39 protein-coding genes and 2 pseudogenes are annotated in these 57671 nt (G+C 73.8%); 19 read left to right on the forward strand and 22 right to left on the reverse strand.

Annotated features, from left to right (window positions below):
• Window positions 1-173 precede the first annotated feature (173 nt).
• The 13 genes and pseudogenes from ACFVX9_RS09960 to ACFVX9_RS10020 all read right to left on the reverse strand — a co-directional run.
• Window positions 174-3008: a hypothetical protein gene (locus ACFVX9_RS09960; protein ID WP_387981207.1), complete on the reverse strand. Its 2835-nt coding sequence runs from the start codon at window positions 3006-3008 to the stop codon at window positions 174-176.
• Window positions 3005-3154 (reverse strand): hypothetical protein, encoded by a 150-nt coding sequence (locus ACFVX9_RS09965; RefSeq protein ID WP_387981209.1) that lies wholly within the window; start codon window positions 3152-3154, stop codon window positions 3005-3007. Before ACFVX9_RS09965 ends, ACFVX9_RS09960 begins: the two co-directional genes overlap by 4 nt.
• 458 nt (window positions 3155-3612) lie before the next feature.
• Window positions 3613-4923, reverse strand: coding sequence for an MFS transporter (locus tag ACFVX9_RS09970; protein ID WP_387981210.1), 1311 nt, complete (start codon window positions 4921-4923; stop codon window positions 3613-3615).
• 133 nt (window positions 4924-5056) lie between these two features.
• Entirely contained in the window at window positions 5057-6346 is a 1290-nt protein-coding gene (locus ACFVX9_RS09975; protein WP_387981212.1) for an ATP-grasp domain-containing protein, read from the reverse strand.
• Window positions 6343-6579, reverse strand: a complete 237-nt coding sequence (locus ACFVX9_RS09980; RefSeq protein WP_380372365.1) for an MbtH family protein — start codon at window positions 6577-6579, stop codon at window positions 6343-6345. Before ACFVX9_RS09980 ends, ACFVX9_RS09975 begins: the two co-directional genes overlap by 4 nt.
• Window positions 6576-7310, reverse strand: coding sequence for a DUF6875 domain-containing protein (locus ACFVX9_RS09985; RefSeq protein ID WP_380372363.1), 735 nt, complete (start codon window positions 7308-7310; stop codon window positions 6576-6578). The genes ACFVX9_RS09980 and ACFVX9_RS09985 overlap by 4 nt, the downstream gene beginning before the upstream one ends.
• Window positions 7307-9109 carry a non-ribosomal peptide synthetase gene (locus tag ACFVX9_RS09990; protein ID WP_387981214.1) on the reverse strand — a complete coding sequence of 601 codons (1803 nt, stop codon included), beginning with the start codon at window positions 9107-9109 and terminating at the stop codon, window positions 7307-7309. The genes ACFVX9_RS09985 and ACFVX9_RS09990 overlap by 4 nt, the downstream gene beginning before the upstream one ends.
• A complete protein-coding gene (locus tag ACFVX9_RS09995) occupies window positions 9106-10488 on the reverse strand; it encodes a cytochrome P450 (protein ID WP_380480246.1) in 1383 nt (460 codons plus the stop codon). The genes ACFVX9_RS09990 and ACFVX9_RS09995 overlap by 4 nt, the downstream gene beginning before the upstream one ends.
• Before the next feature lie 2 nt (window positions 10489-10490).
• Complete coding sequence (locus ACFVX9_RS10000; protein WP_380480248.1) at window positions 10491-11390, reverse strand: phytanoyl-CoA dioxygenase family protein; 900 nt, start codon at window positions 11388-11390, stop codon at window positions 10491-10493.
• A 103-nt stretch (window positions 11391-11493) separates the two neighbouring features.
• On the reverse strand, window positions 11494-16104 hold the full coding sequence (locus ACFVX9_RS10005; protein WP_387981215.1) for an amino acid adenylation domain-containing protein: 4611 nt from the start codon (window positions 16102-16104) through the stop codon (window positions 11494-11496).
• Window positions 16101-19079 (reverse strand): type I polyketide synthase, encoded by a 2979-nt coding sequence (locus ACFVX9_RS10010; RefSeq protein ID WP_387981216.1) that lies wholly within the window; start codon window positions 19077-19079, stop codon window positions 16101-16103. The genes ACFVX9_RS10005 and ACFVX9_RS10010 overlap by 4 nt, the downstream gene beginning before the upstream one ends.
• Window positions 19076-19645, reverse strand: coding sequence for a phosphopantetheine-binding protein (locus tag ACFVX9_RS10015; protein ID WP_387981217.1), 570 nt, complete (start codon window positions 19643-19645; stop codon window positions 19076-19078). The genes ACFVX9_RS10010 and ACFVX9_RS10015 overlap by 4 nt, the downstream gene beginning before the upstream one ends.
• A 59-nt stretch (window positions 19646-19704) precedes the next feature.
• Window positions 19705-25764 (reverse strand): annotated as a pseudogene (locus ACFVX9_RS10020) (amino acid adenylation domain-containing protein); the annotation flags it as partial.
• Window positions 25765-26308: 544 nt separating this feature from the next.
• Between ACFVX9_RS10020 and ACFVX9_RS10025 the strand changes: the two are divergent.
• The 4 genes from ACFVX9_RS10025 to ACFVX9_RS10040 all read left to right on the forward strand — a co-directional run bounded on the left by ACFVX9_RS10025 (window position 26309) and on the right by ACFVX9_RS10040 (window position 29949).
• Window positions 26309-27175: an LLM class flavin-dependent oxidoreductase gene (locus tag ACFVX9_RS10025; protein WP_387981219.1), complete on the forward strand. Its 867-nt coding sequence runs from the start codon at window positions 26309-26311 to the stop codon at window positions 27173-27175.
• A 241-nt stretch (window positions 27176-27416) separates the two neighbouring features.
• Window positions 27417-28286, forward strand: coding sequence for a HEAT repeat domain-containing protein (locus ACFVX9_RS10030; RefSeq protein ID WP_380340365.1), 870 nt, complete (start codon window positions 27417-27419; stop codon window positions 28284-28286).
• 76 nt (window positions 28287-28362) lie between these two features.
• Window positions 28363-28788, forward strand: coding sequence for a VOC family protein (locus ACFVX9_RS10035; protein WP_380372342.1), 426 nt, complete (start codon window positions 28363-28365; stop codon window positions 28786-28788).
• 228 nt (window positions 28789-29016) lie between these two features.
• Entirely contained in the window at window positions 29017-29949 is a 933-nt protein-coding gene (locus ACFVX9_RS10040; protein WP_380372340.1) for a chitinase, read from the forward strand.
• A 128-nt stretch (window positions 29950-30077) separates the two neighbouring features.
• On the opposite strand, the gene ACFVX9_RS10045 is transcribed toward ACFVX9_RS10040, so the two are convergent.
• Window positions 30078-30749: a TetR/AcrR family transcriptional regulator gene (locus ACFVX9_RS10045; RefSeq protein WP_380372338.1), complete on the reverse strand. Its 672-nt coding sequence runs from the start codon at window positions 30747-30749 to the stop codon at window positions 30078-30080.
• A 63-nt stretch (window positions 30750-30812) separates the two neighbouring features.
• Between ACFVX9_RS10045 and ACFVX9_RS10050 the strand changes: the two genes are divergently transcribed.
• Window positions 30813-31301, forward strand: a complete 489-nt coding sequence (locus ACFVX9_RS10050) for an SRPBCC family protein (protein ID WP_380372335.1) — start codon at window positions 30813-30815, stop codon at window positions 31299-31301.
• A gap of 111 nt (window positions 31302-31412) precedes the next feature.
• Here the strand turns inward: ACFVX9_RS10050 and ACFVX9_RS10055 are convergent, their stop codons facing one another.
• Window positions 31413-32912 carry an alpha/beta hydrolase family protein gene (locus ACFVX9_RS10055; protein WP_387981294.1) on the reverse strand — a complete coding sequence of 500 codons (1500 nt, stop codon included), beginning with the start codon at window positions 32910-32912 and terminating at the stop codon, window positions 31413-31415.
• A gap of 325 nt (window positions 32913-33237) precedes the next feature.
• Between ACFVX9_RS10055 and ACFVX9_RS10060 the strand changes: the two genes are divergently transcribed.
• The 3 genes from ACFVX9_RS10060 to ACFVX9_RS10070 all read left to right on the forward strand — a co-directional run bounded on the left by ACFVX9_RS10060 (window position 33238) and on the right by ACFVX9_RS10070 (window position 36270).
• The gene (locus ACFVX9_RS10060) at window positions 33238-34551 is read left to right on the forward strand and encodes a sensor histidine kinase (protein ID WP_387981221.1); all 1314 of its coding nucleotides are present in this window, start codon (window positions 33238-33240) and stop codon (window positions 34549-34551) included.
• Window positions 34548-35210 carry a response regulator gene (locus ACFVX9_RS10065; protein WP_380480266.1) on the forward strand — a complete coding sequence of 221 codons (663 nt, stop codon included), beginning with the start codon at window positions 34548-34550 and terminating at the stop codon, window positions 35208-35210. Before ACFVX9_RS10060 ends, ACFVX9_RS10065 begins: the two co-directional genes overlap by 4 nt.
• A 142-nt stretch (window positions 35211-35352) precedes the next feature.
• Window positions 35353-36270 carry a phosphatase PAP2 family protein gene (locus ACFVX9_RS10070; protein WP_387981223.1) on the forward strand — a complete coding sequence of 306 codons (918 nt, stop codon included), beginning with the start codon at window positions 35353-35355 and terminating at the stop codon, window positions 36268-36270.
• A gap of 173 nt (window positions 36271-36443) precedes the next feature.
• On the opposite strand, the gene ACFVX9_RS10075 is transcribed toward ACFVX9_RS10070, so the two are convergent.
• Window positions 36444-36710 carry a hypothetical protein gene (locus ACFVX9_RS10075; protein WP_387981225.1) on the reverse strand — a complete coding sequence of 89 codons (267 nt, stop codon included), beginning with the start codon at window positions 36708-36710 and terminating at the stop codon, window positions 36444-36446.
• The gene (locus ACFVX9_RS10080) at window positions 36707-42937 is read right to left on the reverse strand and encodes a DNRLRE domain-containing protein (RefSeq protein WP_387981227.1); all 6231 of its coding nucleotides are present in this window, start codon (window positions 42935-42937) and stop codon (window positions 36707-36709) included. Before ACFVX9_RS10080 ends, ACFVX9_RS10075 begins: the two co-directional genes overlap by 4 nt.
• Window positions 42938-43284: 347 nt before the next feature.
• On the opposite strand from ACFVX9_RS10080, the gene ACFVX9_RS10085 reads away from it, so the two are divergent.
• Together ACFVX9_RS10085 and ACFVX9_RS10090 are read left to right on the forward strand one after the other, a co-directional pair.
• A complete protein-coding gene (locus ACFVX9_RS10085; protein WP_387981296.1) occupies window positions 43285-44517 on the forward strand; it encodes a 2-isopropylmalate synthase in 1233 nt (410 codons plus the stop codon).
• A gap of 14 nt (window positions 44518-44531) precedes the next feature.
• Window positions 44532-45191, forward strand: coding sequence for a hypothetical protein (locus ACFVX9_RS10090; RefSeq protein ID WP_387981229.1), 660 nt, complete (start codon window positions 44532-44534; stop codon window positions 45189-45191).
• Between the two features lie 164 nt (window positions 45192-45355).
• On the opposite strand, the gene ACFVX9_RS10095 is transcribed toward ACFVX9_RS10090, so the two are convergent.
• Window positions 45356-45892 (reverse strand): AAA family ATPase, encoded by a 537-nt coding sequence (locus ACFVX9_RS10095; RefSeq protein ID WP_387981231.1) that lies wholly within the window; start codon window positions 45890-45892, stop codon window positions 45356-45358.
• 146 nt (window positions 45893-46038) lie between these two features.
• Here ACFVX9_RS10095 and ACFVX9_RS10100 point away from each other — a divergent pair, with 146 nt between their 5' ends.
• Window positions 46039-46476: a VOC family protein gene (locus ACFVX9_RS10100; RefSeq protein ID WP_387981233.1), complete on the forward strand. Its 438-nt coding sequence runs from the start codon at window positions 46039-46041 to the stop codon at window positions 46474-46476.
• A 112-nt stretch (window positions 46477-46588) separates the two neighbouring features.
• Here the strand turns inward: ACFVX9_RS10100 and ACFVX9_RS10105 are convergent, their stop codons facing one another.
• Window positions 46589-48130 carry an alkaline phosphatase family protein gene (locus tag ACFVX9_RS10105; RefSeq protein ID WP_387981235.1) on the reverse strand — a complete coding sequence of 514 codons (1542 nt, stop codon included), beginning with the start codon at window positions 48128-48130 and terminating at the stop codon, window positions 46589-46591.
• A gap of 202 nt (window positions 48131-48332) precedes the next feature.
• Between ACFVX9_RS10105 and ACFVX9_RS10110 the strand changes: the two genes are divergently transcribed.
• The 4 genes from ACFVX9_RS10110 to ACFVX9_RS10125 all read left to right on the forward strand — a co-directional run bounded on the left by ACFVX9_RS10110 (window position 48333) and on the right by ACFVX9_RS10125 (window position 52063).
• Complete coding sequence (locus tag ACFVX9_RS10110; RefSeq protein ID WP_380480277.1) at window positions 48333-49100, forward strand: GntR family transcriptional regulator; 768 nt, start codon at window positions 48333-48335, stop codon at window positions 49098-49100.
• Window positions 49101-49232: 132 nt separating this feature from the next.
• Window positions 49233-49442: a ferredoxin gene (locus ACFVX9_RS10115; RefSeq protein ID WP_063352161.1), complete on the forward strand. Its 210-nt coding sequence runs from the start codon at window positions 49233-49235 to the stop codon at window positions 49440-49442.
• The gene (locus tag ACFVX9_RS10120; protein WP_380372299.1) at window positions 49432-50835 is read left to right on the forward strand and encodes an NAD(P)/FAD-dependent oxidoreductase; all 1404 of its coding nucleotides are present in this window, start codon (window positions 49432-49434) and stop codon (window positions 50833-50835) included. The genes ACFVX9_RS10115 and ACFVX9_RS10120 overlap by 11 nt, the downstream gene beginning before the upstream one ends.
• Window positions 50836-50866: 31 nt before the next feature.
• Window positions 50867-52063, forward strand: coding sequence for a cytochrome P450 (locus tag ACFVX9_RS10125; protein ID WP_380372297.1), 1197 nt, complete (start codon window positions 50867-50869; stop codon window positions 52061-52063).
• A gap of 26 nt (window positions 52064-52089) precedes the next feature.
• On the opposite strand, the gene ACFVX9_RS10130 is transcribed toward ACFVX9_RS10125, so the two are convergent.
• Window positions 52090-52755, reverse strand: coding sequence for a TetR/AcrR family transcriptional regulator (locus tag ACFVX9_RS10130; protein ID WP_387981238.1), 666 nt, complete (start codon window positions 52753-52755; stop codon window positions 52090-52092).
• Between the two features lie 107 nt (window positions 52756-52862).
• On the opposite strand from ACFVX9_RS10130, the gene ACFVX9_RS10135 reads away from it, so the two are divergent.
• Window positions 52863-53810: an SDR family NAD(P)-dependent oxidoreductase gene (locus tag ACFVX9_RS10135; protein ID WP_387981240.1), complete on the forward strand. Its 948-nt coding sequence runs from the start codon at window positions 52863-52865 to the stop codon at window positions 53808-53810.
• A 175-nt stretch (window positions 53811-53985) separates the two neighbouring features.
• Here the strand turns inward: ACFVX9_RS10135 and ACFVX9_RS10140 are convergent, their stop codons facing one another.
• The gene (locus tag ACFVX9_RS10140; protein WP_387981242.1) at window positions 53986-54987 is read right to left on the reverse strand and encodes a LysR family transcriptional regulator; all 1002 of its coding nucleotides are present in this window, start codon (window positions 54985-54987) and stop codon (window positions 53986-53988) included.
• A gap of 107 nt (window positions 54988-55094) precedes the next feature.
• Here ACFVX9_RS10140 and ACFVX9_RS10145 point away from each other — a divergent pair, with 107 nt between their 5' ends.
• Window positions 55095-55988: an NAD(P)H-binding protein gene (locus tag ACFVX9_RS10145; protein WP_387981244.1), complete on the forward strand. Its 894-nt coding sequence runs from the start codon at window positions 55095-55097 to the stop codon at window positions 55986-55988.
• An 87-nt stretch (window positions 55989-56075) separates the two neighbouring features.
• The gene (locus tag ACFVX9_RS10150; RefSeq protein WP_380480288.1) at window positions 56076-56441 is read left to right on the forward strand and encodes a darcynin family protein; all 366 of its coding nucleotides are present in this window, start codon (window positions 56076-56078) and stop codon (window positions 56439-56441) included.
• 229 nt (window positions 56442-56670) lie between these two features.
• Here ACFVX9_RS10150 and ACFVX9_RS10155 read toward each other — a convergent pair.
• A pseudogene (locus ACFVX9_RS10155) lies at window positions 56671-57111 on the reverse strand (NADH:flavin oxidoreductase/NADH oxidase); the annotation flags it as partial.
• Here ACFVX9_RS10155 and ACFVX9_RS10160 point away from each other — a divergent pair.
• Window positions 57064-57363: a hypothetical protein gene (locus tag ACFVX9_RS10160; protein WP_387981298.1), complete on the forward strand. Its 300-nt coding sequence runs from the start codon at window positions 57064-57066 to the stop codon at window positions 57361-57363. The pseudogene ACFVX9_RS10155 and the gene ACFVX9_RS10160 sit on opposite strands and share 48 nt — an antisense overlap.
• Window positions 57364-57671 lie beyond the last annotated feature (308 nt).

Genomic DNA, 57671 nt, shown 5'->3' on the forward strand with positions numbered 1-57671 from the left:
GCGGGTGGGGACTGGGGAGCTGCGTTGGCCGGTGGAGGGAGGGGGCGCGCGGAGCCTCGCCGCGCCCCCCCCCCCCCCCCCCCCCCCCCCCCCCCCCCCCCGCCACCGTGTGCCCTCGACCACGGGGTCGAGGGCCGGTCAGCCGGTGATCGCGGAGAGCCGCCGTCGCGGTGTCACGACTGCTCGCCCGCCCGCAGTTCGGTGGCGATCTGGCGCCGGCCGGTGACCAGCGTCTCCAGCACCACCCCGAGGCCGACCAGCAGGGCCAGGCCCGCGGTGGGCAGCAGCACCGGCATCAGCGCGGGGGTGACGAGCTCCCCGACCCTGGCGCCGACCAGGGTCGAGATGTCGAACGCGCCGCCCAGCAGGGCGACCGCCGCCACCGCGACCAGCCCGCCGCCGACGGCGGCCGCCAGAGTCTGCGGCAGCGCCTCGGCGACGATCAGGGCCAGCCCCTGGCGGGGCCGCAGGCCCATGGTGCGCAGCCGGGCGAGCACGGCCGTGCGGTCGGGCGCGGCCCGGAACAGCGTCAGCAGCACGGCGAGCAGGGCGAACCCGGCGCCGGCGGCACCCGAGTACCAGAACAGCCGCCCGGCGGCGTGCTGCAGCGGGTCGCCGCCGAGCTCGGCGACGGTCTCCCGGCTGCTGTGCACCGTGTATCCCGCGGGCAGGCCGTGGACGGCCTTGCCGACGGCCGCGGCGTCGTCCGCGATCATCTTGGCCAGGCCGGTCGGCTGGACCCCGCCGTTGTCCCGCAGTGCCGTCCTGACCGCTTCGGGGTCGACCTCGCCGACGGCGAACCACTTGTTCACCCGCTTGGCGTCCGGCAGTCGCTCCCAGGCGGGGCCGGCGGGAACGACGACGAACGGCCTGCCCGGGTCGGGCAGGGCGGGGGTGGCGCCGACGGTCCCGGCGACGGAGAGGCGCAGGTCGTTGCCGTTGGGCGTGCGCACCTGGGACGACCCTGCGGCCAGGCGCTCGGCCAGGTCGCGGCTGACCAGCGCGGGCACCGGGGTGTCCCGGCCGCCGGCCGCCCCGGCCAGCTTCGCCGGGTCGAACCCGCCGGCTCCGAGGGTCCGGGCGATTTCGGCGTACGCCGCCGGATCGGTCACCATCACCAGGTAGGCCTCGGTGTAGCGCTGGTCGGCGCCGGCGATGCGGGCTTTGGGCTCGACCCAGGCCGCGGTCGAGGCCCGTACGCCGGGCAGGGCGTCGGCGGCCTTGGTGAACGACTCGGACAGGGTGGCGTAGCCGGGGAGGGAGACGCCGATGTCCCCGCCCGTGGAGATGCGCGCGGCGCGGGTCCGGGCGTGATCGACGGTGTCGAGCACGGTGGCGCCGAAGCCGGTCGTGGTGACGGCGATCACCAGGGCGAGCAGCGGCAGTGCGGAGGGCCGGCGGCTGCCCGAGTTGTCGCGGGCGGCGCGGGCCAGGCCGAGGAAGCCGATCAGGCCGCGGCCCCGGCCGACGAGGGCGGCCAGCCAGCCGACCACCATCGGCTCGATGCGGGCCAGCAGCAGGCCGCCGGTGACGGCGAGCAGGAGCGGGGCGGCCACCAGCAGCGGATCCAGCCCGGAGCCGGTACCGACGCCCCGGCGCCGGACCTCCGCCACGGCCGCGGCGGTGACCGCGAGGACGGCGAGTTCGCCGACCAGTCGGCGTCGGCCGCCGGCCGGCCGCCTGCGTGCCCACAGCAGGGCCGCGCGGGCCGGGAAGGCCAGCAGCGCGATCAGGGCCGCGGCCAGGGCCGCCAGCACCGAGCGGTCCCAGCGGGGGGTGGGCAGCAGCACCAGGGCGAGGGCCGTTCCGAGCACGGCGGCCGGCAGGACGGTGACGGCACCCTCGGCGATCAGCCGTCGCAGCACCCCGGCACGGGAGCCGCCGCGGGCCTGGAGCAGCCTGATCTCGGTGGTGCGCCGGTCGGTGGTGAGGGCGGCGGCCAGGAACAGCACCACGGTGGCGACGCCCGCGACGGCGGCCGGGCCGATCGTGCTGAGCGGCAGCGAGGCCTGGTAGCGGTCGTTCGCCCGGGTGAGGATCTCGGGAAGGCCCGAGGAGGTGTGCAGGTCGGTACGCCGGGTGGCGTCGGCCAGGGCGGTGGCGTCGCGCCCGGTCAGGAAGGAACTGAGGATGCCGCGGGTGCGGTCGAGCTGGTCGGCGTGCAGTGACGTGGCGTCGACGGGCAGCCGCCAGAAGTTCTCGGCGCTCGAACCCCAGCGGGCCAGCGCGGGCAGGCTGTCGCCGTCGACGAATCCGCTGGTCATCCAGTGTTCGTGCTGGGGGTCGGTCCTCAGGCAGGCGCGGGCCGGGCAGCCGAGCTCGTCCCAGAACGGGTCCTGGGGGTCGTTGATCTGGTACAGGCCGACCACCACGGTGGTCCGCTTGGCGCCCGAACCCTCGGTGCCGTTGTCGATGACGTCACCGAGCTTGATGTGGATGCTCTCGGCGGCCTTCTTGCTGATCACGATCGGCAGCGGACCGCCGGCGGCGGCGGGGGTCGGCCAGGTGCCGTCGGTGAGGGTGGCCCGGGCGGCCAGGTCGTGCAGGTAGAGCAGGCCGAGGACCGGGTCGGTCCACTTTTCCGCGAACCGGTCGTACTCCGGATTGGCCATGTTGCGGTCGCCCACGGCGCGGGCGCCGTGGGCCTGGCCCGGCTGGGTCAGCGTCAGCTGCCGACCGACCATCTCGGTGAGCTGCTGCTGCACCCGGTCGAGTGCGGCGGCCTTGTCGTCGTCCCGCGTCTTGGACGTGGTCTGCAGGCTGGTCTGGTTGAAGCCCCTCTGACCGACGAAGTCCTGGAGCGCCGTGTCCGCGCCCCGGTCCGCGACGCGGGGGAAGGCCGCGGCCAGGAAGACGGCGACGAACGCCAGGGCCGCCATGAGCAGCGCGGCCAGCGGGTTCGCCCGCAGCCTGGTGCGGACCCAGCGCGCGGGGCGGTGGGGTGTCCCGGGAGCGGTTCCGGGCGCGGGCGAAGGGGTGGGCACGGTGGTGCCGGCCCGGGGGGTCACATCTCCTCCACGTGGCGCGGCCGGGTGGCCACGTCTCGACGGCGGCGTCCGGTGGGGAAGGCCGACAGCAGCGGGGCGGCAGCCGCCAGCGGCCGTCGCCCGCGCGGTCGGCGCCCGTACGGTCGGCGCACGACGAAGCCGAGCATCAGGTTCTCCCCCCGGTCGCGTCCCGGCCCCACCCATTGCTCCGATCCAGGCACATATCGGCCATGGACGGACACCTCGCGGGCATGCCGGTGCAGTGATCACCGACATTCGGTCGCCGGATAGCGGACGATGCTGTCAGATTCGCTCCGGGAACGGAAGGGATTTGCGCGAATCAAGTAAGCAAGGAACAAATGCCATGCACACTTCACAATTCCGGTATCGCCGCACCCCTTTGACCAGGGGAAATTCCTTTCCCGAATTTTCCGCTCGGAATTGTGAACCAGAGAGCCGCCGCGTCCGTTGGCCCGGGCCGCCACCGGCCCGGTGGTGGCCCAGGCCGAACTCGTTCCGGAGGAGATTCGATAACGATGTTCTGCCGCATTGTCCGAGAAATCCGGGATTTCGGTCGGAAAGCGCGGTCATTCGAGATCACCGGCCACCACCGGCGGACAGGGGCCTATAAGACGAGGGGGTCCGGATCCTTGGCCGCCGGATGCTCCTCCGGGGCCGTGGTGCTCAGCGCGCGGGCCTCGCGGTCGAGGGCCAGGTGGAGGCCGACGGCCAGCATGGGGATCGCGGCCAGTACGAACGCCCACTGTATGTCCCAGCCGACCAGCAGGCCCATGGCCGCGATGGAGAGCGGTTCCAGCGTGGCCCGGGGCAGTTCCATCACGCTGCTGACCCGGCCCAGCACGTCCGTCGGGGTCCTGGTCTGGATGAACGTCGGCAGCGCGACGTCGCTGGAGTACGCGACGCCGATCCCCAGCAGGGTGAGCACCACCGCCGCGCTCCACACGCTGGGAAGGAAGCCCAGCAGCACGAAGGCGGTCCCCTCGCAGAGCGTCATCCCGATGATGAGCAGCCCCCAGCGGCGCGGCAGTCCGGTGAAGACCGCGCCGATGGTGCCGATCAGCTGCCCCAGTCCCCAGGCGGACAGCAGGACGCCCAGCGCGAGCGAGCCCTGGGGGAAGGTCTTGGCCAGCGCGGGCAGCCCCACGCTGAAGAGGCCGCTGTAGCTGAGGGCCGCCGCGCCGATCAGCAGGAGGACGGTGCGGATCTCCCGGCTGCGTCCGGCGTAGCGGAGCCCTTCGACGATCTCCCGGCGGATCGCCGTGAACGACTTGGCGCCCTCGTCGGCCTCGCCCGCCTGGTCGGAGGCCTGGTCGGAAGTCTGGTCGCCCGCCTGGTCGGACGGTTGTCTGCGGGGTGCGCCGAAGACCGTCAGGGCGGCGAAGAAGAAGGTGAAGGCGTTGAGCAGGATGGTGGTCGACGTCCCCACCGCGGCCACGAGGGCGCCGCCCAGGATCGGCCCCAGCAGCCGGGCCCCCTGCTCTCCGAAGCCGACGAGCGCGTTGCCCCGGGCGAGGTGCTCGGGCGGCAGGAGGGAGGGGATGATGCTGCCGGCCGCCGGCCAGAAGAACGCTTCGGCGACGCCGGTGAGCGCGCCGAGGGCGTAGAGGTGCCACGTGCTCACGTGGTCGGCCAGGGCGATCAGCCCCAGCGTGGCGACGGCGAGCCCCCGGAGCGTGTGGGAGCAGAACATGACGGCGCGCGGGGAGAGCCGGTCGGTCACCGCGCCGCCCACCAGCATCAGCACGCCCCGGGGGACGGCCTGGACGAGCAGGATCGTGGCCAGCGTGGTCGTCGATCCGGTCTCGTTCAGGATCAGCCAGATGAAGGCGACCTCGAAGCTGTAGTCCCCCACCAGGGAGACGGTCTCGCCCAGCCACACCCGCCGGAAGGGCCGGTGTTTCAGTGGCTGTCGCACCTTGTCGAGCATCGACTACCTCTCTGCTGTTCCACTTTTCCACGACGAAGGACTGCGGGACACTGCGGGGCACGTGCTCTTCGACGCTCTCGGCGGGGCGTGCGCGGCCGGCCTGTGGTGGGGAACGTTCTCTTCACTGGGGTGCGAACTCCAGGTGGAATCTGTCATGGACGGATGTGATGAGCCGGAGCAGCTCGTCATGGGTGGCGACGGTGCCCCGGACGAACGCCAGGCGCTGTGCGGGGTGGCGCCAGTCGACGGGCTGCCCCGGGGCCGTCGCCACGTCGACCTCGCCGACGCCGGGGAGGGCCCGTACGGCGTCGGCGCCGTCGATCGCCCGGACGGTGCCGACCGTGCGCGGTGGCACGATGAAGTACTCGAAGGTCACCGCCGCCGGCCGGGGGGCCGTGACGGGCTCGACGGTGCGTTCCAGGGCCAACGCGAAGGCTAGGGCGAGCAGATCGATGCCCAGCGCCCGGTCCAGCAGGCCCACGGCGCGCCCGCCGACGCGTCCGTTGACCTCGATGACGCGGGGGCCGTCCGGGGTGAGCTTCACCTCCGTGTGGGTCACCCCGGTCGTCACGCCGAGGGCCCGGACCGCGGCCGCCGCGAGTTCGGCGGCGTCCTTCTCCACGGCGGGCGTGAGGGTGGCGGGCAGGAACAGCCCGGTCTCCCGGAGCGGGTCCGCCAGGGCGAACTTGCCGGTGACGCAGAGGGTCGTGACCTCCGCGTGCTGCACGACGGCCTCGACGGAGACGTAGTCCCCCCAGTCCGGTCCGGCCACCGTCGGGTCCCCGGGCAGGTACTTCTCCACGACGAAGTCACGCGGGGCGCTGTGCGGGCCCGCCGGCTCGTCACCGGGTCCGGGGCCGGGCCCGGGGGCGAGGCCGAGGTCGGCCAGGGCGCGCCGCTGCTGCTCCGCGTCCGCCAGCCGTACGGTGTCCTGGCTGCCCGCCCCGGTACGGGGTTTGAGCACCACGGGGTAGCCCAGACGGGCCACGGCGGTGTCGACCTCGGCGGCGGACCGCACCACGACGCTCGGGGTGTGGTCGACCCCCGCCGCCGCGAACGCGGCGCGCTGGTCGGCCTTGTCGGTGAGCAGCCGGACGGTGTCCGGCCGGTGGTAGGGCAGGCCGAGGGCCTCGGCGAGGCGCGCGGTGCCGGCGAGGCAGTACTCGCTGAAGGTGACGATGCCCACCGGGCCGTGCCCGCGCAGCAGTTCGGCGGCGGGGGTGTCGTGTCCGCTGATCTCGCAGACCCGGGCCCGTCGGCGCATCCCCGCGAGCAGCGGAGCCACGCCCGGGACGGCCGGGTCGCAGACGAAGACCACGTCGCACAGGCCGCGGGCGGCGCCGAGGATCTCGGCCGGCCCCGCCGACCCCCTGCCGTAGACGACGGCGACCGTGGGAAGCGTGCCCGTCACGGGGACCCCGCCGCGCCGGCCGGGCCCGCGGGGGCCGGTGCGGCCGGGGCCGCCTGGCGCCGGGCGGACTTCGGGGTCATGTCGACCCACTCCTCCTCGATCCTGCGCAGGCAGTCCTCGCGCGACGCCGGCTCGCCCACCGTCCCCCACCCCAGGGGGACGTCGTGGTAGGTGGGCCAGATCGAGTACTGCTCCTCGTGGTTGACGACGACGTGGTACTGGTCCTCGGTCACGGCGCGTCGTTCTCCTTTGCCTTCGGGGCGAGCTCGGGCAGGCCGTGACGTTCCACAGCGGTCACGTACAACTCGCGCAGGAGCGGGTCGCGTACGCGGCCCCGTTCGTAGTGGGCGCGGAAGTTCTGATCGTAAATCCTGAACCAGGCGCGGTGCTTGTACAAGAAGAGCACATCGTGGGGCGCCATCCGGCGGATCGCGAACAGGCCGACGGGGGCCACGGAGACGGGGAAGAGCGGGTTGCGCACGGCCCGTTCGTCGCAGTGCGGGTGGAACTGACCGACCATCAGCCCGTGGGCGACCGCGCTGTTCTTCAGGCCTTCGTACGCCTCGTCGAGGACCCGCCAGCCCTCCGGCCCGGTGGCCGGCAGCACCACGATGCGGCAGTCGAGGGAGGCTCCGGTGTGGGTGCGGCTGCGCTCGGTGCCGAGGGCGAACGTGGACATCTCCGCCTCCAGGGCCTCGCGCAGCTGCCGCGCGTCCTCCCCGGTGATGTCGTAGCGGAAGCTGAACTGGGCGTCCTTGCCGCTGAGGGCGGGCGGGATGAAGGGGCAGACCGGCCCGGTGCGGCCGATCTCGTCGTGGGGCCGGCTGATGTACTGGCGCAGCCAGGTGTGGACCTGGGCGAAGTCCCGGGCGTGCCGGGCGGGCGACTGGGGTTCGATCACCCGGATCCACAGGCCGTCCATTCTGGCCAGATCATTGTCCTGATCCTGCATCACCTGCGTCATGCGACGGCCTCCTGTGCTCGGTCGCCGTGGGGTGCCGGGGTGGCGCTCGGGGCGGTCAGCCGGCACAGATCGGCGTACGTGGGAGCGGCGTAGAGCTGGGCGAAGTCGAGGGTCGGTCCGAGCTGGGTGCGCACCTGTTCGACCAGCCGCATCAGCCCCAGGGAGGTGCCGCCGTCGGCGAAGAAGTCGGAGTCGGGCAGCGGGCGGTGCCCCGTCTGGGACTCCCAGGCCGCGGCGAGTGCGGGGTGGCCCGGGGCGGCGGTGCCGGGCGCGTCGTGCGTCCGGGCGTCCGCGTCGTCCGCGTCGTCCGCGAGACGGGCGAGGGCGGCGCGGTCCACCTTTCCGGTGGGCCCCAGCGGAAGGGCGCCGACCGCGATGATCCGCTCGGCCACCAGATGGCGCGGGGCCCGCTGCCACGCGCCCCGGCGCACCGCGTCGGTGTCGACGGACGCCGGGGTGAGGAAGGCGGTCAGGACGGCGCCGTCGGGCCCGGTGCCGGCGATGACCACGGCGTCGTCGACGGTGGGGTCGGCGGCGAGGACCGCCGCCGCCTCCGCCGGATCGGTGCGGAAGCCCCTGACCTTCACCTCGTCGTCGGCGCGCCCGAGGAAGTCCAGGGCGCCGTCGGGGAGGTGGCGTACGCGGTCACCGGTGCGGTACATGCGGGCACCGGGCCGGGCGGAGAAGGGGTCGGGCACGAACCGCGCGGCGGTCGCGGCGGGGTCGTGCAGGTAGCCGCGGGCGAGCCGGGGGCCGCCGAGGAAGAGCTCGCCCTCCGCGCCCGGGGCGACGGGCCGCAGCCGTTCGTCGAGGACGTGGCACGTCGTTCCCGCGATGGCGGCGCCGATGGGGAACGCGGCGGAGTGCTCGCGGTCCCACGCGGCGGCGTCCCCCAGGGTGCTGAAGGTGGTGTTCTCGGTCGGGCCGTAGCCGTTGACCAGCCGGGTGGCGGGGTGGGCGGCGGTGAAGGAGCGCGCGGCGCCGGCCGGGACGGTGTCACCGCCGGTGACGAGGGTGCGCAGGGTGCCCAGCGCCGGACCGTGGTGGGTGGCCATGAGGCGGAAGAGCGGGGCCGTCAGCCAGGCCGTGGTGATCTGCGGCCGGGCCAGCAGGGCGGCCAGTTCGTGGAGCGCGAGGGGGTGGCGGTCCGCGGCCGTGATCCGGGCCCCGGCCAGCAGCGGGGACCAGATCTCGAACGTGGACGCGTCGAAGGCGAGGGTGGAGTGCAGGAGCACGCCGTCGCCGGGGCCCAGCCGCAGGGACTCCGCCCCGAGCGCCAGCCCGGTGATCCCCCGGTGGGTGACGCCCACGGCCTTGGGGGCTCCCGTGGTGCCGGAGGTGAACATGATGCAGGCCAGGTCGTCGGGGCCGGCCGGTGCGGACGGCACCGCCGTGGTGGTCCGCTCCGTGAGGAGGGAGGGGATGTCGTGCACGGGGATGCCCAGGTCCGCCACCGGTGGGCGGTCGGCGTGCAGGGCCAGGGCCGCCCGGGCCGTGCCGGCCATGAGCCGGACGCGGTCCGCCGGGTACCGGGGGTCCACCGGGACGTAGCAGCCGCCCGCCATCAGGACGGCCAGCATGGCGAGGACGGTCCGGCGGTCGCCGTGCCCGACGATCAGCACGGCGGTACCGGAGTCGACGCCCTTCGCCCGGAGCGACGCCGCCGCGGCGCGCGCCCGCGTCAGGAGTTCCCCGTAGCGGATCTCGCCGTACCGATCGGCCAGCGCCACGCGCTCGGGGAACGCCTCGGCCACGGCGGTGAAGCACTGCTCGATCCGGGCGTGCGGTGCGGTCGTCATCGTGCCCCCGAGGGGTGCTTGCGGGCGTCGCCGAGGCCGGTGGTTGCGGTGCCGGTTCCGGGGCCGGGGTGCGGGGTGAACACGGCGCGCGGGCTGGGGTCCGGGGTCAGGGCGATGGCCGGTCGAAGCCCGGTCGCGGCCCGGTCGCCCAGCAGGGTGAACCGGCCGTGCGCGAGGATCGTCGCCGTGGCGAGCTGCGCCTCCAGCAGCGAGAACTGCCGCCCCAGGCACTGGTGGGGGCCCGCCCCGAAGGGGAAGTACTGCTGGACGGGCGGGCGCCGGCCCAGGAAGCGATCCGGACGGAACTCCTCGGGCGCCTCCCACAGGGCCGGGGCGCGGTGGATGGCGTAGGTGCTGGCCAGGACGAGGTCGCCGGGCTCCAGCCGAACGCCGGCCGCTTCGACGGGGGTGTCGATGCGGCGGAAGAGCGCCCACGCGGGCGGGTGCAGCCGCAGCGATTCCTCGACCACCGCCAGCGTGTACGGCAAGGTTCCCTGGGGGATCGACGGCGCGGCGCGCAGGGTGCCGAGGTCGGTGGAGCGGACCTCGTCGAGGGTGCGGGCCAGGGCGGGGGGAGAGCCGGCCAGGTTGTGGAAGGTCCAGGTGAGCAGGGTGCCCATGGTCTCCACCCCGGCCACGAAGATCGACATCAGTTCCTCGCGCAGCACGTCCTCGGGGCGGTTGCCGAGCGTGTCCCCCCGCTGGTGCAGGGCGGCGACGAGCGACGGCAGGACCCCGTCGGCCGTGGCCGGCGCGGGCGCCTGGGCCGCCCGGTGCGCGATGAACTCCTCCAGCACCGCCCTGTCCCGGGCGAACGCCTCGCCGTCCGCGTCGGTGACGGTCTCCGGGGCGAACAGCCGCCGGTCCAGGTAGTGGACGGCCGTGTCCACCGTCGAGGCCAGGGAGGCCAGTTCGGCGCCGGTCAGCTCCGGGTCCACGAGCCGGAGGATGATCTCGATGCTCAGCTGCTGGAGGGTGTGTCCGAGGTCGAACTCGCGGCCCGCCCCGGGCAGCAGCCGACGGCGGACGAAGTCCTCCGCGCTCTCCAGCACCAGGGTGTGCAACTCCGCCACGGCCCGGGCCGAGAACATCGGGCGCAGCAGGGCGCGGCGGTGGCGCCACTGCTCCCCGGAGGCGACCACGAACAGTCCGCTGCCCACGAGTTCGCGCAGCAGCCCGCGGTGGTTGCGGGTGCCGTGGGCGAGGGCCGCGGCGGCGACGGCGGGTTCCGCCGCGACGATCAGCCGCGTGCCGTCGTCCAGCGGGACGGCGCTGACCGTCCCCTCGTCGCGCAGCCGTGTCATCAGCCCCAGGGGGTCGCTGCCGAGCTCCTGGTCGAACTCCTCGTAGCCGACCGAACTCACGGTGATGCTCGCCATGGCTAACCCCGCCCCTCGGCGGACTCTTCCGCGTCTTCCGCGAGCGTGATGATCTGCTGGGAGTGGTCGTTCATCGTCCAGCCCTCGGCGGTGCGCACGGAGGTGCGCTGCTGCTCCGTGTAGCCCCTGCCCCGGTCGTGGAAGTGCCAGGCGAACGGCGGGCGGAGCAGCCGGCGTTCGACCGGGGTCCACTCCTCGCCCGGGAGGTCCTCGGGCACGGGCGCGGGAGCGGTGTGCTGCACCATGCCCGCGGTGTAGCGGCAGAAGACGACCCGGCGTTCGAAGTCGGCGGCCCAGGGCCAGCTGCCGTGGGTGGCGGTGTCCGCGAAGAGGACCACCGAGCCGGCCCTGACCGGGACGCGGGAGACCCAGTCGCCGACCTTCTGCCAGGTCTGGAAGTCCTCCGGGATCTCGAAGGCCGACTTGTGGCTGCCGGGGACCACCGCGAAGCCGCCCTGGTCGGCGAGGGCGTCGGTGAGGCAGAACGCGACGATCAGGTGTCCGCCGTAGATCCGCCCGTCGCGGACCTGGTAGGTCAGCGGCGGGTACTCCCACGGGGTGTTGCCGTTGTGCAGGATCAGCGCTCCGGCGCCCTTGCGGGCGTAGAGTACCTGGCCCTCGTCGTAGCGCAGGTCGGCGCCGAGCACCTCCTCCAGGTGCGGCAGGACCTTCTCGTGGCTGATCAGGTCGCGCACCGGGCGCGGGGTGGTGTGGAGCGGGCCGGCGTTGGCGATGAACGGGTTGTACCGCTTGAGCAGCGGGTAGCTGAGCTTGTTCTCGCCGTCCCACAGGCCGTGGCCGTCGAGGGCGGCGTTGACGGCGGCGAGTTCCCGCGCGGAGAGGACGTCCTCCAGGACCAGGTAGCCGCGCAGGTCGAACAGGTACTTCTGCTCTTCGTCCATGACTTTTCCCCTTGTGTCGGATGTGTCGGATGTGCCGGAGAGCGGGCGGTCGGGGCACGGGCGCGACGGGCGCACCGCGCGGGAGGTGCGGCTGGGGCGTAGCTCAGCTCTGGTCGGGTTCGAGCTCCGCCAGGGACCGGGCGAGGTGCCCGCGCAGCTCGGCCTGCGGGAAGAGGCCGACGGCTCCGGTCAGGAGCACCGAACACCCTCCCGAGCGGGCCGGTTGCACGTGGAGGACGAGGTCGAGGTCCGCCCAGTGCTCGGGCACGGTGTCGTGGGGCAGGTCGTCCGGCACCACGGCCGGGTTCTCCTCCGGCCCGTGGACGACCAGCCCGGCCGCGCAGACCGGCGGCCGGACCGCGGGGTCGACCGGATCGGCGAGCTCGGCGATGTGCAGCAGCGGCAGGTCGGCGTGGTCCAGGGCGGACAGCAGCGCCCGGTGGGCGTGGCCGGCCCCGGTGGCGCCGAGCACCACCGGCAGCAGGTCGACGGCGCGGCCGACGAGCGATTCCTCGGTGGCCGCCGAGCGGTGGGAGACCGGCATGCCGATCACCGTGGACGTGCCGCCCGACATCCGGGAGACGATCCGGCCGAGCAGGTCGAGGAAGGCGGCCGTGGTGGTCGTCCCCGCCGTCCGGCCTGCCTGCTGGAGGCGTGCGTACGCGTCGGCGGGGAGGACCTTCCGCACCCCGTGGTTGCGGAAGGTCCTCGGGCCGGTGCGGCGCTCGGCGAACGGGTCCGGGGCGACCGGGCCCAGGCTGGTGCGCCAGTACCGTTCCAGCTCGGCGCGCCGGGCCGTGCGGCGGACGGCCCTGGCGCGGGCGTAGTCGCTGTAGCGCGGGGCCGGTCGGGGCAGGTCGCGTCCGGCGAGCAGGGCGAGGAGCTCGTCGGCGAGGATGCCCACGGAGGCGCCGTCGCCCCGGTGGCGGGCGAGCCTCAGCAGCAGGTGCCGGACGGTGCCGTCCTCCCCGGTCAGCAGGACGACCTCCAGCCCCGGTGATCCTGCGGGCAGCGGCCGCTCGACCAGTGCGGTGTCCCAGTGGACCAGGGCGGGCCGGTCCGGCAGCGGGGCCACGGGGCAGGGCTGCCACGCGTCGTGCTGTCCCGTTCCGGCGGCCCCCGGTGTCGCCTGCGGGGCTGTCGGTTGTAGGGCCTCGTGCCGGGCGACCAGTGCGCGGACCGCCCGCTCCACGTCCTGCGGATCCACGGGGGCATCGAGCCTGAGCAGCAGCGGAATCGGGGGAGCGGGGTGTCCGAGGGCCCGTTCCTGCTGGGCCACCAGGAGCTGTTCGGGCGTCTGGGACGCGTCGGCTCCGGCGCCGTCGGCGGGAAGCGGCCGCGCGGCGGCGAGCAACGTCCTGACCTCGGTGGCGAGTTCGACGGCCAGCGGATGCGTCAGGACGGTGCGCACGGGGACCTCCACCCCGAGGCGCCGGCTCAGCACGGAGGCGATCCGGGCGGCCCCCAGCGACGCGCCGCCGAGGTCGTAGAGATGGTCGTCCAGGGTGGCCGACGGCCGGTCGAGCGCCGCCGCGAACGCCTCCACCACGGCGGCGGCCACCCGGTCGTGGGCGGCGGCGGGGCCGTCCGCCGTGCGCGCGGAGCGCACCATGGCCAGCAGCGCGCGGCGGTCCGCCTTGCCGTTGGCGGTCACCGGCAGCCGCGGGAGCACCCGGATCTCGCCGGGCACCATGTACGGCGGGAGGGTACGGGCCAGATGGGCGCGCACCGCCGCCGGGTCCGGGGCGGGCTCGCCGGTGACGAAGCCCACCAGGCGGCTGACGCGTTCCCCGACGACGACGGTCGCCGCCTCCCGCACCCCCGGCGCGTCCACGACGTGCCGGTCCACCTCCTCCAGCTCCACCCGGTGGCCGCGCACCTTGACCTGGTTGTCGCTGCGGCCGACGAACTGCACGCTCCCGTCGGCGTTCCACCGCACCCGGTCCCCGGTGCGGTACATCCGCGAGCCCGGGGGACCGGCCGGGTCGGGCAGGAACCGGGCCGCCGTTTCGGCCGGACGGTCCCGGTAGCCTCGTGCCACCCCGGTGCCGCCGATGTACAGCTCGCCGGTGACCCCGATCGGCACCGGACGCAGCGCGCCGTCGAGGATGTGCAGGCGCACGCCGGAGACGGGGTGGCCCACGGGGGCGGTGCCGCCCTCGGCCCCCGCCGTGCACCGGTACGAGGTGGCGTCGATGCAGGTCTCGGACGGCCCGTACTGGTTGCGCAGTTCACCGCGGCCGACACGCAGGTAGCGGTCGGCCTGCGCCGAGGGCAGCGCCTCCCCGCCGCAGAAGACGACCCGGGCCGGCAGCCGGCGCAGATCCTCGTCGTCCAGGGCCGCGAGCAGGGACGGGACGACGTCGACCACGGTCGCGCAGTGCTCAAGGGCTGCCTCCACGAGGGCGGCCGGATGCGCCCCGAGGTCGACGCCGGGGAAGACCACGCCGGCCCCGGCGACCAGCGGTCCGAAGCACTGCCACAGCGACGGGTCGAAGACCAGGGGAATGGTCTGGAGCACCCGGTCGGGGGCGGCGAGGCCGATCGCCTCGCGGCGCCAGGCGAGTTCGTTGGCCAGCGCCCCCAGCGGCACCGGGACGCACTTGGGCGTACCGGTCGTGCCGGAGGTGAACACCGCGTAGGCCAGGTCCTGCGGGCCCGTGCGGGCCACGGGCGGCACCGCCGTGCCGGTGGCAGGGAGCTCCCGCGCGCCCCCTCGGGGGAGCCGGATCGTCCGCAGGGCCCTCCCCGGCGGGCCGCCGTCGGCGTCGTGCCCGGTGGCACGGTCCTCGGTGGCGTGGTCCCCGTCGGTGCGGTCCTCGTTGGCATCGGGGCCGTCGGCGTCGTGCCCGGGGCCGTCGGCCGTGCGGACGAGGAAGTCCGCCCGGGCGCTGCGCAGCAGGGCGCGGCGGCGTTCCGCGGGGTCGTCGGGGCGCAGCGCGATGATCCAGCCGCCGAGCCGCCAGACCGCCAGGGCCAGCGTCGGATAGTCGGCGCCCGCCGGCACGTCCAGGGCCACCGCGGAGCCGGGGCCGACCCCGGCCAGGGCGAGGTGGGCCGCCGCGCGCTCGGTGCGCTCGTGCAGTGCCCGGTAGGTGAGGTGGCCGTCGGCGGCGTCCCGGACGGCGAACGCCTCGGGGGTGCGCCGCGCCCAGTCCGCGAAGGCGTCGTAGGGCAGGCGGGCCCCGGCCGCGGGCGGCGCCGTCGAGGCGGCCGCGATGGTCGCGCGCTCGGCCGGGTCGCGTGCGTCCAGGGCGGCCAGCGGCGCGTCGGGGGCGGCGAGGACGGAGGCGAGGCAGCGTCGGTAGGCCCGCCCGAGCCGGGCGAGGGCCGCGTCGGTGTAGTGCTGCGGGGAGCCGGTCAGCCGGACGACGGCGGTGTCGGCGTGTTCCGTGAGCTGCACGGTCAGCGCGCCCTGGTCGCCCTGGACGCGCACCGGCAGGGGGGTGACCGTGAGGGGGCCGGCCGGGCGCGGCCGGTTGTCCTCGTGGGTCAGGACGAAGGCGGCGGCGGGTACGGGCACGGCGGTGTCGTCGGAGGTCAGGGGGAGGGTCGGGTGCTGTGAGCCGGTCAGGAGCTGCTCGCCGGTCCGCCGGGCCAGCGCGGCGAAGCCCAGCGCGGGGGGCAGGGGCAGGGCGAGGGGCATCGCGGAGACGAAGGCGCCCACGGTGAGGTCGTAGCGCTCCGCCGCCCGGTTGGCGGTGGGAACGCTCACGGAGGCCGTCCGGGTGCCGGTGACCGCGCTCCAGGTGGCCGCGAACGCGGCGAGCCACACCGCGTGTGCCGTGCAGGCGTGCCGCCGGGCGAACGCGTGGACCTGCCGGGTGAGGTCCGGGGGCAGCGCCAGCTCGGCGTGCGGCATCCGGGCGGCGTGCTGTGCTGTGGCGTGTTCCGTGGTGGTCGGGTCGACGGCGAAGGGGAGTTCGGCCCCGTCGTCGGCCCCGTCGTCGGCTCCGTCGTCGGCGCGGCCGCTGGAGCGGGCCCAGTGGGCGGCGTGGGCGGCCAGCGCGGCCCGTCCGTCCGGCGACTGCTCCCAGTGGACGTAGTCGAGGTGCTGGGCGCCCGGCGCGGGACGGGCGGAACCGGGGCCGTCCCCGGCGGCGTACGCGTCCAGCAGGTCGTCGATCAGCACCCCCAACGACCATCCGTCGCAGACGGCGTGGTGGAAGGTCAGGAGGAGGGTGTGCTGCTGCGGCCCCTGGGCCAGCAGGACGGCGCGGACGTACGGGGGCCGGTCCAGGCGGAACGGGCGCGCCGCCTCGGCGTCGAGTGCCCGGTCCCGCTCCGGCGCTCCCGAGGGCAGCTGCCGCACCTCCAGCGGGATGCGGGCGGGCAGGTCGAAGCGCTGCCGGGGCACCCCGTTCTCCTGGCCGAAACGGGTTCGCAGGGCCAGATGACGGGCGGCGAGGGCGTCCAGGCATACGCGGAGCCGGTCGATGTCCAGCGGGCCCGCGAGCTGGAGGGCCAGGGGCACGGTGTAGGCCGCCGACGCGGCGGGGGACGCCTGTTCGGCGAGCCACATCCGGTACTGGGTGACGGAGAGGGGGTGGCTGCCGGCCACGGCCTCCGGGCGGGGCGGGAGCGCCGGTTCCGAAGGCGCCGGTGCCGGTACGGAAGCCGCCGGTGGCGCGGCCGCGGGGCTGCGCCCCTGGAGCCGGGCGGCCAGTTCTGCGCGCTGCCCGGGGGTGAGCCGGTCGAGGGGCGAGGCGGTCATCCGAGCTCCTCCCCGGCCTCGTCGAGGATCTGCTGGGCGATCAACCGCTCGACCAGCGCGTACTGGAGCCCGATGGACCGGGCCCGCAACAGCTCGCCGACGGGGACGTCGACGCCGAACCGGCGGCTCATCCCGCGCGCCAGCCGGGCCACGGTGAGCGAGTCACCGCCGAGCTGGAAGAAGTCGGCCGTGTCGGGCACGTCGGTCACCCCCAGCTGTTCGGCCCACAGGGCGCGGAGGATCGCGACGGGGGTGTCCGCGACGGGCTCGGCCGCGTCGGCGAAGGCCGCCCGGGCGGGTGGTCCGGGCGGTGCTCCGGGCGCCGGGGCGGCCGGCACCGGGTGGCGCGGGCCGTGGAACGGATAGGTCGGCAGCGGGACGGAGCGCCCCGGCGCCTGGAGCGGGGAGAGGTCCAGGGGGAGGCCGGAGCACCACAGCCGGCCGATCGCCGCCAGCACCGGGCGGGCGGTGGAAGCGGCCGGGGCGTGCGCGGGCGCGGCGGGGGCCGGCGGCGAGGAGCCCAGCAGCGGGATCGCGGGCAGCCCGGCGGCTTCCGCGAAGCCGCTCAGCACCCGGCCGGGCCCCACCTCGACCGCGACGGCGTCGGGGAACTTCGCCCGGGCCGTCGCCAACGCGTCCGCGAAGCGCACCGGCCGGCGGGCGGCCCGGGCGAAGTGGCCGGGGTCGGTGAGCGAGCCCTCGGGCAGCAGCTGCCCCTCCGTGTTCTCGATCCACGGCAGGGCGGCGGGGCGCACCTCGGCGGCCGCCGGTGTGCCCCGCAGCGCCTCGGCCGCCGGTTCGATCAGCGGGGAGTGGAAGGCGCGGGACGACCGCAGCACCTTGGCCGCGTACCGGCCGCCGATCCGCTCCCGGAAGGCCGCCACCGCCTCGGGGGGCCCGGCGAGCACGGTGCTGGTGGCGGCGTTGACCGCCGCGACGCCCAGCTCGGCGCCGGTCTCGGCCAGCAGGGCCCGGGCCTCGGCCTCGCCGCAGGCCAGGGAGACCATCGCGCCCGGGGCGCAGTCCTGCATCAGCAGGGCCCGGCGTGCCACCAGACGGGCCGCGGTGTCGAGGGCGAGGGCGCCGGCCAGGGTCGCCGCCGTGATCTCCCCCAGGCTGTGCCCGAGCAGCGCGCAGGGCACCAGGCCCAGGGCGAGCAGCGCCGTGCCGGCGGCGTACTCGACGGCGAAGAGCGCGGGCTGGGCGAGCGCCGTCCGGGCGAGCCGTTCGGCGGGGAAGGAGGTGTCGTGCAGCGCCTCGTCGACCTCGCGGGCGAGCCCGGGGGAGAAGGCGGCCAGGCAGGAGTCCAGCGCGTCGGCGAACGGGGGCAGGGCGGCGGCGAAGGGCGCCGCCATGCCGGGGAACTGCGTTCCCTGCCCCGGGAAGAGCAGCAGCGCCGGGGCGGGGTGCGTGGCGGGCTCCGGTGCCGGCTCGGCCGGGGCCCGCAGCGCCGCCACGACCTCGGCCACGCTCGCGCCCACCGCCGAGGAGCGGTACGGGAGTTCCGCCCGCCGGGTGAGGGTCCGGCCGACGTCCGCCAGCGAGGGGGCGGCTTCGGCGTCCTCCAGGTGCGCGGCGAGCCGCTCCCGCATGCGGGCGAGGGCCCGCGGGTCCTTCGCGGAGAGCACCACCAGCCGTTCCCGCCCGGTCGGCGGGGCGGGCGGCGCGGCGGCCGGCTCCGGCGGCTGCTCCACCAGCATGTGCACGTTGGTCCCGCCCACGCCGAACGAGCTCACCGCGGCCCGGCGCGGCTGCGGGCCCCGCCACGGCCCGGCCTCGGTGGGCAGGGACAGCGGCGAGTCCTCCCGTTCCAGCAGCGGATTGGCCTGGCTCAGCCCGGGAAGCGCGGGCACGTACCCGTGCCGGAGCACCAGCAGTGCCTTCACCAGCCCGGCGAGTCCGGCGGCGGCGTCGAGGTGGCCGATGGTCGCCTTGAGCGCGCCGACCGGGATGCTGCCGGGAGCGGCACCCAGTGACCGGTACACCGCCGAGGCGGCGGACCACTCGATGGGGTCGCCGACGCGGGTGCCGGTGCCGTGGCTCTCCAGGTAGCCGACGGACGCGGCGTCGACGTCGGCGGCGGCGAGCGCGGCGCGGATCGCCTGCTCCTGGCCCGCCGCCGACGGCGCGAGGAAGCCCGCCTTGGCGGTGCCGTCGTTGTTGACGGCGGAGCCCAGCAGCACTCCGTGCAGGGGGAGCGGGCCGCCCGCCACGTCCTCGTGGCGGCGCAGGACGACGCCCAGCGCCCCCGAGCCGCCGAGGGTGCCGTCCGCCGAGGCGTCGAAGGGGCGGCAGTGCCCGCTGAGCGACATCACTCCGCCGGCCATCGGCAGGTGCCCCGCCTGGGGGGCGTTGGCCGACGCGGCGAGCACCAGGGCCTGGTCGCACTCCCCGTTGTTCAGCGCTTGGACGGCCAGGTGGGCCGCGACGAGCGAGGAGGAGCAGGCCGTGAGGACGGTGAGCGCGGGCCCGGTCAGCCCCAGTTTGTAGGCGATGCGCGTCGCGAGGAAGTCGCGTTCGTTGACGAGGAGCGCCTCCTCGAACTCCGGGGGCGCCAGCGAGCCGGAGGCCAGGAGGGCCCGCAGATGGCCGCTGCCGCTGGCGGCCGCGTACACCGCCGTCCGCAGCCCGTCGCCGGCCGTGACGCTGTGGCCGGCGTCCTCCAGGGCGGCCCAGGCGCACTCCAGCAGCAGGCGGTGCTGCGGGTCCGTCAGCCCGGCCTCGCGGGGGCTGACGCCGAAGAACTCGTGGTCGAAGCGGTCGGCATCGTCGAGCGGCCCGTGGACGGGGACGTAGGCCGGATCGTCGGCGAGGGACGCGGGGACGCCACGGGCCGCCAGCTCCTCCCGGCTCAGGCGCCGGGTCAGCACCCGCCCGTCGCGCAGGGCCTGCCACAGCTGTGCCAGATCGGCCGCTCCGGGGAAGCGCCCCGTCATGCCGGTGACGGCGATGTCGAGGGAACGGTCGCGGTTCATCGGTCGGCCTCCTGGGCGCGGCGGTCGCGGAGCGTACGGGCCGCGTCGCCGCGTCGGCGACGGGACGACCCGGCTGAGGGCGGTGGTTCCGCCCCGGGGGCGGGCGGCGCGGCCGTCGTGCTGCGCGCCAGTCGGGCCGCGAGGTCGGCGACGGTGCTGTGGCGGAAGAGGTCGAGGATCGGCAGCCGGACGCCGGTGTGCCGGTGCAAGGCCTCCTGGAGCGCCGGCACCAGCAGCGAATGCCCCCCGAGGTCGAAGAAGTTGACGTCGCCGGGAACGTCGACGACGCCCAGGACCTCCCGCCACGCCGCGGTGACCGCCGCGTGCCCGGGTGACACGTCCCCGGCGGGCCGGGCGAGCGCCGAGGCCCGGCGCCGGTCCGCCTCCTGCTCCAGGGCCCGCCGGTCGACCTTGCCGTTGGGGGTGACGGGCAGCCGCTCCAGCCCGTGGACCACGGCGGGGACCATGAACTCCGGCAGCAGCTCGGCGACTTCGCGCCGGATGGCCTCCGGCCGCCCGCCGCCGGTGACGAAGCCGACGAGGCGCGCGCCGCCGTCGGCGACCACGGCTGCACCCGGTGGCCCCGGACCTTGATCTGGTGGTCCAGCCGGCCGACGAAGGCGAGCGCCTCCGGCGCCCGCCACCGCACCCGGTCGCCCGTGCGGTACATCCGGGCCCCCGGCTCGCCGCTGAACGGGTCGGGCAGGAAGGCGCCGGCCGTCTCGGCGGGGCGGCCGACGTACCCCCGGCCCACGCCCGCGCCGCCGACGTACAGTTCGCCGTCGACCCCCGGGGGGACGGGGCGCAGGGCGTGGTCCAGGACGTAGAGGCGGTAGCCCGGCGCCGGGCCGCCGATGTCGACGGCCTCCGGCCCGTGGTAGCGGCGGTAGCTCGCCCAGACGGTGGCCTCGGTGGGGCCGTACTCGTTGACCAGCGCCACCCGGGGCAGGACGGCGAAGTGGCGCCGCAGCAGCTCGTCCGGGAGCGGCTCCCCGGCCGTGACGACCTCGCGCAGGCTCCGCACCGCGTCGGGGCCGGCCCGGTCGGCGGCGGTGAGCAGCAGGGCGTGGAGCGAGGGCACGCACAGCAGCCGGGCGACCTGGTGCCGGGCGATCAGGGCGACCAGGGCCTCGGGGTCGCGGACCTCGTCGTCGCTCGCGACGACCAGGCGGCCACCGGCCGACAGCGTCCCCCAGATGCCGGCCGCGGCCGAGTCGAACGCCGCGGGCGAGAGCAGCAGGAAGACCGGCCGCCCCGGATAGACGGTGCGGCGGGCGGCCGTGGAGGCGGCCAGCGTGCCGTGCTCGATCACCACGCCCTTCGGCCGCCCGGTCGTCCCGGAGGTGTAGATGACGTACGCGGGGTCGTGCGGTCCGGGCGGGAGGGGGACGGTGGGCTCGGCGCTTCGGGTGGCCGTCGGCTCGGCGCTCCGGTCGGCCCGCAGATCGGCCGCCGAGGACAGCGGGAGCAGCGGGAGTATCGGGACCAGCGGCAGCCCGAACGACGCCGCCCGCCCGGCCATGGCCGCGTCGGTGACGACGGCGGAGGCCCCGCAGTCGGCCAGGCACGCCGCCATGCGGGAGTCGGGGTGCCGGGGATCGAGCGGGACGTACGCGGCACCGGCGAAGTGCACGCCGAGCAGCGCGGTCATCAGGCCCGCGGACCGCTCGGTCAGCACCGCCACCCGGGCGCCCCGGCCCGCGCCCCGGGCGGTCAGCCGGGCGGCGAGGTCCAGGGCGTCGGCCCGCAGTCGCCCGTACGTGAACTGCTCGCCCCCGGCGACCACGGCGGTCCGCTCCGGTGCCTCCCGGGCGATCCGGGCGACGAGCTCGCTCACCGGGACCACCGGCGCGAACGGCTCCGGGCCCCGCCCCCACTCCAGGGGGAGGCGCCCCGGGTCCAGCGCCACGGGGAGCGCGGCCGGCGCGGAGGGCTCGGCGGCCAGCGCGAGCAGCGCCCCGCGGATCCGCTCGGCCAGCTGCCAGGCCTGGTCCGTCGTCCACCGGTCGGTGCGGTGGAGCACGTCCAGCCGGGCGCCGTCAGGGGTCTCCCGGAGCAGGATCTCGACGTCGTACTTCGCGATGGCCGCCGGGATCTCCACCGGGCGGGCGCGGACGCCGGGCGGCGCGGCCGTCGCCGTGGCCGGCGGCTCATGGTCGACCAGCACCTGGAACAGGGGGGCCTGCCCCGGACCGGCCCGCAGACCGAGCTCCCGGACGAGTTCGTCGAAGGGGTGCGCGCGGTGCGCGTGCGCCCGCAGGAGGGCCGCGTGCGCCTGGGCGACCGCCTCGCCGGCGGTGCCGCCGGGGCGGGGGCGCAGCCGTACCGGGACGGGGTTGACGAAGAGGCCGACGGCCTCGCTGAAGCCGGGCGGTCGGACGTCCATGGTGGTACCGACCAGGACGTCGCCCGCCGCGCCGTACCGGTCGGCCGTGACCGCGAACGCCGACAGGACGAGGACGAGTGCCGTGGTGCGATGCGTCCGCGCCGTCTCCGTCACGCGCCGCCACTGCGCCGCGTCCAGCGGGACGCCGACCGTCGCCGCGGTGCGCCGGTGCGGGCCCGGCCGGGGCCCGCCGAGGGCGACCGGTGAGTGCGCGGAGACGCCGGCGAGCTCCTCGGCCCAGAACCGGCGCAGCCGTTCGGCCTCGGCGGGCGACGGCCCGGGGACGGCGCCCGCCGGGGCGGGCGGGAGCGCCGGGCCGCCGGCCAGCCGGCTCAGCAGCTGCTCGGTGATCAGCTCCGTGGAGCGGCGGTCGAGCACGAGGTGATGGCCGACGAAGACCAGCACGTGGTCCTCGGGGCCGGTCCTGAGCACCCGCAGCTCGACCAAGGGCTCCTCGAACAGGTCGAAGGGCCGGTGGGCCACGCGCCGCAGGTGCTCCGCCAGGGCGTGACCGGGGACGTCCCGCACGCTCACGGTGAACGCCGTGAGGGGCCACTGCCCGCGCCCGGGGGCCACGTCGTCGTCGATGACCCGCAGCCGCGTCTCGGGGTGGGCGGTGAGCACGTCGTGCCAGGCCGCCTCCAGGCGCGCGGGATCCAGCGGACCGCTCAGCCGCAGCGCCCAGTACACGGTGAACTCGTGGCTGTCCGGCTCCGCCCGGTGCAGCAGCCACAGCCGCCGCTGGGCGGCCGACAGACCGGCGGGCGCAGCCGTGGACGGGCCCTCGCCGCCGGCGGGCGCGGCCCGCGCGATCAGGTGCCGCAACCCTTCCGGTGTGGGGTCGCCGAAGAACGAGGCGAGGTCGACGCGCACCCCGCACTCCTGGTTGACCTCGGCGACGAGCCGGGCCGCGTCCAGTGAACTCCCGCCGCAGGAGAAGAAGTTGTCCCCGTTCGAGGCGGGCGGGCGGCCGAGCGTCAGGGCCCAGAGCCGGACGACGGGGTCCGCGCCGCCGTCCGGCGGCCGCACGGGCGCGGGCACGGGCAGGGCACGCTCGTCGACCTTTCCGCTGAGCGTGAGCGGGAACGCGTCGACGACCTCGATGTGCGCGGGCACCGCGGCGGGCGCCAGCCGCCGGGCCGCGAGGCCGCGCAGCTCCCCCGGCACCGGAACCGGCCCGGGGCGGCGGAGGGTGACCCAGGCGAGGAGCCCCGCCGTCCCGGTCGGGCCCCGGCGGGCCACGTAGGCGTCCTGGACGCCTGGCGCGGCGCGCAGCACCTCCTCCACCTCGTACGGGTCGACCCGCTGGCCGCGCACCTTCAGCTGGTGGTCGGTCCGGCCGTGGTAGATCAGGTGTCCGTCGGCACCGAGGGTGACGCGGTCCCCCGTGCGGTACATCCGGGCGCCGGGTGCCGGGGCGAAGGGGTCCGGGAGATAGCGCTCGGCCGTGAGAGCGGGCGCGTTGAGGTAGCCGCGGGTGACCAGCGGCCCCGCGAGATACAGCTCGCCGCGGGAACCGACCGGCACGGGGCGGAGGTCGGCGCCCAGGACGTAGGCCGAGGTGCCGTCGAGGGGCCGGCCGATGCTGGGGGTCCCGTACTCGTCGAAACCGCACCACGTGGTCTGGATCGTGACCTCGGTCGGACCGTAGCCGTTGGACCCCCTCACACCCAGCTCGCGCAGCCTGTGCCAGGTCGTGGCGTCGACCGCCTCGCCCCCGAAGTCCAGCTCCAGGCCGGTGCGTTGGAACATCTCCTCGACGCCGAAAGGGCGCATGGCGGCGAACATCGACGGCGAGGTGCTGAGCAGGCGCACGTCGTTGCGCTCGACCCACTCCACCAGTGCCTGCGGATCGCGGTACGTGGCCTGGTCGGCCACCACCAGGCAGCTGCCCCGGAAGAGGTAGAGGAGCTGCTGGAAGAAGACGTCGAAGGAGACGGCGGCGGTGACGCCGACCCGGGCGGCGCCGGCTCCGGCCGGCTGCGCGTCGACGAGGACGGCGAGGCCCCGGTGCTCGACCATGACGCCCTTGGGGCGGCCGGTGGTGCCCGAGGTGTGCAGGACGTACGCCAGATCGTGGGGGCGGGCGTCTTCGGTGTTTGGGTCCCCGGTGCCCGGGGCCTCGTCGTGCGGATCCTCGGTGTCCGGGGTCTCGTCGTGCGCGTCCTCGTCGACGATCGTGAGCGACGCGTCGAGCCGGTGGCGCGACGCGGGATCGCACAGCACGACACGGGTGCCGGTGTCCGCCACGACGTACGCGAGACGGGAGTCGGGCTGCGAGGGGTCGAGGGCGACGACGTGGGCCCGCACCCGCCACGCCGCCAGCACGGACGCGACCAGGGCGACGCCCCGCTCGCGAAGGACGCCCACCGCGGTGCCCGGGCCCGCGCCGTGGCGGCGCAGGGCGGCGGCGAGCCGGGCGACCTCGCGGTCCAGGCCGGCGAAGGTGAGGAGGTCGTCGCCGCACCGCACCGCGGGCCGCCGGGGCTGTGTGCGCACCCAGGCGTCGAACCGCTCCATGAGGGGCTGCGCGTGCTCCGACGGATCGGCCGGCGCGACGATCAGGGACGGCGTCGCCGCGCTCGTCGAGCGGGGCAGCGGTGCCCCGGGGTCGCGGGCGAGGGCGAGCAGGACCCGGCGGTAGACGGCGAGCAGTTCGGCGGCGGCCGCGTTGGTCGTGCCGCCGCGCATCCGGCGCGTCACCGTCACCGAGGCGTCGTCCGCCCGTAAGCAGAGGTCGAATTCGAGGTCGAAACGAGTGAGGCCGTTCGTCGCGCCGGGGTGCTCGGCGGGGGGAGCGGCTCCGGGAGCTTCGAGGGCATCGGGGACTTCAGGGCTCCCTGGGGGTTCAGTCGCTTCAGTCGCTCCGGGCGCCTCCGGTGCGCCTGCGACGGGTGCCGCCGCCGGCTCACGCACCGCTTCCATCGCGCGGACGGCGAGCCCGCCGAGTGCCGGCCCCGGGAGGGGATCCCGCAGCTGGAAACTGACGGTGAGTCCGGGCGCCGCGGCGTCGAAGAGGTCCGCGCTCTCGTGGATCGGCTCGTGGGCGTGGGACAGCGCCTCGGCGACGGTCCGCCGCACACCGTCGCAGAGCTCGGCGCCGGAGGCTCCCGAGGGCCACCGCTGCCGCAGCGGGACCATCCGCGCGAAGCAGCCGACCAGCGACACGGTGGCCGGTGTCCGGGAGGCGAAGGGCGTGGCGACCATGACGTCGGGGGCGTTGCCCTGCGTGGCGAACGCCGCGTAGAGGGCGGCGAGTCCCATGAGGTACGGGGTGACGCGCAGGCGGCGGGCCGCCGCGCGCACCGCGTCGGCCTCGTCCGGGGGCAGCGGGAGCACCAGGACGTCGGCTTCGGCCGTCCGGGGGCCCGGGGTGCGTGGCAGGGCCTCCGGCCACTGGGCGTCCGCCAGTTCGAGGGGCCAGAAGCGGGAGGGTTCCGTCGGCGCGGGCGGGCCAGGTGCCGTGGGCGGGGCCGCTGCCGCTGCCGTGGGCGGTGCCGGGGCCGGTTCCGGTGTGAAGGGGGGCCCGCCGGTGGTGCGGGCGTTGTACGCGGCACCGATGTCCGCCAGCAGGTTCTCCAGCGACGCCCCGTCGCACGCGATGTGGTGCACCAGGAGGGAGAGCACGTGGTGGTCCGGTCGGTGCCGGAACAGGTCGACGCGGACGGGGCAGTCGCGTCTCAGGTCGAACCGGTGGCGCCCGACGGGCGCCCAGGGCGCGGCGTCGGCCGTCGCGGCCGTGTCCACCGAGGTCGTGTCCACTGCTGCCGTGTCCACCGTGGTCCATCGCGGCTGCGGTGCGCCGGGAACCCAGCAGGGCACGCCGTCCTCGTCGACGAGCCGGCGGGCGAACACGGGGTGCCGGGCGACGGTCTCCTCGACGGCGGCCTTCAGGGCTTGCTCGTCGAGCTGCCCGCGCAGTTCCCAGACGCGGTGGATGTTGAAGGACTCCGGCTGGTCCCGACAGGTGAGCCAGATACCGAACTCCGGGGCTGAGAGCGGGAATGCGAATTCGGCATCCGATGCCGGACCCGAATCCGAAACCAGGTCGCTCCTGTTCACTTCGGTTGCCCCTTCCGTACGTGCTGGCGGCACTCGGCCGGTGGTCCGAGTGCGGGGTGTCGAGAGGAAGAATGTCGCTGTGCGGCCATCCGGGCACGGGGCTCTGAAAACTCGAAGAGTTCGCCCGTGAGCGGGCGGATGCCGGTGACGTCGAATTGAGAGGGGAACCGGGGGCGCGTACCTGAAGGTGCGGTCGGCGCCCTCGGGGATCGGTGCCCCGGGTCGGACCTCCGGCATGCCGGGGTCCGTTCACGAAACGAGTCTGTATGTGCCCTGGGAATTTTTCAAGAACGACCAAACGGAATGTCTTATTCTCGCAGGTGCGGGGAGGGCGACTTTCTGGACATAGGGCTGCGTCCGTCTCTCCAGACACCGGATCCGGCGCTTCCGCCGGCGCTCCTGCCGCCTCGGGGCCGGTGCCAGGGTGCACTTTGGGGCGAATCGCACCGTTGATTTGGGTGAAACCTGTGGACCTTGCGAAGGTTGGTTAAAGGATGTTATATGGCTCGGTAAAACAGTCTCGGGCCAGGATTGGCGTACTTCTCGAAGGCTTGACCCCTGTGGTACGTTCCAGGCGAAGGTGCACCGGATCCGCGTCATCGAGTGCGTGCGACGAGCGGACACCCCTTATTTCGACACGGTTCGAAAGGGTCCGGCAGGAGCGGGAAATCCTGTGGATCACGGACCTGAAGTCGGTATTCAGCTGGCTCTCGCCAATTCATCGACCGCCTGCCCGGTAGGCGGCCGTGCCCCGCAGGCAATATCTCGACAGGGAGGTCTCATGGGTCTGCAATTCGGCTTCTGTTTCGGTACCTCGTTGCGCCATGACGTGAAGCGGGACCACTTGTGGAAATTGCTCGAAGCGGTGGAGCAGTACGGATTCGATTCGTTCTGGTTCTACAACAACAACGGGGACGACATGCCCCCGCCGCTCGAGCTGGCACGGGAAGTGGCCCGCAGGACATCGGCCCTGGTGTTCGGTCCGCACGTCCTGGTCGCCGCCGGCCTGGAACCCTCCGCCGTGGTCCGCGAACTGACCGACCTGTACCGGCGGTCCAACGGCCGGTTCGTCGCCCAGCTCGGCATCGGCGGCCCCCGCGAGGCCCTCATCCGGGACCCCGCCGAGGCGGCCGCCGCCCTGGAGGACATCCTCCGCCGTCTCCGCCGCCTCGTCGGGGAGTCCGCCGGGGAGTCCAGCGGCAGCGGCCCGGCCGGGGTGCCGCCCGTCTGGCTGGGCGGAGGCCGGGAGAGGACCGTACGGCGCGTCACCGCCCTCGCGGACGGCTGGGTCCCCGCGTTCATCACCCCCGCCGAGTACCGCCGGCGCCTGAAGGTCCTGGACGAGGAGCAGCAGCGCCTCGGCCGCACCGAGCACATCACCCGCGCGGTGCAGCTCGTCTACGTGCCGCCCGCCATCGACACCCCCGAGCTCCGGCGCGAGCTGGACGCCGAGGTCTCGGCCCACAAGCAGGGCTGCACCAGCCGCGACGTCTATGCCGTCGGCGGCGACCGGGCGTTGCGCGAGCGCCTGGCCGAGTTCGCGGATGTCGGCGTCGAACACGTCATCCTGGTCCCCGCCCGCGCGGTCCCCGACTGGGAAACCGAGATCGCCCGCCTCCACCACACCGTCACCACGTCGTTCGGCTAGCACTTCCGCGGCTGCGTGGCTCCCGGTTCTCCCTCGCCGAAGCGGCGCTTCACCGGTGGCGGGCCCTGCCACGGGTCCGCCATCACGTCCGCAGTCGGAGTCGTCGGCCGGTTCGACGCCCTTCTTGGTTTGTCGGGAAGTGCCCCCGCAATGAACGATGGTTGAGCAACCGGGCGGCGCCGTCCGGCGGAGAAGGTGCCCACCCTGACCCGCTGCTCCACTGAAAGCTGGCCGACTCCCCATGGACCTGGCACACGAGGCGATCGACGGCCTCCTCACGGACTACCTGTATGGGGACGACCGCGCCCTCGACAGCCTGCTGGCAGCGGGGCCGGCGAGTCTTCGTCGGCTCCTCGCCATTCGGGCGGGCCGGGCCGAGCCGGGCTGGGACATGGCGGAGATCGTGCGCCGCGACCGGGACGACTACCGGCGCCCCTTGGAAGCGCAGATACACCTTGCCCGTGCCTTCCCGGACACCTTCTTCGACGAGGTTGCGGAGGACCCTGCGCAGGAATCGGCACTCATGGAGACGCTGGAGTACATCAAGGATCCGCGAGCCCTGCCGTTCCTGGAACGCCAACTGCGCACCCGTAGCCCGGAGTACCGCCGTCGAGCGTTGCGGGGTCTGGCCGAGAACGGTTCGGCCGATCACACCGAGGCCGTCGCCGCGTGCCTGGCGGATCCCGAGACGCGGTCCGAAGCGGTGGACACGCTGGCGCGGCTGGGTGACGTCCGTGCGGTCGGGCCGTTGCTGCGCGAGCACCTGGCGGACGACTCCTCGTTCGCCAGGTGCGCCGGAGCAGCCCTCGACCAGGTCGAGCAGCGCATCGGCGGGCCGCTGGTACCGCCGGCCTGGCGCGAGCTGGGGCCGGCGGTGTTCACCGCGCAGGCCGTGATGGGCGTGCCGTGGTGCGTGGCCGAGGTTCTGGTGGAGCCCGGTCAGACGGTCCGGGGCGGCGAACTCATGGCCGTCCTGGAGAACGACGCGATCTGCCAGGAGCTGATCGCGGACTGGCCCGGCACGGTCACGGAGGTCCGGATCGCGGTGGACGACGAAGTTCCTGAGGGGGCCGTCCTGCTCGTTGTCCAGTCCCGTCGCCGGATCGGCTAGCCGAGGTTCCGGCTTCGCGTCAGCATGCTTATTCCTGACGGGAGATGAGCAAGAGACCCCCTGTTATGGTGCGCTTATGTCATTGATCAAGAAGTTCCAAGTGACCTTCGACTGCGCGGAACCCCGGCGGGTCGCCCGCTTCTGGTGCGAGGTGCTGGGGTACGAATCGCCGCCGCCGAAGGGGTTCGCCACCTGGGACGAGTACGACCGCTCCCAGCCTGCCGAGGACCGGGGTTCGTGGTCCGCCTGCATCGACCCCTCAGGTGTGGGCCCGCGGCTGTTCTTCCAGCGCGTTCCCGAGGGCAAGGTCGTCAAGAACCGGCTGCACCTCGACGTGCGGGTCGGCACCGGGCTCGTGGGCGAGGAGCGCCTCGCCACGCTCGAAGCCGAGTGCACCCGGCTGGTCGCGCTCGGCGCGGTACGCGTGCGACTGCTCTATGACGGCCACGATTCGTGCATCGTGATGCAGGACGTCGAGGGCAACGAGTTCTGCGTCGACTGAGCCTCCCCCGAGCCGGCGAGGCGGGGAGCCGTTGGGCCGAGCGCGACGCCGACCTCGCCGGCCTCGACCCGGCGGGCCGGGCCGATGCGCGGCGGCGGTGGTACGGGGCTGGCGGAGTGGAATTCCAGGACGCGTGGTGGGAATGCGTACGACCTTCCCGGGCGGGGCGGCACGCTTCCTGGTGACCCACAGCAGGGCTGTGGCCGAGCACTCAGGAGGAACCCGCCCATGAGCAGTCACGGACACCCGGACGGGGTGCGAGGCACCTCTCCCGCGGCGAAGGCGTCGGCGAGCCGTCACGTCGTCGCGTTCTACCAGACCGGCACGACCACGGGTGACCCCGGCAGCCAGTACGTCTCCCCGGTGCCCCTGATCGGCCACGCGGACGTGGTGGAGGTGGCCGCGTTCCACCTCAACGATCCCGCCCAGTACCCGATCCTCACCCTGAACGACGACCCGCCCTCCGCGGCCAAGTACGTCCCGATGTGGCGTGACATCGCCTCGGTGCAGGCGAAGGGCGTCAAGGTCACCGCTCTCCTCGGCGGCGCCGCGCAGGGGACGTACGGGCTGCTCGACAAGGACTTCGGCACGTACTACCCGCCCGTCCGCGACGCCCTCAGGACGTACCGGCTGGACGGCATCGACCTCGACGTCGAGGAAGCGTTCCACGAGGCGACCGCCGAGAGGCTCATCCGTCAGCTGCGCTCCGACTTCGGGCCGGACTTCCTGATCACCCTTGCCCCGGGGCCCGGCGAGCTCACCATGCCCGAGGGCAGCAACCTCCCCTTCCTCGACTACCGCACGCTCGAAAAGCAGGTCGGCCCCCTGATCCGCTGGTACAACACCCAGTTCTACTGCGGCAACGGCAGCCTCGCCGACACCGCCGACTACGACGCGGTCATCCGGAACCAGTTCCCCGCGTCCAAGGTCGTCGCCGCCGGCATCACCAACGACAACCTGGACTGCGAGGGCTACGTCGACATGCCGGTCCTCCAACGGACCCTGCGCGCTCTCGCCGACAAGTACCCGGACTTCGCCGGTGCCGCCGGTTGGGAATACGCGCTCTCCCGCAACGTCGACGGCCCCAACTGCCCTACTGGTCCTGCTAGTTGGTACTGTGCCGTCCGTCAGGCGCTCGTCGCCTCGGTGGCCAAGGCCTGACGGTGCAGCTCCGCGCAGTTCTCAGGCCTCGTGACATCCGGCCCCCTTCGCTTCCGCGCGAAGGGGGCCGGTGCCGTCCCGGCCGGTGCCCTGAAGCCGGGGATGCCGGACACCTCATCGGAGGCGGGTCATGCCTCGTTGTCGGTGTCCGATCGGGTGGTGGCCGTGTTGACGGGGCGTGACGAGGCCTTCCCGGCCCCCGCGGCGACGGGCTGGGCGACAGCCAGCAGAGCCGTCGTGCATTCCTCGGTGAGGTCTTCCGCGTGCGGTGGCAGCGGCTGTCCGGCGCGCAGATGGCGGCGGACCACGGACAGCGGCAGGTCGATCAGGGCCAGGGTGATGCGCTCGTGGTCCTGGGGGCCCGCCGCGCCGAGCGTTTCGGCGAGGGAGCCGATGGAGTCGAGCACGCGTCGGTTGCCGAGGTCCGCGCGCTCCTTGTGTTCCTCGGACCAGCCGGCGCGGCCGAACTCCTCGGCGCCGTAGAGGAGGAGCGAGGCTTCCTGCGGGTGGGCGCGGCTCCAGGAGATGACGTGCCGGGCGGCCGCGCGGGCGGCCGGGTGGGGGTCGGGGGCGCTGCCGAGTGCGGCGAAATGCCCCTCCTGGAAGCGCTCCACGGTCCGCAGCCACACCTCGGCGAGCAGGGCCGTACGGCCGGGGAAGCGGTGGTACATGGACCCGCTCGGCGCGCCGATCGCCTGGGCGACGGCGGACATGGTCACGCCGGCCGGCCCGGCGGAGGCGGCCAGCCGGACGGCGGCGTCGAGGATCTGGTCGGTGTCGAATCGGGGTGGTCTCGCCATGAATCAGAGGGTACTCTCCAGATTATTAGAGGCTGGTCTCTAATAATCTGAAGGGGAGGACGCATGGGCGTCTACAACGTGCACGAGCGCCTGCTGGCTGCCAAGGCGAGCGAGGTGGGCGCGCTCGTCGACAGCCTGTCAGGCGGCCCGGCGGACCGGCTCTGGGCGCACTCGGACTGGCCCGCGATGGAGTTCGACCGCCCACTGGCGGTCGGCGCGACCGGCGGCCACGGCCCGGTCCGCTACACGGTCACCGCGTACGTGCCCGGGGTCTGGGTCCGCTTCACCTTCAGCGGGCCGCGCGGATTCCACGGCTTCCACGAGTTCACGGTGCTGCCCGTCGACGAAGAACGCACCGTGCTGCGACACACCCTCGCGATGAAGGCCGGCGGCCTGGAGCGCCTGACCTGGCCGGCGGCCTGGCGCCCGATGCACGACGCCTGCCTGGAGGACGGCCTGGACCGCGCCGAGCTCGCCTGCACGGGCACGGTGGCCCGCCCGGCCCGCTGGACCCCGTACGTACGCCTGCTCCGCGCGTTCGCACACAGGTGAACAACGACACGGGGCCGCCTGCCGGCGGTTTCGAGCGCGGCCCTCCGGTCGATGATCTCGTCTGATCTCATCGTCCTCGTCCGGCAGGCGTACGTGCCCCGGAACAGCTGGTCAGCGGCTGCTGTCCGGGCGGTGGACGCTGAGGTTGCCGTAGGCCGGCAGAACGCCGGCCAGGTCGCCGGGCTTGTCCCGCAGCGTGGCGTCCAGGAAGGCGAGGGTGGCCGCGGCGACGACGCGCGGGCTCTCGGCGCGGCCCAGGGAGCCGACGATCGAGGGCACGGGCGGCAGATACAGGGGGCCGTCCATGAACGTGAGATGTGCGGCGCCGGGGATGGTGAGCCGGTAGCTCGTCGCGGTGCTGGACTTGAGCGCCTCGGTGAGGCGGGGCAGGTAGCGCGGGTCGGTTGCCGGGGTGACGGCCTGGGTGAGCGCGAGCGTCGGCTGGTCGAGGGCGGGGGAGGTGGGGCCGTGGGGGTAGCCGTCCAGATCGATGACGGCGCCGAACCGGCGGTCCTGCCGGGCTGCCTGGAGGGCGGCGGCGCCACCCATGGAGTGTCCGGCCACCGCGGCCCGACCGGTGTCCAGGTGTCCGCTCAGCGGGTCGGCGGTCTCCCCCCGGTCCAGACCGTCCAGCTGGGTGAGGACGAATCCGAGGTCGGCGGCCCGAATCGCGGTCCAGTCGGCCGCCAGTTTCTCGTCCTGGTCCGGGTCGCCGGTGGAGGTGGTCTCGGTGGTGATCGTCCGGCCGTCGGAGAGGACGACGGCGGCGGAGTCGTACGGGTGGTCGAGGGCGGCGACCACGTAGCCGTGGCTGGCCAGTTCCTCCGCCCAGGCGGTGTTCTGGGTGCGTACTCCGCCCGACCCGGGAGAGAACAGGACGACGGGGAGCCGCCCCCGCCCGCCGTCCACCGGGGCGTCGAAGACCGCGTGGGTGTGGGCACGCGGAACACCGTCGACCAGGAAACCCGGCAGGCCGACCTGGCGGGCGAGGGCGTCGGAGACGGTGCGGGCCTCGTGCTCCGTGCGTCCGAGGTACTGGGCCCGCTGCGCGCCGGCGGGGCTCTTCTGCGCGGGGTACCAGAGCTGGACCACGACCGTGCGCCGGTCGTCCGGATCGGCCGTGAAGGTCTCGGGGCGGCGCGGGTCGGTCCACTGGACCACGCGGGTGCCGACCGCGAAGTCGCCTGTCGGGGTGGGGAATTCGGGTACGGGAAGGGCCCAGGTGGCCGCCGGGCCCGTGGCGATCAGGCCGACGCAGGCCGCCGATCCCGGCAACGCCAGCCACCAGCGGGCCCGCCACGCGGGCCGGCCGGGACGGCGTCGCAGCGGCCGTAGCAGGGGGGAGAGGGCGAACGGCAACGCGAAGGCGGCGCCTGCCAGGACCGGCAGCATCTGCCAGCGGATCCCCGCCACGCTCAGCAGGATCGCGGACAGGACGAGAACCGCCCCCGCCGCGATCGTGACGCGTGGGCGGGCGGAGGGGGGAAGCCAGCGCGCCACCACCAGTGCGACGGCGCCCAGCAGGACAAGGATTTCCAGGGGGGACATGTACAGCCCCGTGATGATCTCGGTCACCAGGCCATATTCGGCGCCGGGTATGCGCTGCCACATCGATCCCGGGTCGCCGTCGTGTGCCACCGGGGTCGCAATCCGTGGCAGCTCCCGGTGCGACCGGAGTGGCAATCGGGCACGCCGGATCGGCGGCCGCCCTACGACCACGGGAGGTAGCGGGACTCCTCCTGCGGTCGTACCTCGGCACGGTGCCATCAGACGGTGGACGCATGTGCTCCCTGGGGCCCGCGCCCTACCGTGACAGGGCCGCGGTACGTGCCGGGCAGCGCGAGGCGTACGTTCCCCGTACCCGACTCGGATCCGGCTGCACGCGGTGGCAGCCCCGGCCGGGGCCACCATGACGCTGAATCGACAGGGACGTGTGATGACCGAGGCGGCCGCGGAACCCGGCGATGCCTACCGGGATCGGGATCGGGACCGGGTGCGGGAGCTGGTGCGGGACCGGGTGCGGTGGGCGAGGACGGCCTCACGGCTGACGAGATACACCGACCTGGCCTCCGCACGAGCGGCGCGACTGGTGACAGCCGCCGGGCGCCGGTGCTCCCGGCTGCCGCCCATGGTGTGGGACTCGCTGCTGCCGACGCTTCTCCTGCTCAACATCGTGACCACCCACGCGCCGCACGAGCTGCCGGTGGCCGTCGCCCTCACCGCCGCTCTCGCGCTGCCCCTGCTGTGGCGGCGCCGGGCCCCGCTCACGGTGCTCGGCACCGTGGCAGCCGCGGCCTTCGTCCAGTGGCTGACAGACGTCCAACTCCCGGCGGACGTCTGCCTGTTGGTGGCCCTCTACACGGCAGCCGCGAACTCGGGCCGGCGCGGCACACTCGTCGCCGGTGCCGTCGTGGAGGCAGGGGCCCTGCTGGCCTGCCTGCGCTGGGCGACGGAAGGCGCATTCCTGACCCCCTTCGTCGCGGTCACCGCGATGGTCGTCGCCGCCGCCGTCCTGGGTGTGAACGTGCGGACCACGCGCGCCTACCTCGCGGCCCTGGAGGAACGGGCCGCACGCCTGGAGCAGCAACAGGAACAGCAGGCGCGACTGGCCGTTGCCGAGGAGAGGACACGTATCACCCGGGAGATGCACGACATCGTCACCCACAACCTGTCCGTCATGGTCGCGCTCACCGACGCCGCCGTCTACGCGCAGCACCGGTCGCCCGACAAGGCCACCACCGCGATGCTCCAGATCTCCGAGACGGGCCGGCAGGCCCTGACCGACATGCGGCGCTCGCTGGGCATCCTGCGGACCGACGAACCGGACGCGGAACGCCACCCGCTACCCGGCATCGCCCAACTGGAGGCCCTCGCCGACCAGATGTGCGCCGCCGGGCTGCCGACCCGCATCGAGGTCCAGGGCGGCCACACCCACATACCCGCCACCGCACAACTGACCGTCTACCGCCTGGTACAGGAAGCCTTGACCAACACCCTCAAGCACACACCCGCCGGCACACGTGCGACGGTCCGGATACGGTGCTCGACCGGGACCGTCACCGTGGACGTCACCGACAGCGGCCCCCGCCCGCCCCATCCCGGCGCCACACCGTCCGGCCACGGCATCCCCGGTATGCGCGAGCGCTCGGCCGCCTACGGGGGGACGTTGCGGGCCGGACCGCTTCCGGGTGGCGGCTGGGGAGTCCACACCCGCCTCCTCCTCGACAGCAGCGGAGCGGCGTCCGCATGACGATCCGCATCCTGATCGCCGACGACGAAGCGCTGCTCCGGATGGCCTTCAGCACGGTCCTGGAGGCCCAGCCCGACATGGCACCGGTCGGCGAAGCCGCGGACGGCGCCCAGGCCATCCGCCTCGCCCGGGAGCTGCGCCCCGATGTCGTCCTCATGGACGTCCGGATGCCCGGGATCGACGGGATCGAGGCGACCCGGCAGGTCATCCGGATCTCCCCGCAGAGCAGAGTGCTGATCCTCACCACCTTCGACCTGGACGAATACGCCTTCGCCGGACTCAGTGCCGGAGCCTCGGGCTTCCTGCTGAAGAACACCAGGCCCGAGGAACTGCTCACCGCGATACGCAGTGTCGCCGCGGGCGACGCGGTGGTGTCCCCGCGGATCACCCGCCGCCTGCTGGAGCACCTGCGCCCGCACATTCCCGACGGCAGCAGCGCCGACCCCGACGATCGGCTGGGCCGACTCAGCGCCCGTGAACGCGAGGTGCTCGTCCAGGTGGGCTGCGGCCTGTCCAACTCCGAGATCGCGGCCGCCCTGTACCTCGCGGAGGCGACCGTGAAGTCCCATCTGGGGCGAATCCTGCACAAGCTCGAACTCCGCGACCGGATACAGGCGGTGGTCTTCGCCTACGAGAGCCGCCTCATCCACCCCGCATGACGCCGCCGAGCGCCTCGCCGCCGCCCGCCCCGGGTCCGGTGTCGGCACGGGAACCGTGACGTCGTCGTCGGCGTCCCTGTTCAAACCAAGTCGTCTACGACCAGGGCCCGCGGCTCCCTGAGTTCCGAGCAGAAAGACAGTGATGACTCAGCAAGATCACCAGGCCCTGCCCGCACCCGGGCCGGACGCCTCCGGTCGGGCCCCGGGAACCCCGGCCGGAGAGGGCCCCACGCGGTCGATACGGCCGTGGCTGCCGGCTCTGCTGTGCGCCCTGGGGTTCGCGGCGGTCTACCTGCTCGCCGTCTGGACCCCGTTCGGGCAGCGGGGTGAGAACTCCCTGATGAACGGGAACGGCGGCGAACCGGCGTGGATCTACGACTGGTCGGGGTCGGCCTTCGACTCGGCGGCCATGCCCCCGTTGGAGTTCACCGCCCTGCCCACCCTGGTCGTGGGGATGGCCGTGATCGTGGTCGTCGCCCTGGTGCGGCGGTGCTGGTGGCAGGGCTGCGCGGCGATCGGGGTCGTCCTGGGCACGTTCGGGGGCACCGAGGTGTGCAGCAAGATGGTCCTGCCCCGCCCCGATCTGGTGAACGCGCCCGCCATGCTCACCGAGGTGAGCTTCCCCAGTGGGCACGCGGCCGTCCCCATCGGGCTGGTCCTCGGCGCCGCCCTCGTCGCCTCCCCGCGCCTGCGCCCCTACGTCACCGCGGTCGGCATGCTGTGGCTCACCGTCACCGCCGGTGCCGTGCAGGCGCTCTACCACCACCGGCCCAGCGACGTGCTGGGGGCCGCGCTGCTGGGCTGCGCCTGTTACGGCCTCGCGCTCTGGCTGCTGCCGGCCTCCGCCGCACCGGGCGTCGCGCGCAGCCCCCGGGCTCTGCCGGCCGTCGCCCTCGTCCTGTCGGCGGCCGCCGCGCTCGCCGCCGGCGCGCGGGACGACTCCGTCACGGGACCGCTGATCTTCGCGGCGGCGGCCTTCCTGTGCGCGGTCCTGGTCTGGTGCACCGTGGTGGCGGGACCTGCCCGCGTCGCGCGTCGCACGCGGCCGGCCGTGGGCTGACCGCCCGGCACGTTGTCCGGCCGAAGGCCGAGGCCGTTGGCCTCGGCCTTCGGCATTGGCCGCCCGTCTGCCTCGTGACCATCGGTGTGCTCCGCTGGCACGGAACGAGCACGCAACAGGCCGACCCGCCGGTGGCGCCGGCGGGTCGGCCTGTTGCAGGGGTGTGCGTCGGGTTACCGCCGGTTGGTCCGCGCCCGTCGGCGGCGGGCCACGAGGGTGGTCGTGGCGCGCAGGGCCAGGCCGATCACCGGTGCGAGGAGCAGGGTGCACCAGGTGCGGGTGGTGGCGTCGGTGGTGAGGCGGTCGGAGAGCAGGTAGGCGGCGAGGAAGGACGGGGCGAGCCAGGCCCCGTTGGTCGCGGCGAGGCGCAGCGGGCTCGCCCGGCGCGCTGCCGGTTCCTCCGCCGACTCCGCCGACTCCGCCGACTCCGTGGATGTCACACGAACCTCCTGACCACGCCGATCACCTTGTCGACGATCCGCTGGGAGACGCCGCGGTCGAAGACGAAACCCGCGAGGCAGCCGGCGACGGCCCAGACGATGCGCTGCTTCCAGCCGCCGCTCCCGAACAGTACACCGGCGCAGGCGCCGCCGGCGCAGTTGCCGATGTGGAGCGCCCAGGGTGCCAGGAAGGGGATCCAGGCGGCCACGGCCGCGGTGACGGACAGTTGGACGGCGCGGGAGACGGCGGCCTTGAGCGCGGCCTTCAGCCAGCCGGGCATCCGGCCGTTGAGGTCGGTGCAGTTGACCGGGTCGGCGTTGCAGTAGTCGTAGGCGTTGGCGCTCGCTCCCTGGACCGGGTCGGGGGAGAGGAAGCGGCCGGTGGCCGGGTTGTAGAGGCGCGCTCCCATGAGGGTGAGGGCGCTCGGGGTCTCGTCGGAGCGCTGCTTGTCGCCGAGCCAGGCGTAGCGGGTGCCGGGCTGGCCGGTGCGCGGCTGGCCGTACTCGTCGTAGTCGAGGACGGTGGGTGCGACGGCGGTGTCCAGGGGCAGCCGCAGGGTGATGTCGCCGTGCAGGTTGGCGAGTTGCAGGATGGTGCCGCCGGTCTTCGCGGTGGTGGCGGCGAGGGTGCCGGCGGGGCCGGTGACGTTGCGGGTCAGGGTGCCCGCGGTGTCCTCGGTGATCCAGCGGGGGCTGTCGGTGTCGGAGCCGTAGTGGTTGGTCCGCAGTCCGGTCTGGGCCCAGGTGCCGGTGGTGTTGGTCTCGGTGGTCCAGGCGCGGAAGCGCTGGGCCGAGTCGAGGGTCCAGCTCTGCCGGTTGGTGCCGCTGGTCTGCTGCTGCACCAGGTCGGTGGTGTAGTACGCGAGGGTGCTGCCGGGCAGTGCGGTGGTGCGGCCGAACGCGTCGTAGGTGTAGCCGGGGTTCACCAGGCGGTCGGCGGTGTCGTAGGTGCTGGTCTGGGTGGTGCCCGCGGTGGTGGTGCAGGTCTGGCCGCGGGCGGCGTCGGCGGTGGCCAGCGCGGTGCGGTTGGTGTTGCGGTCGAAGGTGTAGGTGCGGGTGGTGCAGACGGCGTCGGTCGAGGTGTCCTGGACCTGGAGGAGCCGGCCGGCCCGGTCGTAGGCGTAGGTCTGGGCCGCGGTGATGCCGGGGGTGCCGGTGTGGGTGGCCCGCTGGCCGTGGATGGTCTCGGTGATGCCGTCGGAGACCAGCACGAGGCCGTCGCTGTCGCGGGTGTAGGTGCGGCTGGTGGTGGTGCCGGCCGGGTCCTTGTCGTCGGTCCGGGTGTAGCCGCCGGGCAGGCCCTGGGTGAGCGGCGTGCCGTCGGCGTCGTAGCGGGCGGTGAGGGTGCCGGCGACGGAGTCCGTCACCGAGGTCGCCAGGCCGCGCGGGTCGACGGCGGTGTCGTAGGTGTAGGTGGTGGTGGAGGGGGAGGTGTCGGTGACCTTGGTGGGGCGGTTGAGGGCGTCGTACTCCGTGGTGGTGACGGCGCCGTCGGCGTCGGTGTAGGAGGTCAGGCGGCCGAGTTCGTCGTAGCCCTTGGTGATGGTGCCGCCGGTGGCGGACGTTTGGCGGGTGACGGCGCCGGTGCCCGGGTGGTAGGTGGTGGTGGCGGCGGGGGCCGGGGTGCCGAGGCCGTCGGTGACGGTGACGGTGGTGGGGCGCCCCGCCGTGTCGGTGTCGGTCACGGTGGTGCGGGTGACGCCGTTGGCCGTTTCGGTGGTGCGGGTGGCCTGGCCGAACTGCCCGTACTGGGTTGTCCTGGTGGGCAGTTGTGCGGGGTTGGCGCCGCCGCCGGTGATGGCCGCGGCGGGCCCGGTCTGGCAGACGAGGTCGGCCCACTCGGGGCGGTTGCCGCAGGTGCCGGTGCCGTCGGCGGTGTAGTAGCTGGTCCAGCCGGCTGCCGCGTCGGAGCCGGTGGAGGCCGGTTGCCGGGTCGAGACGACCCGGCCCTGGCCGTCGTAGCCGGTGGTGGTGGTCAGGGCGAGGCCGCCGCTGTCCTTGATCTGCGCGGTGGGCACGCCGAGCGCCCAGTTGTAGGTGGTGCGGTCCTGGCGGGCGTCGACCAGCAGGTCGGGCCAGGCGCGGAGCCGGGCGCCGGTGGCGGTGAGGGTGATCTGGTTCTTGATCTTGGCGGTGCCGTCGGTCGGCCGGGCCTCGTCGTAGGTCTTCACGGTGTGCTGGCGGGCGGGCAGTTGGGTGCCGGCCTTCGCCAGGACCGTCGCACCGGAGGTGGCGTCGGCGGCGAGGGTGATGCGGTGGAGCGGGTCGTAGACGTCGGTCTCCTGCTGGCCGTCCGCGCTGTAGGCGCTGCTGCTCGACAGGAGCCGGGCGCGTTCGGCGGAGGGCAGGGTGTCGATGCCGAGGTCGGCCAGTTCGGCCTTGGCCGCGGTGGTGGCGCCGAGGGCGAGCTCGCGGTTGCCCGCGGTCAGGCTGCGGACCTGGTGGCCCTGGTTGTCGTACTCGGTGGTGGTGACGTGGTGGCCCGGGGTGGCCTGGTTGACCTGGCGGCCGGAGGCGTTCAGGTAGGTGACGCTCGCCCTGGTGTAGTCGCCGGAGCCGAGGTCGGTGCCGTTGTTGGAGGCGGGGGCCTGGTCCGGCGGGAACACCGCGGTGGCGTCGGTCGGCAGGTCGCTCTGGCCCCACGCGGAGGCGGCGGGCGCGGAGAGGTCCTCCGGGGCCTTCGCGCCGGAGAGCGGGACGCCGTAGACGACGGTGGTGGTGGCGGTGCCGTTCACGGTGCTCGTGGTGCCGGGGGCGAGGGTGTCGTGCCAGGTCTTCGTCAGCATGCCGGGGCCCGCGGCCGGGTTGGCGGTGACGGTGCCGTACGCCAGCGAGGTGGCGAGGGTGCCGCTGAGCTGGACGGAGGAGAGCAGGCCGTCGTCGGCGCCCTGGGTGTAGTAGGCGTACTGGTTCTGGCTGCTCTGGCCGAGCCGCGGGTCCCAGGTCTGGCGCAGCCGCCCGGCCGAGTCGTAGCGGTAGACGGCGACGTCGGTGGCGGTGGCCGAGGCGGCCCCGGGCGCGGTGCTCCAGAGCCTGATCGCGCTGACCTGCCCGGCGACGTCACCGAACTCGGTGCCGGTGGTGACGCCGGTGGCGGTGGTCGCGGTGGCGTAGACGAACTGCAGGACGCGGCAGCCCTTGGCGGCGACGTTCGCCGCGCACACCGCCGGGGTGGCCGCGGAGGTGGGCGCGATGACGAGCTTCGGCCGGGCCAGAGTCCTGCCGCCGACCACGGTCGTCTCCGACACCACGCTGGTGGTGGTGTTGGCCAGCCCGCCCTGCAGCGTGGAGGTCACCGTCCAGGTGGCGGCGGCCGGATCGGCCTTGGCGAAGGTGGTGACGGTGCCCTCGGTGCCGGAGAGCGTGAAGTCGGCGCCGAAGGAGCCGCTCAGGGTGAGGTCCTCGCTGCCCGGCTCGGGCGTCCAGCCGTTGCCGGCCGCGTTCGAGGTGAAGGAGACGGCGGAGCCGTCGGCGGCCATCACGCTGAGCGAGGTGCTGGAGGTCCTGCGGATCTCCGTGTACTCCGAGGCGGACAGGCTCGACGACACGCTGGACACCCAGTTGGGGCCGAAGACCGCCGCCTGGCCGTCCTGGCCGGCGGCGGCCCGCGGGTCACGCGAGGAGTGCGTGCGGCCGACCGTCATGCCGAACAGCGACACGTCGGTGGCCGGGACCCTGAGGTCGCCGGTGAGCAGGTTCAGTGCACCCGGGCCGACGTTCTCCGTTGCCGCGCCGTCGGCCTTGCGGTCGACGACGACCCGCACCGGCTCGGAGGAGACGGCGGCGGCGCCCGGCCCGGTGAAGTCCGCGCGGAGCTGGACGGTGCCGTCCGGGGTCACCGTGGAGGTGGCGTTCCAGGTGAGCGCCGGGCTCTTGCCCGCGGCGAGGGGCACGGGCCAGGCCGCCAGTGCGGCACCGCCGTTGGTGATGTCGCCGGCGGGGATCCGCGTCCACGCGTCGGCGTCGGAGCGCCGCCAGGAGAAGGCCACCTGGTCGTAGCGGGCGGCGTCGGCCTCGGCGGTGAGCGGCAGGCGCGCCGCGGTGCGGGTGCCGTCGTTCGGCGAGGTGACACCGCCCGCGCCGACCTGGAAGGTGTGGGTGCGGGCCTCGGACTTGTTCTCCGCCCGGTCCACCGCCCGCACCTGAAGGGTGTTGGTGCCGGCCTTGGCCGGGGTCACGGTGAAGGTCACCGGCGCGGCGGAGCCGTTCGTCGCGACCTTGGTCCAGGTCGCGCCGTCGAGCGTCCACTCCAGGGCGTTCTGGTCACCGGCCGGCGGGGTCGCGGTGAAGGAACCGGCCTGGCCGGGGCCCTTGACCCACTGGCCCGACGGGTAGTCGGCGGAGGAGAGCGCGGCGGGCGCCGAGGGGGCGGCGGTGTCGACCGTGAAGGTGGCCCACGCCGACCAGTTGTTGTTGTAGTGCAGCCCGTCGTACGGGGAGGTGCGGAACTTGTACGTCCTGCCGTTGGCCAGCACACCGGCCGGGACCTTGACGGAGGCCGGGGCCCCGCTCGGCACGTACGGGGAGACCAGGACGTTGCCCACCTGGGTGTCGGTGGCGGTGTCGAAGATCTGGAAGGTGCCGTCGACCTTGTCGTTGTTCGGGTCGACGAAGGTGTCGCGCAGCGTCGGGGTGGTGGAGTTGACCCACCAGGTGCCGGCGGTGTCCTTGTAGAACGGCGAGCCGGCCTGCTGGTCCGTCCCGGTCCGGGGGCGGTAGTTGTACGTCACCGTCAGCTTCGGGACGTTGGTCGCGGCGTTGGCGGAGTTCACCTCCTTCCAGTACTTGGTGTTGGCCTCGTCCGGGGCGCGCAGCCCCATGCCCGAGGTGGTGTTCTTCGCCGACGTCCAGGTCTGCACCAGGTTGGTGACGTCCGCGGTGATCCAGCCGTCGCCGCCGCAGGCGTCCCGGCCCTTGGTCTCGGTGCCGGTGGCCTTCTTGGCGTTCCAGGAGGGCTGCGCCGTCCAGCGCGAGGCGGTCGAGGCGAGGCCGGTGTCCCAGATGTCCCACGCGTAGGGCTGGCAGTCGCTGTTGCCGGAGTGGAAGTTGTACAGCGACAGGCTGGCGTTGGTGATCAGCGCGTCCGCGATCGGCGCGGTGTTCCAGTTGATGAACGACCGGGCCTGGCGGGAGGAGCCGTCCGCGTTCTTGGTGCCGGAGTTGCCCCAGTAGATCTCGGTGTCGGCCGACCAGTCGACCGTCTCGCCCTGCTGCACCCGGGTGTCGAAGACGTTGCCGAGGGCCGTGGTGGAGGGGTCGACCGTCACCGGGTACTGCGTCTTCGGGTCCGCGAGGAACGCGGCGTCCGGCGTGAACACCAGGTCGATGCCGTCGCCGCGCTGAACGACCTTCAGACCGACCTTCGCCTGCCGGGCGTGCTCACCGGAGCCCTCGGCGGCGGCCGTCGCGTCCCACATCACCGGCGCCGGGAGCACGGCCCGCCGCTCGCCGGTGCGCCTGTCGGTGAACAGCACGCCGCCGTCCGGCTGGACCTCGGCCTTCAGACCGTCGGCCTTCAGCGGCATCGTGTACGAGAACCCGGCGGCGCTCGGGCGCTGCTTGAGCACCGTGTACTGCTCGAAGCCGGTCCGGGTGGCCTCCACGACCAGGTCGGCCGCGCCGTCCGCGATCGCGTCCCGGTAGGTGGCCTTCGTGCCGTCCAGGGCGGGCTTGGGCAGGCCGCCCCGCCACTGGAGCTCGACCTGCTGGTCGCCCTGCCCGAGGGTCACCAGGGTGCGGGCGTCGTCCGGGGCCGCGGCCTGCGCCTGGAGCAGCGACTTCGCCCGGGTGCCGCCGGCACCGGCGAGCCGCAGCGCGTTCGGGTGGGCCTTCGGCGCCACCGACCCGTCCGCGCCGGCCTGGAGGCCGAGGTCGACGTCCACCCACTGGCCGTCACGTTGGAAGCGGACCGGGCCCGCGAAAAGCTCGGTGGTGAGCGAACCGTCCTTGTTTACCCATGTCGTCGACGTCTCCGTACGCTCGGAGAGCGCCTCCACCCGCTGCCCGGACAGCCGGGCCGCGACCCTCGCCGACGGCACGTCGGCGGCGGAGGTGGCCCACTGCCCGGCGCCCTTGCCCGCCTGCGCGGCCGCGCTCGCCGCCGCGCTCGGCGTCGCGGCGAGGGCCGTCTCGGACCCGGCCAGCAGCGACACCGCCACGGCGAGGGCCAGCGACCCGCTCAGCGCCCGCATGCCAACAGGCCTGCCGGGTCTGCGTCGTGTGGTCATCCGTCTGTTCATATCGACTCCTTGAAACACCGTCGCTCGACGGCGCTTTCGGAGCATAGGAGTGGTCGACAAGATCAAAGATGGGGTCAAATGACGCCAAAGGATCATCAAATAATGATCTTGTTTCGACAAGGTTCACATGATCGTGATCATGACGTAGGCAACCGCGGGCGCCGTGCCCGCGTTGTCGACATCTGCACTGCGGGAGCCGCGACGGGGGCGTGGACGTGGGTCTGGGCATGGGTCTGGGCATGGGTCTGGGCGTGCTCTACGATCCGCCGAGGGGATTCTCGACGTATCGCGGTACGTGAGTGCCGCGCCGGGACGGGGGCGGGGCGTTGTCGTCAGTGGACGTGGTGCGGGAGTCGGCGAGAGCCGGGCGGATCGTGCTGTTCGAGGAGTCCGCGCGCGACGGTGCGCAGGCCAAGACCCTGATGAGCGCCGGATTCCGGGTGCGGCTGGCCCGGGAACAGGGGGCGGTGTTCGGCGCGGACGGGCCCCGGCACGTGGTGTTCGCGGCCGGCTTCCCGTCGGTGTGCGGGCAGGAGTTCGAGGCGACCCGGCAGGTGGCGCTGGAGACACAGGATTCGGTGAGCCCCTCGGCGATCTGCCGGGGCACGGTGGCCGACGTGCGGCTGGCGTTGAGCGCGGTGCGGGGTGCGGCGCACGCGCGGGTGATGGTGATCGTGGCCGCTTCCGAGGCGACCGCCCGCGCCCTCGTCCACAGCGGTGCCCGCGAGGCCCTGGCAGACGGCCTGGACGTGTTGAAGGAGGCGGCGGACCTGGCGGGCGACACGGCGGTGGACGTGTGCCTGGTGGACGCACCCCGCGCGGACCACGCCCTGGTGGCCGAGTACGCGGGGGCGATGACCGCCCACGGCGCGGGGACGATTGTGCTCGCCGACACCGTCGGCGACCTGTTGCCCGGTCAGACCCGGGCCCTGTTCCAACGGGTCGCCGCTGACGCGGGGCCGGACACCGTCCTGGTCTCGCACCTGCACAACGACCTCGGCCTCGGGCTGGCCAACACCCTGGCCGCACTGGAGAGCGGGGTACGGGTGGCCGCCTGCTCCTGGCTGGGCATGGCCGAGCGCAGCGGCATGGCCGCCACCGAACAACTGCTCTTCCTGCTCGGCCACGACCGCACGAAGGCCGAACAGGTGCTGGGGCCCGGCTGCGAACCGTGGTGGACGCAGCCGGACCTGACCCGGCTGCCCGGGATCGCGCGAATGGTGTCCGCCGAGACCGGGATCCCGCTCACCGTCACCACCCCGATCGTGGGCACCGGCGTCGCCACGATCTCCACCGGGACCCCGTTCACCCACCCGCGGACCTTCCAGCCCTACGACCCGCAGCAGCACCTGGGCCTGGCACCGAGCGTGGTCCTCACCCACCTCGCCAGCCGGCGCGTGCTGCAGGCCGTCGCCGAGCGGCTCGGCCACCGACTGGACCAGGCCCAGACCGGCACCGCCCTGGCCTGGGCCAAGGACCGCGCCTACCGCCTGAACCAGGCCGTCGTCCCCGACGCCGACTTCGCCGCCTACCTCGAAGGCCTGACCGCCACCACCCCCGCACCGTGAACGGACCCGCCCCCATGCCGACCACCGCCCGGCTCGACACCAGCACCGCCGCCCGCACCCTGACCGCCGGGCGGGCCGTCATCCTGCCCAACCCCAGCCCCCTGACCTACGTCGCCACCGCCACGAACCCCCAGGCCGTCAACAACGCCAAGGGCCGCCCCGTCGGCCAGGAAGTCGCCCTGTGGGTCCACGACGACACCACCTGGGCCGACCTCACCACCCGACTGGACCTGACGCCGACCGCCCTGCACACCGCGCTCACCCTGCTGCGCGACCACCTGGTCACCCTGCTGGTGCCCATACGCGCCGACACCCCGCCGGCCTGGGCCGCCCCCGCCCTGCGCGACGGCCACCTGCTCCTCTTCGGCGCACGCTGGCAGCCCCTGACACCGCTGCTCACACGCTTCCCGCGCCTGTACGTCAGCAGCGCCAACCGCACCGGACACCCGCCGGCCGCCACCTCCGACCAGGCAGCGGCCATGTTCGGACCCGACACCCCTGTCGTCGACGCCGACGCCCTGCGCGACACCGCAACCCCCCACGCCGCCACCACCATGCTGCGCATCGCACCCGACGGCGGCCTGGCCCACATCCGGTACGGCGCCCAGGACCAAGCCCACGGCGCCGACCCGGCCCGCTACCTGGAACACCTCCGCTCGGCGACGACCCGCTGAGCCCCCTGCCTTCGAGTGATGGGTGGATGCCACGAGATCGCGGTGGCAGGGTAGTTGATCGAATCGTCGGATTCCGGGTCGGCGTCAGCCGGGTCCGAGCGCGGCGAACTGGCCGGGCCGTCCCGCCTGTCGGGGGAGGGGTGCAGGGGCCCGGCTTCCCGTCCTCAGGGGCGGGGTGTCCAGCCGGGTGGGGCGAGACGGGTGTCGGTGAGGATCTGCTCGACGGTCTCGTCGAGGGTGCTGTGCTGCGGAACGACGCGTTCGAGGCCGCCGGGCAGGAGGTCGTGGGGCTCGTACCAGCCGGCCATGTCCTCGGGGGAGAACTCGCCGGCCTGGGGGCGGGTGGCGTGGCGGCGCACGGTCTCGTCGAAGTCGGCGTCGAGGTGGTACAGGTGGCTGCGGCCGCGGTGGTCGGCGGCGAGCCGGGCGAGCATCGGGCCGTAGCGCTCGGCGGCGAGGATGCCCTCGACGACGGTGTGGAAGCCGTGGTCGAGGGCGTGCCGGGCGACCAGGTCGATGAGGCCGATGTTCGCCCCGCCCGGGAGGTCGCGCTCGCGCAGGACGGTGCGCCGGAGCACGTCCTGGGCGACGACGGCCACACCCCGTCCGTACGCGGCGCGCAGCCGCGCGGCGACGCTCGACTTGCCCGCCCCGCTCGGCCCGCGGACCACCACCAGCACGGTGTCCTGAGTTCCCGTCACGCCGGTACCGTACCGGCCAGCGGGGGCCACCCGGCCGGTGCGCGCCGAGGGTCGTGACGGCGCCGGTCGCGCCACCGGGCGGCTCACCGGCCGCGAGTGTCAGAGGTGCGCGGTACCGTCGCGGCATCCGATCGGAGGAGGACCGCATGGCGACCAGGTGGAGCTTGACGATCGACTGCGCGCACCCGGCGAAGCTGGCCGAGTTCTGGGCACTGGCGTTGGGCTATGCGGAGAAGCCCGCACCTGCGGGATTCGGGAGTTGGGAGGAATGGCTCTCCCACTACGGAATCCCGGAGGGCGAGTGGGATGACGGCGCGTACCTCTGTGATCCCGACGGGGTGGGCCCCACCATGTCCTTCCTGAAGGTGCCGGAGCCGAAGGCGGTGAAGAACCGGGTGCACGTGGACGTCCAGGTCGGTGGCGGCCGTGAAACACCGTGGGAGGTGCGATGGCCGCGCGTGGTCGAGGCGGTGGAGCGGTTGACCGCCGCGGGCGCGACCGTGGTCAGCGAGGAGGAGCTGGACGGCAGGCCCGATCATGTGGTGATGGCCGACCCGGAAGGAAACGAGTTCTGCCTGGTCTGACAGCCGAACTCCGCTCCGGGAGGCCGCCGTACCGCGTGGTGGGCGTCGCCCCCCGCCACCCTGCCCTCCCGCTGCCCCGGGGGCCGGGGCGGCGGGAGGGCAGGTGGTGGTGTCAGGCGCCGAAGGAGACCTGGTCGACCGTCCAGAAGGCGCTGTTGGTGCCCGTGTAGCGGAACTGCAGGCGCGCGGTGGTGGCGCCGGCCGGCACGGTGACGGGCAGGTGCTCGACGGTGTTCAGGTCGGCGCGGTAGGACTTCACCAGCTGCGGGGCGCCGTCGTCGAAGACCACGTACACGTCGCCGGTCTGCGGGCCGTCGACCTTGTAGTTCGTCGCGAAGGACAGCGTGGCCCGGCCGAGGCCGGCGACCGGGTAGGCCGGGCTGACCAGGGTGGAGTCGAACTGGCCGGCGCCGTGCGTCTTGTCGTCCCACTCGTCGGAGTCGGCGACCGCGAAGACGTTGCGGGCCCGTACGTTGGTCTCGCGGCTCTGCCCGAGCTGGGTGGCGCTCCAGAACTCGTCGGTGGCGAAGGCCCAGCCGCGCCACTCCGTCACCCCGCCGCTGGGCATCCGGGAGTTGTCGATGCTCCAGCCGGTGGGCGGCGTGTGCGTCCAGCCGCGGACCGCGGCCGGGATGCCGGTCTCGTCGACCCGGCCCTGGAGGGCGGGGCGCAGCGCGTCGAAGGCGTCCGGGGCGATCTCGTCGATCGGCTGCCCGTCCAGGCGCCAGGCGGGGTCGATCGCCGCGCCCTCGTGCTTGAGGACGGTCGGCGCGATGTCCACGGGCTTGACGTCGTAGCGCCGGGAGCCGGCCGGGTAGCCGGCGCCGTCGGCGATCACGAAGGTCTGCCGCTCGTTGGCGCTGTTGCCGCCGTGCCCGCCGGCGTCGGTGTGTCCGTGGTCGGTGGTGACGACGATCAGCCAGTCCTCCGAGCCGTACGCGGGGCGGGACTTGACGGCCTGCACGACCTGGCCGACGAGCGCGTCGACGGTGTGGATGGCGGCCGCGTACTGGGCGCTGGCGCCGCCGGAGGCGTGCCCGGCCTCGTCGATCCCGTCGAAGTGCAGGAAGGCGGCGTCCGGGTTGCCGTGGGCGAGGTAGTCGGCGGCGTCGGAGGCGGTCTTGGCGTCGTTCTCGTTCTCGGCGATCCGCAGGTCCGCCTTGCCGTTGAAGACGTTGCCGGTGATCGGGTTCCACGAGCCGATCACCAGCGTGGAGGCGGCCGGGTCGGCGGCCTCCAGGCGGCTGGCGAAGTCCGGGTACTGGTCGAACCGGGCGCCGGTGAACGCGTTGTCCTTGACCTGGTGCTTGTCGGGCCACACGCCGGTGGCGATGGTCGACCAGCCCGGCCCGGACAGGGTCGGCGCCAGCGGGTTGGCGTACAGGTTGCTGGTGGCGGTCATGCCGCCGGCCATCAGCGCCTTGAGGTTGGGCGCGTCGGCGGCCGCCAGCTTGTCGTAGCGGGTGCCGTCGACGCCGATGACCAGGGTCTTGGCCTGCTTGGTGCCGTCCGGCAGGCCCTTGTAGGCGGGGGCGGCCGCGATGCGCGCGGCGGCGGGGGAGGCGCCGGCGGGCGCCGACGGCAGCAGCACGGTGGCCGCGGCGGCTACGGCGGTGGCCACGGTGACGGTCCGGGTGGAGCGGGGAATGCGCACGGGGGCTCCCAACTGGGGGGCGACGCGGTGCGGTTGCACCGGCACCGAGGATGGGGCGCCCGTACGAGGAGGAGCCCTCCCCGGATCCACGGTTGTATGAACAACCGCCGAAATTCAGTCCAGACCGGTTACCATTCCGTGATCTCAGGGGCGCGGAACCGCCACCCGACGGCGCCGGACCGCCGCTCGGTAAGGTGGCGCGGTGAACCACGGCACCCCCCGGCCCCCCGTCGCCCCCGCCCGCTCCGGCGTCCCCGACCACGGCCGGGTGCCCAAGTACTACCTGGTCAAAGCCCAACTCGAAGACCTCATCGCCGAACTGGGCCCTGGCGGGCGCCTGCCCACCGAAGCCGACCTCGCCGAACGCCACCACGTCGCCCGCGCCACCGTCCGCCAGGCCCTGCGCGATCTCCTCCTCGAAGGCCGCCTGCGCCGCCAGGGCCGCGGCACCGTCGTCGCCGGCCCCAAGATCGAACAGCCGCTCTCGCTCGCCAGCTACACCGAAGGCGTCACCCGCCAGGGCCTGCGCCCCGGCCGCACGCTCATCACCCTCGACCGCCTCCCCGCCGACCCGCCCATGGCCCAGCACCTCGCCGTCCCCGAAGGTGAATCCCTCTGGCACCTGGAACGCGTCCTGCGCGCCGACGAGGAACGCGTCGGCCTGGAGTCCACCTACGTCCCCGTCGCCCGGGTCCCGCGCCTGGAGCGGGAGTTCGACCCCGAAGGCTCCTTCTACGGCTACCTGCGCGAGTGCGGTGTGCGGCTCGGCGGCGCCGACGAACGCATCGAGACGGTCCTCGCCACCCCCCGCGAAGCCCTGCTCATCGGCACCCCGCCCGCCCTGCCCATGCTGCTGCTCCACCGCCGCAGCCGCGACGCCGCGGGCCACCCCCTCGAACAGGTCCGCACCCTCTACCGCGGCGACCGCTTCAGCTTCACCCTCGCCCTGCACGCCCCCGACAGGGACTGAAGCCAGTACTGCGCTCCTCGCGCCAGGTGCGCGTACCGGCACCGGTTCTCGGCCCGTGCTGCGCGCGTCCGGCTCTCGTTCCATGCTGGAAGAGAGGGGGGTACGGCGGCAGAGGAAGTGGTGGGGATGGGGATGCGGACCGTTGTGGACCTCACGCGTTGCCAGGGCTACGCACAGTGCGTGTTCCTCGCGCCGAGGGTGTTCCAGCTGCACGGCGAGGAGGGACTGCTGTACGCCCCGGCTGTCCCCGATGACCAGGTCGAGCGCGTGCGCCAGGCCGCGGCGGCGTGCCCGGTCCAGGCCATCCTCCTCGGCGAGGAGGTGAGCGCTGATGGCCGGTGACCAGGGAGCCGGTGACCAGAGGGCCGGTTACCAGACAGAGGGCCGGATCGTTGTCGTCGGCGCGTCGCTGGCCGGGCTGAGGGCCGCGGAGGCGCTGCGGGAGGAGGGGTTCACCGGCTCACTGACCGTGGTCGGCGACGAGCCTCATCCGCCCTACGACCGGCCGCCGCTGTCCAAGCAGGTGCTGCTGGGCCACGCTGCGGCGGACTCCACCGGGCTGCCGATGCGCCGGGATCCGGACGCCGAGTGGCGGCTGGGCGTACGCGCCACCGGCCTGGACCCCCTGGGGAAGCGGGTGATGCTGGCCGATGGCGAGTCGCTGCCGTACGACCGGTTGCTGATCGCCACCGGGACCCGGGCGCGGCCCTGGCCCCATCCGCAGGAGGCCGCCCTGGACGGGGTGTTCACCCTGCGTACCCGCGAGGACGCCGGCGGTTTGGCCGAGCGGTTGGCCGCCGGGCCACGGCGGGTGCTGGTGATCGGCGGCGGCTTCACCGGTTCGGAGATCGCCTCGGCCTGCCGGGAACGCGGACTGGACGTCACCGTCGCCGAACGCGGCCCCGCACCTCTGGTGGGCGCGCTGGGCGGCACCCTGGCGAAACTCGCGGCCGCCATGCAGCGCAACCACGGTGTGGACCTGCGCACCGGCGTGACGGTCACCGCCCTGCGCGGGGACGGCGGCGGCCGCTTCACCGGCGCGGAGCTGTCCGACGGCAGCCGCGTCGAGGCGGACGTGTGCGTCGTGGCGTTGGGGGCGGTCCGCAACGTCGAGTGGTTGGCGGATTCCGGCCTGGCGGCGGGCCCGCGCGGAATCGCCTGCGACGCCGGTTGCCGCGCCTTCAACATGTACGGAATCGTCACTGACGACGTCTTCGTCGCCGGCGACGTCTCCCGCTTCCCCCACCCGCTGTTCGGTTACCAGATGCTCTCCCTCGAACACTGGGGGAACGCGGTCGAACAGGCCGGGGTGGCGGCCCACAACATGGTCAGTCCAGGGCCGCTGCGGCGCCCGCACCTCGCCCTCCCGACGTTCTGGTCGACCCAGTTCGGGCTCAACATCAAGTCGGTGGGCGTGCCCACCTTCTCCGACCACGTGGTCATCGCCCAGGGTTCTCTGGAGGCGCGCCGTCTGGCGATGGTCTACGGCTACCAGGGGCGGGTCACCGCGGCGGTCACCGTCGACATGGCCAAGTCGCTCGACTACTACCGGCACCTGATCGAGACGGCTGCGCCGTTCCCGCCCCCGCCCGGCGCGGCGGACCGCGCGCTCGCGGCGGACATCCCGATTCCGTCCGACGTGCCGGATCCGAAGGGGCTGTCCCACGGCCCCACCGTGGCGCTCACCGGATACCTGCCCGACCGTCGACTGACCGTGGTGCAGCCCCGCGGCTGACCCACGTCCCGCCCAACGACGAGGAGCCACCATGGACTCCGACACCCTGCTGGCACGGATCACCGACTACGCGAACCGCCCCGACCCCTACCCGCTGTACGCGGAACTGCGCGAGGCCGGTCCCGTCGTCCGGCAGGCAGACGGCAGCTACCTGATCGGCACCTACCACGAGGTCGCCGCCCTGCTCCACGATCCACGGATGAGTGTCGATCCCCGCACCTGTGGCGAGACGACGCACAAGCCGCCGTTCCTGCGGCTCGACGACCCGGAGCACCACAGACTGCGCACCTTGGCCATGCGGCCGTTCGGCCCCCCGCACAGCCCGGGCCGGGTCGATGCCATGCGCGGCGAGATCGTCCAGCTCACCGGGGAACTGATGGAGCCGTTCCAGGCGGGCGGCCGGATCGACATCGTCGACGACCTCGCCTACCCGCTGCCCGTCACGGTGATCTGCCGCCTGCTCGGCGTGCCGCGTGAGGACGAGCCGCTCTTCAGGGCGTGGTCCGACGCGCTCGTCGCGTCCGCCGACGTCCGGCCCGAAGCGGACTCCTCCGGGCGGGACGAGGCGGGCGCTGAGGCGGGCGAGCAGGCGCGGGGCGAGATGGGCCGGTACCTGGCGGGCCTCGCCGAGAAGCGCCGTGGCAATCCGAGCGACGACCTGCTCTCCGCCTTCGTCAACGAACCGGACCCGGCCCTGCGTCTCACCCGGGAAGAACTCGCGGAAACCGCGGTGCTGCTGCTCATCGCCGGACACGAGACCACGGTGAACCTGATCGCCAACGGGGTGCTCACCCTGCTGCGTCAGCCCGAGCAGCTGGACCAGCTGCGTCGCGAACCGGAGCTGCTGCCGCGAGCGGTGGAGGAACTGCTGCGCTACGAACCCCCGGTCCACATGCGCCAGCGCATCCCCCTCGCCGACATCGACGTCGGCGGCACCACCCTCCCCGCAGGCGCCTCCGTCGTGCTCGCGCTGGCCTCGGGCAACCGCGACCCCAAGCGGTTCCACGCGCCGGACCGGTTCGACCCCACCCGCCCGGACAACCAGCACCTCGGCTTCGGCAGCGGTATCCACCTGTGCTACGGCGCACCGCTCGCCCGCATCGAGGCCGAGGCCGCGCTCGGTGCGCTGATCCCCCGCCTCGGCGCGGCACGCCTGGTCCAGGATCCGCCCCCCTACCGGCAGAACGCCATGCTCCGCGGACCCCGCCACCTGCCCGTCCAGCTCTGAGGCCCCTCAGTTCAGTGCACCGCAGGTCAGCGGCGGGGTAGCACGCCCAGGAGGGTTGCGGTCAGGGCCAGCTTCAAGTAGTCCTCCAGCTCCAGGTGGAAGCGGGCCAGGTCGGGCTCGGCCTGGTAGGCCGCCCGCAGGCTGGGCGGGGGTGTGCTGTACGCCGACAGCGCGCCGGCCATGACCATGGTCTGCAGGCTGAACAGTGTTGCGTTTTCGCCCAGCTCCGGCAGGTACTTCAGGACCAGGGCGGTCATGGCTGTCAGGCGGTCCAGGGAGGCGCGCTTGTAGCGGGCCACGACCTCGACGGAGACGTTGCGTTCCAGGACGCTGCCCTGTGCGCCGAAGAGGTCGCACAGCACCGCCCGGCTGGACAGTGAGCGGCTGAGGATCTCGGCCACCCCTGCCGCGCGCTCGGCCATGGGCAGGTTTTCGTCGATGCCGGCCGCCAACTCGCCTGCCAGTTCCGTCAGCCACTCCTGCAGGAAGTGGTCCAGCAGTTCCAGCAGGACCGCCTCGCGAGACTCGAAGTAGCGCAGCACGTTCGGCTTCGCCAGGCCTACCCGGCGGCTGAGCTCGTTCAGGGTGACCGCGGCCACGGGCATCTCGTCGAGCATCGCCGACGCCGTGTCGAGGATCGCCCGTCGACGCATCTCCCGCTGCTCTTCGGTTCGCGCCCGCTGGAAAGTCATGATCACCAGCCTAACTTAGGTACCTGCGGTACGTTGACAACGTACCGAAAGTACTTTAACGTCGTGCGCAAGATACCTTCGGTACGTTAGTTGGTCGGGAGCCTGGCATGAGCGAGAAGTGGACGACGGCGAACATTCCGGACCAGCGCGGGCGGGTGGCCGTGGTGACCGGGGCCAACACCGGACTGGGGTACGAGACCGCCAAGGCGCTCGCCGAGCGCGGGGCGTCCGTGGTGCTCGCCGTGCGCAACGTGGAGAAGGGCGAGCAGGCCGCGGCCCGCATGACCGGCGACGTGACCGTGCAGGCGCTGGACCTGACCTCGCTCGACTCCGTCCGGACCGCGGCGGCGGCGCTGCGGTCCCGGCTCGACCGGATCGACCTGCTGATCAACAACGCCGGAGTGATGTACACCCCGAAGCAGACCACCCGGGACGGCTTCGAGATGCAGCTCGGCACCAACCACCTCGGCCACTTCGCGCTCACCGGGCTGCTGCTGGACCTGATGCTGCCGGTGCCCGGCTCGCGCGTGGTGACGGTCAGCAGCACCGGCCACCGCATCCGGGCCGCGATCCACTTCGACGACCTGCAGTGGGAACGGTCGTACAGCCGGGCCGCCGCCTACGGTCAGTCCAAGCTGGCCAACCTGATGTTCACGTACGAGCTGCAGCGTCGGCTCGCCGCGCACGGCACCACCGTCGCGGTGGCCGCGCACCCCGGCGTGTCCAGCACCGAGCTCGCCCGCAACCTCCCCGCGGCCTTCCGGCTTCCGCTCACCTGGCTCGCGCCGCTGATCACCCAGAAGCCGGCGATGGGCGCGCTGCCGACCCTTCGGGCCGCCGCCGACCCCGCCGCGCTCGGCGGCCAGTACTACGGTCCCGGCGGACGCGGCGAGTTCATGGGCCACCCCCGGCTGGTCACCTCGAGCCCGGAGTCGTACGAGGTGGTCGTCCAGCAGCGGCTGTGGGCCGTCTCCGAAGACCTCACCGGGGTGAAGTTCCCCGTCGTTCAGTCCGGGCGGAACTCGTTTCCCTCCGGATCGGCCAGCACGGTGTAGCGCGTCGTCCGGGAACGCCTGACACGGATCCGGGCCGGGCGTCGGTGACCGACTCCGGCGAGTAGACACCCGGCTGCGGAGCGGGACACCTCGGCTTGTCGTCCGGTCCGCGGCCTTGTTGCCCACGGGCATGCGTCCGCGCGGGCCGGGGCGGCGTCCTATGGCCAGTCGCGTCCTATGCGGGGCCGGTGTCGTCCTGTGCGAGCCCGATCGCGTCCGCCGCGGTGGGCCCGGCGGCTGCCGCCGGCGTGCGGAGAACCTGCCGGACGGCGTCGCGGAGCCAGCGGTGGGCCCCGTCGGCCGTGTGCCGGGGGTGCCAGGCCATGCCGATGGTCAGCGGCGGCAGGGCCAGGGGGATGTCGAGGAGGTGCAGTCCGAGGGCGCCGGCGTCGTGGGTGAGGGGCGAGGGGGCGGCGCCGGGGAGTGCGGCGGGTACCAGGCAGACGAGGTCGCTGCGGGTGGCGAGGGTCATCGCGGCCAGGTGGCTGGGCAGGACGACGCTGACCCGCCGGTGGAGGTCCTGCTCGGCCAGGGCGGTGTCGAGGGGGCCGGTGAACCGGCCGCGGCGGCTGACCGCGATGTGGTGGGCGGCAGCGAGCCGGGCCGGGGTCAGCGGCCCTTCGGTGAGCGGATGGCCGGCCCGGACGGCCGCGACCATGCGGAGGCTGACCAGTTCCTCGACCCGGGTTTCGGGGTCCACGTGGTCGATGGATCCGACCTCCAGGTCGATCCGGCCGTCGCGCAGGGCGGGCCCGGCCTCCAGTTCTTCGGCCCGGATCCGGAACGAGACCCCCGGCGCCTCCCGCCGGGCCAGTTGCAGCAGCCCGTGGGCCAGTGCCGCGCCGACCAGGTCGGCGGCCTGGAGGGTGAAGGTGTTGCGGAGGCCGGCGGGGTCGACGCTCGTACCGGGGCTGAGCAGCGCTCCGAGGCTGCGCACCACGGTGGCGGCCTCCTCGCGCAGGGCCTGGGCGCGCGGCGTGGGAACCATGGCCTGCCCGGCCCGGACCAGGAGGGGGTCCTGGAGGATGCGGCGCAGCCGGGCCAGGGTGCGGCTCATGGCGGCGGGCGAGGTGTGCAGTCGCGCGGCGGCGCGGGTCACGCTGTGCTCGGTCAGCAGAGCATCCAGGGCGATGGCGAGATTGGCGTCGATGACCGGATCGGGGCTGCTCACCAGCATTATTCCATTTCAGTCAATGATTCCGTGCTGAAGTTCCCATTGTGGCAGCACGGCGGATCTCAGCAGGATGAGGGCATATCGAAACCAGCACGAGCTACGAGGTTTTCATGATCGTCATCACTGGTCCCACCGGGAACATCGGCCGCCACCTGCTCTCCCAGCTCCTGGAGTCCGCCCCCGCCGCGGGCGAGGAACTGCGCGTCATCGTGCGCGATCCCGCCCGGCTCCCGGACGCGGCGCACGGACGCGTCGACGTGGTCACCGGCTCCCACGCGGACGCCGAGGTCCTCGACCGGGCCTTCGAGGGCGCGGACGCGGTCTTCTGGCTCGTCCCCCCGGACTCCTCCCTGACCCCGCACGACGCCTACAGCGGCTTCACCCGCGCCGCCGTCGAGGCGCTCGTCGCCCACGGCGTCGGCCACGTCGTCGGCGTCTCCGCGCTCGGCCGCGGCACCCCGCTCGCCGACCGGGCCGGCCTCGTCACCGCCTCCCTCGCGATGGACGACCTCATCGCCGGCACCGGCGTCTCCTACCGGGCCCTGGCCAACCCGTCCTTCTTCGAGAACCTCCTGGAGGAGGCCGACTCGATCCGCGAGAAGGGCGTCTTCACCGACTCCGTCGACGCCGACCGCAAGGCCCCCTTCGTCGCCGTCGCCGACATCGCGGCCGCCGCCGCCGACCTGCTGCTGGACCGCTCGTGGACCGGCACCGGCAGCGTCCCGGTCCTCGGGCCGCAGGACCTGTCCCCGAACGACCTGGCCCGCCTCATGACCGAGCAGTTCGGCCGCCCCGTCCGCTACGAACGCCAGTCGCTCGACGAGCTGTACACCACCCTCGTCGGCTACGGCCTCAACGAGGCGTTCGCCCGGGGCGTGGTCGACATGAAGCGGGCCAAGGAGGAGGGCCTCGACGCCGGCGTCGCCCGCACCCCGGACACCGCCTCCCCCACCCGCTTCGAGCAGTGGTGCGCCCGGACCCTCAAGCCCGCCGTCCTCTCCTGAAGTCCAGCACCCCGTGCCGGGCGCACCACGGAGCCCGGCGAACAGCGAACCAGGACCACCACCACCTGCCGCTTTGGAGGCACCCCGATGTCCGCTGAGAAGTCCGAACCGCCGGTCACGGCGTTCATGCTGGTCAAGACCATGCCCGAATGGCTCGCCCTGACCGTTCAGGAACGCGTGGACGCCTTCACCACCCAGGTCCTGCCGGCCATCAAGGCCAGGACCACCGGCGTCCGGTCACGCTTCTACGACACGGAGTTCTACTCCGCTCGCGTCACCGACGTCTGGGTGTGGGAGGCCGACGACCACCACGCCTACCAGCTCCTCGTCGACGCACTGCGCGAAACCCCCTTCTGGGACCGCTACTTCGAGGTCGTCGACCTCCTCGTCGGCACCGAGAACGGCTACGCCCGGACCTACGGCCTCGAACCCTTCGCCACCATCGCCACCTGAGACACCGCCCGCCCGCCCGCCCACCCACCTGCGCACGAGCGCCGATGCCCCCTGACCGGTCGTGGTCAGGGGGCATCGGCCCGGAAGGACCAGAGGAGCGGTCAGAGAGCGCGTCGGTACTGGTGGGGCCAGGCCGCCTGGTCCGAAGGGCGCGCGCGCAGGGCGAAGTAGGGGTCGCGGAGGAGGGGCGCCCTGTCATCACGGCGTCCACCTGCCCGCTCGCCACCAGTTCGCCGGCCAGCGACACGTCGCCGATCTGTCCGGCGGCGACCGCGAGTCCGGTGGCGTCCTTGAGCCGTGCCGCGAACTCGACGTGGACCCCCTCCCTCGTCGGCGGGCGGGCCTCGTGGTCCCGCACCACCAGTCCGGACGTGACGTCGAGCAAGTCGATGCCCACGGCCGCCAGCTCCTCGGCGAACGCCACCGCCTCGTCGATGCCGACGCCGCCTTCGACCCAGTCCGTGGCGGTGATCCGGACGAAGACGGCCTTCTCCGCCGGGAAGGCCTCCCGGACGGCGCGGGCCACGCGCAGCGCGAGGCGCGTCCGGTTCCGGAGGCTGCCGCCGTACTCGTCCGTCCGGTGATTGGACAGGGGTGAGAGGAACTCGTGCAGGAGGTATCCGTGCGAGGCCTGGATCTCGACGACCTGGTACCCGGCCAGGTGGGCCATCCGGGCCGCGCGGGCGAACGCCTCGACCACCTCGTCGAGGTCGGCGCGGTCGGCCTGCCGGGGTGCGTCCAGGTCGCCGAAGGGGACCGCCGACGGGCCGAACGTCCGCCAGCCTCCCTCGGCCGCGCTCACGGAACCGTTCTGCCCCGCGCCCACCCAGGGCAGTTGGTGCGACCCTTCCTGCCCGCGGCCTGCAACTGCACCCCTGGGACGGTGCCGCGCTCGCGCATGAACGAGGTCAGGCGCCGGTGAGCGGCGGCCTGCTCCTCGTTCCAGATGCCGAGGTCCGCCGGTCCGGTGCAGCGGGCCCACGGCGTTGGCCTCGACCATGATCAGACCGACCGCGCCGACCGCGCCGACCGCGCCGACCGCGCCGACCGCTCGTGCGCCGTAGTGCACGAGATGCCAGTCGGTCGGTTTCCCGTCGGGGCCCGCGGCGTACTGGGCCATCGGGGACATCCACAGGCGATGGGGAACGGTGACGTCCCGCAGGCGCAGCGGGGGCTCTCTTCCTCGGGAAGTGGCTGGCAGGCGGCGGGAGCGGGGCGAGACGGAGCGCC

Source organism: Kitasatospora sp. NPDC058243 (assembly GCF_042882025.1).
Classification (GTDB): Bacteria; Actinomycetota; Actinomycetes; order Streptomycetales; family Streptomycetaceae; genus Kitasatospora.

Excerpts from the sequence above, each read along its gene's own strand:
- ACFVX9_RS09965 (WP_387981209.1), bottom strand. The coding sequence starts at position 3,154 with ATGCTCGGCTTCGTCGTGCGCCGACCGTACGGGCGCCGACCGCGCGGG.
- ACFVX9_RS09985 (WP_380372363.1), bottom strand. The coding sequence starts at position 7,310 with ATGACGCAGGTGATGCAGGATCAGGACAATGATCTGGCCAGAATGGAC.
- ACFVX9_RS09990 (WP_387981214.1), bottom strand. The coding sequence starts at position 9,109 with ATGACGACCGCACCGCACGCCCGGATCGAGCAGTGCTTCACCGCCGTG.
- ACFVX9_RS09995 (WP_380480246.1), bottom strand. The coding sequence starts at position 10,488 with ATGGCGAGCATCACCGTGAGTTCGGTCGGCTACGAGGAGTTCGACCAG.
- ACFVX9_RS10000 (WP_380480248.1), bottom strand. The coding sequence starts at position 11,390 with ATGGACGAAGAGCAGAAGTACCTGTTCGACCTGCGCGGCTACCTGGTC.
- ACFVX9_RS10005 (WP_387981215.1), bottom strand. The coding sequence starts at position 16,104 with ATGACCGCCTCGCCCCTCGACCGGCTCACCCCCGGGCAGCGCGCAGAA.
- ACFVX9_RS10010 (WP_387981216.1), bottom strand. The coding sequence starts at position 19,079 with ATGAACCGCGACCGTTCCCTCGACATCGCCGTCACCGGCATGACGGGG.
- ACFVX9_RS10025 (WP_387981219.1), top strand. The coding sequence starts at position 26,309 with ATGGGTCTGCAATTCGGCTTCTGTTTCGGTACCTCGTTGCGCCATGAC.
- ACFVX9_RS10030 (WP_380340365.1), top strand. The coding sequence starts at position 27,417 with ATGGACCTGGCACACGAGGCGATCGACGGCCTCCTCACGGACTACCTG.
- ACFVX9_RS10035 (WP_380372342.1), top strand. The coding sequence starts at position 28,363 with ATGTCATTGATCAAGAAGTTCCAAGTGACCTTCGACTGCGCGGAACCC.
- ACFVX9_RS10040 (WP_380372340.1), top strand. The coding sequence starts at position 29,017 with ATGAGCAGTCACGGACACCCGGACGGGGTGCGAGGCACCTCTCCCGCG.
- ACFVX9_RS10045 (WP_380372338.1), bottom strand. The coding sequence starts at position 30,749 with ATGGCGAGACCACCCCGATTCGACACCGACCAGATCCTCGACGCCGCC.
- ACFVX9_RS10050 (WP_380372335.1), top strand. The coding sequence starts at position 30,813 with ATGGGCGTCTACAACGTGCACGAGCGCCTGCTGGCTGCCAAGGCGAGC.
- ACFVX9_RS10055 (WP_387981294.1), bottom strand. The coding sequence starts at position 32,912 with ATGTGGCAGCGCATACCCGGCGCCGAATATGGCCTGGTGACCGAGATC.
- ACFVX9_RS10060 (WP_387981221.1), top strand. The coding sequence starts at position 33,238 with ATGACCGAGGCGGCCGCGGAACCCGGCGATGCCTACCGGGATCGGGAT.
- ACFVX9_RS10065 (WP_380480266.1), top strand. The coding sequence starts at position 34,548 with ATGACGATCCGCATCCTGATCGCCGACGACGAAGCGCTGCTCCGGATG.
- ACFVX9_RS10070 (WP_387981223.1), top strand. The coding sequence starts at position 35,353 with ATGACTCAGCAAGATCACCAGGCCCTGCCCGCACCCGGGCCGGACGCC.
- ACFVX9_RS10080 (WP_387981227.1), bottom strand. The coding sequence starts at position 42,937 with ATGACCACACGACGCAGACCCGGCAGGCCTGTTGGCATGCGGGCGCTG.
- ACFVX9_RS10090 (WP_387981229.1), top strand. The coding sequence starts at position 44,532 with ATGCCGACCACCGCCCGGCTCGACACCAGCACCGCCGCCCGCACCCTG.
- ACFVX9_RS10100 (WP_387981233.1), top strand. The coding sequence starts at position 46,039 with ATGGCGACCAGGTGGAGCTTGACGATCGACTGCGCGCACCCGGCGAAG.
- ACFVX9_RS10115 (WP_063352161.1), top strand. The coding sequence starts at position 49,233 with ATGCGGACCGTTGTGGACCTCACGCGTTGCCAGGGCTACGCACAGTGC.
- ACFVX9_RS10120 (WP_380372299.1), top strand. The coding sequence starts at position 49,432 with ATGGCCGGTGACCAGGGAGCCGGTGACCAGAGGGCCGGTTACCAGACA.
- ACFVX9_RS10125 (WP_380372297.1), top strand. The coding sequence starts at position 50,867 with ATGGACTCCGACACCCTGCTGGCACGGATCACCGACTACGCGAACCGC.
- ACFVX9_RS10130 (WP_387981238.1), bottom strand. The coding sequence starts at position 52,755 with ATGACTTTCCAGCGGGCGCGAACCGAAGAGCAGCGGGAGATGCGTCGA.
- ACFVX9_RS10135 (WP_387981240.1), top strand. The coding sequence starts at position 52,863 with ATGAGCGAGAAGTGGACGACGGCGAACATTCCGGACCAGCGCGGGCGG.
- ACFVX9_RS10140 (WP_387981242.1), bottom strand. The coding sequence starts at position 54,987 with ATGCTGGTGAGCAGCCCCGATCCGGTCATCGACGCCAATCTCGCCATC.
- ACFVX9_RS10145 (WP_387981244.1), top strand. The coding sequence starts at position 55,095 with ATGATCGTCATCACTGGTCCCACCGGGAACATCGGCCGCCACCTGCTC.
- ACFVX9_RS10150 (WP_380480288.1), top strand. The coding sequence starts at position 56,076 with ATGTCCGCTGAGAAGTCCGAACCGCCGGTCACGGCGTTCATGCTGGTC.